This is a genomic window from Paenibacillus sp. 22594, assembly GCF_052044425.1.
Lineage (GTDB): Bacteria > Bacillota > Bacilli > Paenibacillales > Paenibacillaceae > Paenibacillus_AQ.
In genome coordinates this window covers 230687-288357 of the sequence record NZ_JBQENA010000001.1, presented here as the reverse complement: position 1 = coordinate 288357, position 57671 = coordinate 230687, and the positions used below count along the sequence as shown (strand labels likewise).

Sequence of the window (57671 nt, the reverse complement as noted above, 5' to 3'; positions counted from 1 at the left end):
TGAGGCTATCTTGGGAATTGAGGCGGTCGCTACCGGAATAGCTGCACCGGGACGTACTTTTGTAAATGTGGTTACAGGCCCTTACGGCAGATTATTTGGACAATGGCTGGAGCGGGGAGGAGCAACAGTTGCTGAGGTTATAGTCCCCTTTGATGAAGTCGCTACAGCGGCCCTGGTCGCAGAAGCAATTGAACAGTACCAGCCAGATGCCCTATCCTTTGTTCACGCTGAAGTGGTTACAGGCGGTTCAAATCCCGTTAGAGAAATTGTTAAGCTTGCACAAGAGTTCAACCTGATTACAGTATCAGATTCTGTATCGGCGGTCGGGGGAGAGATTCTCCCCGTAGATGAATGGGGCGTAGACTTTGCGGTAATCGGTGCCCAAAAAGCCTTGGCTGGACCTAATGGCGTCAGTGCTGTCAGTATTTCTCCACGCGGCTGGGAATTTCTTGAGTCGAATGAAATCGCCCCCCGCAATTCCATCCTGTCGCTACTGGATTTGAAACCATCCCCGGATGGGGCTACTCCGTTACGGGTTCCACCCAACATACCTGTTTTGGAGGCCAAAGCTTTGATCCTGGCGCTAACACGAATCGAAGAAGAAGGACTGGAACAAGTGATTAAGCGGCATGAAAGCGCCGCAGCTTCTGCAATAGCAGGAATCACTGCCTTGGGTCTTGAGCCGTGGCAAAAGGACAGCAGCCATTATTCGACTCTGACTACAACCGTCAGGATCTCGGGGAAGCAGGAATTGCTGATCCATCAGCCCGTGGGCATCGTGGCTCCCGGAGACGGGGGACTATTCGGCAAGCTTCTGCGGATTAACCACTTTGGAAAGAATGCTTCACGGAACAGCGTAGAGGAAGCTATAACGCTTCTAGCACAATTGTTGAATCAGGACCCAGAGCAGGCGTTACTGGCTGTCCGGCGGGTATGGGGAGAATGAGCATGATCCAAAAACAACCTAAGCTGCTGTCACTAGGAAATATAAATATAGCAGGTATTGAAGATAAACGATTCGATATTGTGATTAGAGATGGACGGTTCTATTCGATAGTTGAGGCTGGTCCCTATCCTAAAGAATCAAGTCAGCCGGGCCAGGATTTATGGATAAGTCCTGGTGTGATAGACCTTCATACGCATCTTGCCTGGACAGACTTTGACCACGCCGATCAATTGAAACGCGATCAACCTGAGATTGTAGCGATGCAGGCTGAAGCCTTCGCAGCTACTTTGCGGACGGGTGTCACGACAACGCGCGATGCAGGCGGGATTCTGCCAAGCACGGTGCGTCATCTGGTCCAGCATTATCAGCAGCCCCTCCGGGTGCAGACCAGCAGCGATATGATTGGGGCAGCGGATGCACGCGGTCTTAAGCATTTGGAAGCTCGAATGGCTGATATCTTTGCTACAGGAGCAGGCTGGATAAAAATCTTGGCGACAGGCGGACTTGGCACACCTACCGAGAAAGTGGTTGATCCTATTTTCTCGGAAGAGGAGTTCGCCTTCATTGTCCGCAATGCGCATGCCCATCATAAAAAGGTGCTGGTACATACATGGGGAGGAGTAACGATTGACTGGTCGATTCAAGCGGGTGTAGAATCCATTGAGCATGGAATGTTCATGAGTGAGGAGCAGGCTGGCAGGCTCGCTGAGTCTGAAGTAGCTTATGTGCCCACAACCTCGATTTACCGCATTGCTGCTGATCCGAAAGGTGTACTGGCCTTGAACCCGCTGATTTGCGATCGGGCTGCGCGTGCTGCTGAAGCCCATTCGAAAGCTATTGGCTATGCCCAAAAAGCAGGAGTCCGTTTAGGATTCGGTACGGATTACGCTACCCCTGCACTGCATGGTTACAACCTGCAAGAGCTTGATACATTAATGGATTACGGGCTGAGCCGGGCAGAAGCGTGGAAGTCTGCTACAGAAAGTGCTGCCGGGATTCTGGGCAGTGGCAATGAATTAGGGCGAATTGCCAAAGGGTTTATCGCAGATGCAATTATATACAATGCTAACCCGTATCAGGTGAAAAACGCGGATCAGCTCCGGAAAAGCATTGTTTCCGTGATCACTGGGGCACAGGAATCAGATTTGGTCTGACCCGTCATATTTTATACTGACAACAAACTTTAACCAGCAGAGCCAGACTCTGTTGGTTTTTTGTTTTTTAACAAGCTAACGATGCCTTTAGTCAAGTATTTCTATTCTGTAAATCTGTTTGAATTGTTATTTTTGTTTGTGCTATTTTTTATAACAGTATTGTAATCTTGCAGGAAACCGGCACACTTAGAGAGAAAGAGAGAGACTAGAGAATATATTAGGAGTGATATGATGCAGACGAAGATCAGCCTGGAAGGCGAATGGAAGTTGCAATTGGATAAGACAAAACAAGGACTAGCAATGCCTTTTGCTGATGTCATCTCTCTTCCGGGCACAACGTCACACGCCCTTAAGGGACCGAAGAACGGGGATATACTTGTAGACGCTCTCACAGATGAGTACCTGTTTGAAGGACAGGCCTGGTATTCAAAAGACTTCGAAATTCCGGTAGCGCTTACCGGTAAAACATGTATGCTTCATCTGGAACGGACTAGACTTACCACGGTCTGGCTGGATGGTCTGGAGATCGGCAACCGTGACAGTCTGAATACCCCTCATGTGTACGACCTAGGACAGCTCCGCTCAGGTAATCACACTCTCACTATCCGGGTTGACAATACGGATTATCCGACAAAGGGCGGGCATTTAACATCTAAAGATACCCAGACCAACTGGAATGGGATTACGGGACGTATTGAACTGCAATTTTACAGCGAATCCTATTTGAGCGGCATTCGTCTTGATCCGGATGTGTCCACACGCTCCGTACGAATCACAGCCACCCTTGAAGGCGCTGATACAGGCGTGATCAAAGTATCAGCCGTTAGTTTCAATAGTCAGACTGCTCAAACTAGAGCCGTACAGGAGTACAACATCTCACGCGGGGAGTTTTGGGTCAGCTACGGCCTGGGGCCGGATGCACTGCTTTGGAGTGATTCTGAACCCAATCTCTATAAGATAAGCATTGACCTGAGCGGCACAGGAGAAAAGGCTTCTGATCAGCATGAGTTGATTTTTGGACTCCGGGAATTCAAGACCGGCGGTGACAAATTTACGATAAACGGACAAAAAACCTTTCTCCGCGGCAAGCACGACGGTCTGATTTTCCCATTAACCGGATACGCCCCGACTGATCTGGAGGAATGGCTCAGAATACTTGGCATCTCGAAGTCCTACGGTATTAATCACTATCGTTTTCATACCTGTTGCCCGCCAGAGGCAGCTTTTGCCGCAGCAGACATGCTCGGTATCTACATGGAGCCGGAGCTGCCGTTCTGGGGAACGATCACAGAAAAAACGGATGAGGGCCATAATCAAGCCGAGCAAGACTATCTGATCAGCGAAGGATATGCCATTCTACGGGCATTTGGCAACCATCCTTCCTTCGTAATGATGTCGCTCGGTAACGAACTGTGGGGCAGCAGAACCAAGATTGATTCCTTTCTGAAAGACTATAAGGCATTCGACGATAGACATCTGTATACACAGGGCTCCAACAACCATCAGTTTGTTCCGGAAGTCCTGGAGCATGAAGATTTCTTCTGTGGTGTGCGGTTTTCCAAAGACCGGCTGTTCAGAGGCTCTTATGCGATGTGTGATGCTCCCCTGGGACATGTTCAGACGGATGTGCCTGGCACCATGAAGGATTATGATGAGCAATTCGTACCGCCCGCTGTGCGCGGGGAAGACACAGTAGCGGCAACGGGAGATACCATTCAAATCCAATACGGTACTGAAGCCAAGACCGTGCAGATCGGAGACGCATCCGGTGAATGGATTCCGCGAATTCCGGTAGTCTCCCACGAGATTGGTCAATATGCGACTTATCCGAATTATGCAGAAATCAGTAAATATACAGGCTCTCTCAAAGCCAATAATTTTGAAGTCTTCCGCAGCCGGCTGGAGGACAAGGGACTGGGCCATCTCGCGGCGAAATATTTTGAATGCTCTGGACAGCTGGCAGTGGCCTGCTACAAAGAGGAGCTTGAGGCTGCGTTCCGTACCCGAAGACTTGCGGGATTCCAGCTTCTGGATCTGCAGGATTTCAGTGGCCAGGGAACGGCGCTGGTAGGGGTACTCGATGCCTTCATGGATTCAAAGGGACTTGTTTCCGCTGAGGAATGGCGTACTTTCTGCAGTGATGCAGTCCTGTTGGCAAGATTTCCGAAGTATAACTATGTCTCCAGGGAACATTTCGACGCTCATGTTGAACTGTCCTGGTACCGGACCGGTGCACCGGATATGCTTCTATTGAAATGGGAGTTGAATACAGAAGAGGGAACACTGGCGGCAGGCAGTTCCGAAGCAGGGGTACCAGCTGGTTCAAATTACATTGATATCTGTGATTTATCCATCGCTCTTCCTGAGGTCGTGCAGATGACGAAAGCCGTTCTTTCCTTGTGGATAGCGGGTACTGATATCCGCAAGAGCTATGATGTGTGGATATATCCGGAAAATAGCAACGGAGTGCTGGACGATGTACATGTCTTCCAGGAACTATCACCGGAAGCGCTGGCCCTGCTGGACCAAGGCCAGAATGTGCTGCTCATGCCAAAGCCGGAGTTGCTCCACAATGCTGTTGAAGGTTTTTATTGTACGGATTTCTGGTGTTACCCCATGTTCCGTTCAATATCCGAGAGCATGAACAAGCCGGTACCCGTGGGTACAATGGGTCTGCTGATTGACAACAGCCATCCTGTGTTCCGTGATTTCCCGTGCGAAGAATATTCCACTTACTCTTGGTGGAACATCATTCAGAATTCGAAGTCCATTATCCTGGATGGATTCGACCGTTCGTGGAGTCCTATTGTGCAGACCATCGACAACTTTGAGCGCAATCACAAGCTGGGCTTCTTGCTGGAGTGCAGCGTCGGGGCAGGTAATCTCCTGATCTGTGCTCTTGACGCGGACAAAGTAAGCGATACACCTGAGGGCAGACAGTTCTTATCCAGCTTGACGAATTACATGAAATCCGCAGATTTCAAGCCACAGTACCGTGCGGAGGTATCTCAGCTTCAGCAACTGCTTCAGTAAAATACAGACCAACGGGGGTGTTTCAAAAGCCATGAATGAACTTGGCTTGGGACACCCCCGTTTTTTGAGCAGGATCAACTTGAAAGACTGGTGTTACGTGGAGTATTAAGATCCTTCGGGAGGATAGTCAGAAAAACCTTTCCAAAACATTTAAATTGACGTAGTATCTAATTAGATATATATCGAAACAAATTCATTGTGGGAAGGTGGGTAATATGAGTACTGACTTTTACCTTGTCAGACACGCGCAAAAAGAAACAGGGATTGGTGATGTTTTCGTTTCTTCTGAAGGGCTAGAGCAAGCAAGCATTACTGCAGAACACTTTTGCAAAGTCCCCTTTTCTAGAATTGTTTGTAGTCCGCTTAATAGAGCAAAACATACTGCTCAGATAATATCTGAGACAACAAAAAAAGTGTTAACTGAGGATATACGATTAAGGGAGAGGGCTAACTGGGGGGACTTACCTGAACAAACATTTCAGGAATTTGTTGATATGTGGAATCAATGCACAAAGGAAAGGGACCTTTCACCACCTAATGGTAATTCGGCAAGAAGGGCAGGGGAGCGTTTTGCTTCATGTTTGCTCGAGCTAGCAGATCAACATCTGCAGGAATGTCTTGTTATCGTGACGCATGGCGGTGTGATTACAGATTTTTTGGTGAATGAATTTACCCGTGAAGAACTCAATAGCAGACATCCAAACTTTATAGATGAGCAAAGTAACTTGGTCGCAGAATGCTCTATAACGAAAATAAGATGTCACAGGGGAAAGTTTGTTTTACTCGATTTCGCGAATATCACACACTTGAATCATTAAGCGGAGAGGCTTTTAGTTATTCAAAAGGGAGGCGGTCCATAGTTCGGAAGATATGACCTCCCTGGAGGTATTGTTGAAGCTGCAGGAAATATCTTCTTGTCTACTTTTCCATAGATTATTGATAAGGTGGAGAGAGTATGGACTAAGAGGTGAAGTATGATCATGAATAGAAAACACTGTTTATTCTGTGATGAGATGGTCCCGGTGAAGCCTGAAGGTGAATATGACAGATATGAAGGTTGTTCTTGTTCGCCAGGCGGGTTCTATGATTTGCTGAGGGACAGCTACGAAGCTATTCTTTCACTCCCGCATCAAAAGAAACGCGATATGCTTCATATCGTGTCGGCTTATATCCGGGAAATGACCGATTGTGGTGTAAAGGTTACACTATCCAAAGACGATTTGGAATCCATTGCAAATTCCCCAAAAATCCCTGTGACCATTGAAGACAAAGGGAACCGGTTTATTCAATATTTGTACAGACATTCCGAAGGACCGGGAGAACCGCTTGTCATTCAGCCACTCTCCAGCAGTTATAACCTGACGTATTCTCCCAACTTGCAAGAGCTGGTATATATCATTGATAAACTGATCGGCGAGCAGCTGCTCATCCGGGAAGGCATGACCTTTAAGCTTACAGACAAGGGATGGAGCGAGGCCGCAGCAAACGCTGGCGGAAAGAAATTAAAGCCATGCTTCGTCCTTCTTCCGGATGAGGAGGATCAGCGCACAGAGTGGCTGGAAATGCTGTTGCCGAAAATCGAGCAGTTCGGTTATTTGCCGCGCTTGCTTCTAGATGAAAAAGATCAGAATCAGGACAACTATTCTCTTGAGCGTATCGGGGACAGCAAATTGATGATCGCGGACTTGACCGGTCATTCTCCAAAAGTGTATTTTACAGCAGGATACGCGCTTGGGTTGAACATCCCGGTGATCTGGACCGTGCACAGCAGTGAAGCCGGTAAACTGTGGGTACAAGTCAAAGATATCCGTCCAATCGTCTATGATACCGCTGAAGAACTGGCCGTAATCCTACAGCAGAAGTTGAGTTATGACCGTACAGATGGGTTTCAGGACACGGGCCGGTAACATCCTTTCATATCAAGAAACGTCAGAACTGTAATTCCAGTATCAGAACAACGATAGCTTCAGTGAGAAATCGCTTCTTTGTAGAAATGGTTGGGTGATCCCTCCATTTATCAAAAGGGCGGTTTCTTTGCTGTGTAACCAAAAAGATTTCTACCCGTATTAGGGTTATGATTAGGATACCTATAAAAAATTTAAGCAGAGGTAATGAATGCGTATGAATGAGAAGATTACGGATCAGGGTGAGACGGTGTACAGGGTGGCGGAGCATAAGGCGGCTCAGTATTTTGCATCCCTAAATATGCAGGTTAAGGACAAAACGTATGTCCCTGCTTTGACCAAAGATATTCAGTTGTGGAAAAGGAACCATATTCATAAAAATTCATGGCTGTCTTTTTTTTCGCGGGGGAAGAGAAATGCGGATTCCCGGGACAATGATAAATATATAGCATGGCTGAATGATAACGGTAAATTAGATGACTATTTGGATCGAAGCATTTCCTATATTTATATGAGAGACTTAGGGAAAGCGCTTGACGATCCCCGCACAAAGGCACGAATTCAGCAGGTAATCACCGACACGAAGAATCATTTGGTTCCTTCCAATACTACTGTAAAGGGGGGCCGTCCCGAATCCATCAGCGTAGCCGGATTTTTCCGATGGGCCCAGAAGGAAGGTATAGAAACCACGGCCATTTGGCTGATAGAGAAACTTAAGAATGTCGCCACTCATATTCCAAAGGAAATGGATGCCGATCAAGCTGAACGCAAACTAATCAAAATCATTGTTGGGGTCGTCCTGCATGTGGTAGAAGATATGGATGAGAATACAACGTCCGCAGAACGTACCCGAAGACTGGATGAAGCGATCCGGATCGGCTATTCCTATGGTTTGACGTATCCTTTTATTGACGATCTTCTGGATTCTAGGGTTCTAACAGCTCCAGAGAAAGAACAATACTCCAGCATGATACGAACTGCACTTCTAACTGGGGTTGTGCCGAAGCTTAACGAGTGGCCCGGAATAAACATGGAGATCATTCAATATGTCCATGCAGAGCTAACGAATGCGTTCGAATATATCAAGAGTCTTCAGAAGCCAGAGACAGAGACAACCTTTTTTGAGCAATCGTATGTGTTCTTTCATTCCCAGGATATAGACCGCAATAAGGAGCTCTCAAATACGGGATACAGCAACGAGGAGCTCTATATCCCTATCATTATAAAATCCTCATCCTCCCGGTTAATTGTCCGTTCCGTAATTGGCGCACAAGCGGATGAAGGGTTTGATGAGCGGACCTTTTATTATGGTATCTACAATCAGCTGGCTGACGATTTTGCAGATATGTTTGACGATATGGAGGACGGAGCGGTAACCCCGTATACCTACTATTTGAAATACCGGAATGAGCGTTTGGATCTGATCAATCCCTATGAATTATACTGGACGGTGATCTCCCATCTGATCCATAATGTATACCACTCCGACTCGAAGACCCTTGAGGTCATTCTGGACCGTGCAATTAACGGACTCAAACGCTGCAAAGCACGCATCGGCACAGAAAAGTATAACGAGATTATGGGGATTTTTGCCTCCGGGAATCCGGAATTCAATCAACTCGTGCAGCAAATGGTCCGGAAAGCAGATCATGTGGATTTCTTCGACAAGCTGCTGCGGGACCAGATCAATACCGATTTGAAGAATAACCGGAAGGAAAAAGAAGATTTTCAGCGTACCGTTCACACGGTGAGGGATCAAATTAACGAATTGTTGAAGATTCCCAGGCCGGATGGAATTCCTCCGATGAAGGAATCGCTGATTGAGGCTGCAAATTATAGTCTGACCGGAGATGGGAAGCGGATTCGGCCTATTTTGACCTGGGTCCTCGGGGTCGAGGTGTATGGACTTCAGCCTGCTGCAATTGAGCCGCTGCTCCGATCATTGGAATTCATGCATACCGCATCTTTGATCTTTGATGATCTGCCTTCCCAGGATAATGCATCAACCCGCAGAGGGCGGCCAACCTTGCATCAGGTTCATAATAGCGCCACAGCAGAATTAACGGGTCTCTATCTGATCCAGAAGGCCATTCAGGAACAAGCGTCACTGAAGGCTTACAATCCGCAAACCGTGCTGGCGCTGATGCGATATTCGGCTGAAAGGGCAGAGGATATGTGCATGGGGCAAGTGATGGATTTGCAATCCAAAGGTATAACATTAACTCTGGAGCAATTGAATATGATGTGTTTTTATAAAACGGGGTTGGCGTTTGAAGCCTCTTTGGTGATGCCGGCCATTCTTGCTGAGGTGCAGCCTGCGGAAATCGCAGCCTTGAAGACATTCGCCTATCATGCAGGCATTGCTTTTCAGGTCAAAGATGATTTGCTTGATTTGGAGGGAGATCATCAGTTGCTTGGTAAAAACACCCGTATGGATGTGGAGAATAATAATTCGACCTTTGTATCTATACTTGGTCCGGAAGCTGCCAGAATCGAGATGTGGGATCACTATTGCCACGCTGTGGAAGCACTGGATGCGATTCCTCGCAAAATCACTTTTCTAAAGCATTTATTGGACTATATCATTAGCCGAAACCGCTAAAATTAAGGAAGCAGTGAGGGGAGAACATGAATAAAACCGAACGGCAGCTCGCCATCACACTTGAACTGCAGCGGAGCAAGGTGCTTAGAGCGGAAGATCTGGCTGCTCAATTCGAGACGAGCGTACGGACGATATACCGCGACATTCAGGCTCTGAGCGAAGCTGGAGTTCCGATAGTCGGTGCCCCCGGGCAGGGATATTCCCTGATGGATGGGTATTTCCTGCCGCCAGTCGGCTTCACCGCCGAAGAAGCCGTAGCCCTGATTATGGGGACGGATTTCATCGAACAGAGGCTGGATTCCTTTTATGGCAGCGTGGCTAAGACGTCCCGTCGCAAAATTGAGGCGATCCTGCCGGAGCCGGTACGTTTTGAATCCACGCGGGTACGGGAAACGATGCGCCTTCTTCAGGCCAGAGAACCGGTAACCGGCCTTAAGGAAAAGGACTATCTCGGAGAAGCTAGGCGAGCCATTCTTGAGCGGCGTAAACTAAGCTTCACATATCAGAAAACAATGCCCGAATCTGACGGAAACCGGAAGAGCAGACGTGAGGTTGCTCCCTATGGACTGATCTTCATTCAGGGGAATTGGATTTTGATCGCACGCTGCGACCTGCGGCAGGATATCCGCCATTTCCGGTTGTCGCGGATGACGGAGCTTGCGGTGCTCGATGAGCCGTTTCTTGTACCGCCCGGGTTTGACCTGAGCCGTTACCGCCAAAAGGACGACCGGGACCTACAGGTGCTGGTTCGGGTGAACCCCCAGATAGCCGATAGAATCTTGGAGACCGGAAATTTTTATATGGAATCGACGGAAGAGAGAACTGACGGTCTATTATTCACCTTTCGAGTGCGGCATCCAGAGGAACTGCTGCCTTATGTCCTTAGCTGGGGCGGGAATGTGGAAGTACTCGAACCGGAGTCTTTCCGCTGCCGGATCCGGGAAGAGGCCGATAAAATATTAAAACGTTACTGACACGCAAAGTGACCATACGCATAATCCTATGGCCGCAATCGTGTATATTTATAGTATGAATAGATGGATTTTGAAACTTTCAAAATGTGATTGAAATCCTCCTTTTTGTGTAGTCTCCGATATAGAATGAAATTGCTGATAAACATTATCATTCAGGAGGCTAAGCAGATGAACACAGAATACAAGATTGCCAAAGATACTTATTGGGTTGGTAAAATAGACAACCGGGAGGTACCCTTTCATCGACTGATCCTGGCGAAAGGAACCACCTATAACTCCTACCTGCTAAAAACGGGTAAACCTACAGTGATTGACACCGTAGATATGGAGTTCGGACGTGAATATGCGGAGCGTTTAAGCCAAATCATAGACCCTATGGATATTGAATATATCGTAATTAACCATACCGAACCCGACCATTCCGGGGGGCTGGCCGCGCTTTCTTCACGAGCCCTCAATGCCACGATTGTCTGCACAGCGATTGCGGTGCCGGAGCTGCAGGAAATGTACAAGCTCCACAGCCGGAATTTCCTGGTTGTAAATGACGGGGATACACTGGATATCGGCGGCAAAACTTTGCTGTTCAAGGAGACTCCGTACCTTCATACGGCTGAGACCATGATTACTTATTGTGTGGAAGATAAAATCCTCTTCCCTTGCGACATTTTCAGCACCCACGTTGCGGTGGAGAAGCTGTTCAGCGATGAAGCCGGATTCGACATCACGGATGATTTCAAAGGTTATTACAGTGCGATTATTCACCCGCACCGCAGATATGTCAGAACGCTGATCGATGCCGTCCAAGACCTTGATATTGAGATGATTGCACCTTCTCACGGGTTCTTGATCCGGGAGGATATCCGTAAATATATTGATCTCTACGATGTACTCAGCCGTGAGACAACAGAAGGCAAAAAGGCTGTAATTGTCTATACCACGCTCAAGAATAACACCAAGAAAATGGCCAATATCCTGCAGGATTGCCTGAAGGCAAATCAAATTGAGACGGAAGTATGGGATGCGGACAAGAGCACTGCGGCGGATATTCTGAGCAGCATTGCCTCTGCCGATGCCGTATTCATTGGAAGCTCCACCAGATACGCTGATATGATCGGTAACCTGGAGCCTATCCTGCAGGAGATGAAGAACATGAATTTGGAAGGCAAGCTGGCAGCGGCCTTTGGCTCGTACGGCTGGAGCGGGGAAGCGATCGAAGTGATCCAGGATTATCTGAACGCTACGAACATGATTGTACAGAGTACTTCCGATGTCATCAAAACAACAGGGATGATTCACATCGAATTCCCGATACGGGTCCGTTTCTCGCCGAAGGCACCCGATAAGGTACAAAAAATCAAAAATGCTGCGGAATTTGTCTCTGATCTTCTGCTCAGTTCTTATTAAGGGGGGCAGATCATGAATCGACATTATCTTATTGTTGGCAGTGGAGTGGCTGCTGTTCATGCCGCCAAGGCGATCCGCGATCAGGACCCCGATACGGAAATCTCCATTCTGGGTGAGGAGGAGCATTTGCCCTACAACCGGATTAAGCTGACCAAAGGCTTGTTCACCGATTTGCACAGTGAAAAGGTGCTGATCAAGAAGGAAAAGTGGTATAAAGACAACCGCATCACTGTGCAAACCTCTACCCGGGTAACAAACATTCATACAGACCGGAAGCAGGTGGTGACAGCGGACGGCAAAGTTATCCATTACCATAAGCTTCTGCTCTGCATGGGGGCGAGAAACCGTGTACTCCCTGTGCAAGGTGCAGGGCTGAAGAATGTCCATACGATCCGGGATATGGAAGATGCTGATTCACTGAAATCGAGCCTCGAAAGCGGCAACCGTATCGTTACGATCGGCGGAGGTGTACAGGGTTTGGAAACGGCATGGGCCTTACACGAAGCCGGTTATGAAGTGACGGTTGTTGAAGCGGCTCCGCGGTTAATGGCCCGGCAACTGGATGAGACATCTTCGAAGATGCTTAAGCACACCCTGGAACAATCCGGCGTGAACGTTATTCTGCATTCCGGTGTGACTTCGATTACGGGTGAGGAGTCCGTTACGGGAATTACGCTTGACGATGGTTCTGCCATTGCCTGTGATCATGTAGTTTATTCAATTGGGATTGTGCCGAATACCACTCTTGTTAAGGACACACCGATTGATACCCGTTCAGGTATTGTCGTGAATGCCAACATGGAGACCAGTGCACCCCATGTATATGCGGCCGGAGATATAGCGGAAATGAACGGACATGTGGAAGGTTTGTGGGGAGGAGCCATGGAGCAGGGACGTATTGCCGGCAACAATATGGCGGCTGCTGAACCTGTTGCTTACCGCAAAGCTGTTCCGGTCACCTTCTTTAATGCGTTTGGAATCTCGCTATTCTCGATTGGAGACATCGACGAAGCACGATGTGACCAGAGTGTGTCCGCACTGGAGAACGGGGTGTATACGCAGATATTTGTGAAAGATAACACAATGACCGGCGCTGTTTCCTGGGAAGGTGCAGCGGCCTCACTGGCCTTTAAATCCGCTATTGAGACGGGCTGCAGACTGGAAGGCATCGATCTTTCCCGAAGTATTTCAGAAGTGATGGCGGAAGTTAAGCGTAGATTGCAAAGCTAAAGAAGTTGAACTTAATAAAAGAGGAGATAAACCTAATGAAAAAATACGTATGTGAACCTTGCGGTTATATTTATGATCCGGCGTTGGGAGATCCCGATGAGGATGTGGCACCGGGCACTGCTTTTGAAGATTTGCCTGAGGATTGGGTCTGTCCGGTCTGCGGCGAAGATACCAGCCATTTTTCACCCATCTCATAAAGAATAAGATAAAGGAGAGACCCGATATGCCGGAACATTCCTGCCAAAATGCTGCAGAGCCCTGCACCCGAAAAGTACCGATCTTCGCTTCCCTTTCTGATGCGGATCTCTCCCGGGTCAGTGCGATGATTATCCACCGGAAGTACGCCAAGGGTCAGCCCTTGATTCTGGAAGAACAGCCGACGGATACCTTATACATTATTCAGCAAGGGCAAGTGAAATTGTCCAAAATGACCCCGCAGGGAAAGGAACAAATCCTGCACATTTTGACAGCAGGTGATTTTTTTGGTGAGCTGAGTATCTTTAACAGCGATGAACTCAGCAACTTTAGTGCCTATGCACTGAAGGATACCCGTATCTGCATGCTGACCAAAACAGATATGGAGCTGCTGATTATGGCGAATCCGGATATCGCGTTCAAGCTGCTAAGTACGGTAACCAAAAGGCTGGCCCATACCGAGAATCTGGCGCAAAGCCTTGCTACCAAGGACCCGGAAATCCGGATTGCCTATATGATTCTGGAGCTCAGCGATGTCTATGGTAAAAATCGTGGCGGCAAGATCCATATCGATCTCCCGCTGTCCCGTGAAGAGCTGGCAAATTACGTTGGGGTTACCCGGGAAACCATTAGCCGGAAATTTGCCATCTTTGAAGACCTGGGGTTGATTGAGCTAGTCGGCAATAAGCGGATGATTATCCGGAACCGGCCCTCCTTGGAGAAATACATTGACTGAAAAGTATAGAGAAAAAAGAGTGCGCCAGAATCTAAATTCCGGAGCACTCTTTTTCTATTATGTGTGACTAGGCTTGTTCTAATTGCATGGCCGGACCAAAAAACTCATAATGGATCTGATCCTCTTTCATCCCTATCGCCAGCAGTTCACGGATCATGGCTTCCATGAAAGGAACCGGCCCGCATACATAGGCATCACCAGCAGGATCAACGTACGACGCTAATGCTTCTCGAGTGATTTGGCCGTCCGGGCCGCTTGAATAGAAGGTTTTATATTTGATATTGCTCATGTTCAGCGCATGCTTCTCGATATCATTACCAAAAGCGGCAAGTGATTCATTGCGCGCTGCATGCAGGAATACAGTAGGGCGCTCGGGCGATGACACTGCAACCGTTTCGAGCATGCTCATCATAGGCGTGATTCCAACACCGCCGGAGATAAAAGCCACCGGTGTGGTTTTTGTAGTATCCAGCAGGAATTCTCCGGCAGGTGCACTTACTTCCACAGTGTCTCCTTCGTTTACCTGCTTATGGAGGTAGACAGAGACAACACCATTCGGATCATTGTCTGCTTCCCGTTTCACCGAGATGCGGAACTCGTCCGGCTTCGAGGCTTGAGAGAGGCTATACTGGCGGATCATGGTGTATTTTTCACCTGGAATCAGAACACGAACAGAGACGTACTGCCCTGGTTTGAACTCCGGTACGCCTGATCCGTCAGCTGGCTGCAGATAGAAAGAAGTAATGCTGTCGCTTTCCTGTACTTTGCGGACGACGGTAAACGGTTTGAAGAAGTTCCACCCGTTCTCTTGCTCGCGCGCTTCCTTGTACATGTTTGCTTCAACCCCAATGAAGGCAGCTGCGATCACACCGTAAGCTTCTTCCCAAGCCTTCAGGATATCATCGGTTGCCGCGTCTCCAAGCACTTCCTTGATGGCTTTTAGCAGAAATTCACCGACAATCGGATACTGCTCCGGTTTAATACCAAGACTGACATGCTTGTGGGCGATCTGGACGACTGCCGGCAAAATGTTCTCCAGGTTGTCAATGTGAACTGCAGCTGCGTATACTGCATTCGCAAGGGCAGTCTGTTGCCGGCCTTGTGCCTGATTGGCATGATTAAATACATTCAAAAGCTCAGGATGGGCCGCAAAGAGATTCCGGTAGAACACCGTAGTTATGGCTGTTCCATGTTCCGCTAAGACAGGGGCTGTGGATTTGACGATTTCACGTGTTTGTGTGGATAAAATGACCGTTCACTCCTCTCATTATTACAAATTTAATATATACTCTTTTGTTTTTAAAAGATATATTTAAAATACCACTTTAACAAAATGGACACTATTTGTGGTATCATTTGCAACAAAGATCACATACTTCATCTAAAGGACGGCGGAATCAATGCGGCTTACCATGTATACTGATTTTTCATTGCGTATCCTCATGTATCTCGGGGCTAAAGAGCAAAGCGAGCTTTCGACCATCCAAGACATCTCCGACGCTTATCATATATCCAAGAATCACTTAATGAAGGTGTCCCATGAGCTCGGACAAGCAGGATATATCGAAGCGGTAAGAGGCAGAGGAGGGGGGATACGCCTGGCCAAACGGCCAGAACTGATAAACATCGGTGAAGTTGTCCGCCGGATGGAGGACGATTTTCACCTTGTGGAATGCTTTAACCCTGCCGGCAACAGCTGCCCGATTACCCCGGTGTGCGGATTAAAAGGTGTGCTCGGCAGAGCACTGTCTGCCTATTTGCAGGTGCTCAGTGAATATACTCTTGCTGATTTACTGCTGAACAAGCATGATCTTCAGGCTATCTTTCATAAAGAGGTTGCGGATACTCACATGGAATCCGGTACGGATAGTATTTATTGAGAGGGCTCCTCCAGCAGCAGTCTTTCCTCATCTCTGCTGTGAATGGCATTCACTACGATAAGAGCATGAAACTGCTGAATCACCTCCGGTGTGAGTCCATCTTCGTCAAGCATGGATTTGATATCTGCAATGATCATCCGGAGCAGCTCATGATCACGTGTCAGCTTGGTTACTGCATGCTGCAAACCGGGATTATTCGCTGCCATCTCCGGGTAGAATCCCTCTTCTTCTGCTTCGGCATGACTCAGTATCCTCGTTTCCCAATATTCTACAAGGTGATCGGCCGCTTGACGTGCAACTTCGAATTCCCGTGCCTCCAGCAGGTTCTCGACTTCTTCAGTTTTAGCTATTGCACCGGACAGTCCGCCTTGATGTATGGCATGATGGGCGTGTAATTGGCGTAATGAAGGTCCTACCATTGTATATCCTCCCCAATTTTTTTCTCAGTATAACATAGAAGACCACTGTGAATTTTCCGGTTAGGACATCCCCTGCACATAAAGAGGGATTTCCCTAACTACAGTTGATATAGCATACATTCCCATAACAATATTAAAGCTCTCCTACTCAAAAGGAGGGCTTTTGACTTTTTGCGGAATCAAGGGATTTCCCGCGGGACTATAGGACATTCCCTAATGGGAACTCCGGCCGGGGGCCTCCATAATGGAGGTATTCGAATGAATAGTGAGTCGGACTCTTCCATGTCCTTCATTCTGCAAAGGAGTGTTTGTAAGCGATGAAGAAAAAATTCGGCTTGAACTTTTTTAAGCCTGTTGAAAGTTATTCCGGGAAGTGGTCCATTCTGGAGGAAAAGAATAGGGATTGGGAAGATATGTACCGCCAGCGCTGGTCCCATGATAAAGTGGTCCGCACCACGCATGGAGTGAACTGTACGGGTTCCTGCAGCTGGAAGGTTTTCGTGAAGAATGGAATTATTACCTGGGAGAATCAACAGATTGACTACCCGTCCTGCGGACCTGATATGCCGGAGTTCGAACCCCGGGGCTGTCCCAGAGGTGCTACCTTTTCCTGGTATGAATATAGTCCGCTTCGGGTGAAATATCCCTATATGAGAGGGAAGCTGTGGCGGCTGTGGAAGGCAGCGCTTCAGGAGCATGACAACCCCGTGGATGCTTGGGCAAGTATCGTGGAAGACCCGGAGAAAGCGGATCTCTATAAAAAAGCCCGGGGAAAAGGCGGTCATATCCGGGTTGCATGGGACGATGCGCTTCGTCTGATATCGGCACAGCTAATCTATACCATACGAAAATATGGGCCTGACCGGATTGCCGGGTTCACTCCGATTCCGGCGATGTCGATGGTCAGTTATGCTTCGGGTGCGCGGTTCATCTCGCTCATTGGCGGACAAATGCTCAGCTTTTACGACTGGTACGCTGATCTGCCTCCGGCTTCTCCGCAAATTTGGGGCGAGCAGACAGATGTTCCTGAATCCTCAGATTGGTATAATGCAGGCTATTTGATCATGTGGGGCTCGAATGTACCGTTAACCCGGACACCGGATGCCCACTTTATGACCGAGGTCCGGTATAAAGGAACCAAAGTGGTATCCGTAGCACCGGATTTGGCGGAGAACGTCAAATTTGCTGATAACTGGCTCGCACCTAATCCAGGTACCGATGCTGCATTGGCACAGGCAATGACTCATGTGATTTTGAAGGAATTCTATAATGAACGTAAAGAACCTATGTTTATGGATTATGCCAAGCAGTTTACGGACATGCCCTTCATCATCCTCTTGGACCCTCATGAGCAATCCTTAAAGGGCGGCCGTTTCCTGCGTGCCAGCGATCTCGGTGATTCTTCTCCTCATGCGGACTGGAAACCTGTGATCTATGATTCCGGTTCCGGGGAGCTGATTGTGCCTAACGGTACGATGGGGCAGCGCTGGGAGACGGATAAGAAATGGAATCTGATTCTCGAACGGGAGGATGGAACGAAGATTGACCCTGCATTATCTGTCGATGGTCATGCTGAGCAGTGGGTAGAAATTATATTCCCTTACTTCGATCAAGCGGGGAATGGTACATTCACACGGATGATTCCGGCAATGAAAATACGGCTTGCCGACGGAACGGAGCGGTACGGCGCAACCGTATATGATCTGATGATGAGTCAATATGGTATCAGCAGGATAGAGAGTCTTCACAACGCCAAGGATTATGACGATAGCGCTTCGCACTATACCCCTGCGTGGCAGGAGAAAATTACAGGTGTGAAATCCAGTGTCGTGGTCCAGATTGCCCGGGAATTTGCCCAGAACGCCATCGATACCGGCGGACGCTCCATGATCATCATGGGAGCAGGGATTAATCACTGGTTCAATAGTGACACCATCTACCGCTCCATCCTTAACCTTGTTGTTCTGACGGCATCTCAAGGCGTGAATGGCGGTGGCTGGGCGCATTATGTCGGTCAAGAGAAATGCCGCCCGATCGAGGGATGGTCTACCATCGCCTTCGCGAAGGATTGGCAGGGCATGTCCCGGCAGCAGAATGCTACGTCGTTCTTCTATTTTGCGACAGAACAATGGCGTTACGAAGAGAGTGGTACCGATTCGCTCAAGTCACCGACAGCAGGGGAGGTAGCCTACCAGCACCCCGCTGATTACAATGTGCTTGCGGCAAGGCTTGGCTGGCTGCCATCCTTCCCGCAGTTTAATAAAAACAGTCTATTGTTCGCGGAAGAAGCCGCTCAGCAGGGTAAGAAAACCAACGCTGAGATTATCAATCATACGCTGAAGGAAATCAAATCACGAACGACCCGTTTTGCCGTGGAAGATCCGGGCGCACCGGAAAACTTCCCGCGGACCTTGTTTATTTGGCGCTCGAATCTGATATCCAGCTCTGCGAAAGGACAGGAATACTTCATGAAGCATCTGCTCGGCGCCTCGGATGGACTGCTTGCCCGGCCGAATGAAGAGCAGAAGCCCGAAGAAATCGTCTGGCGGGAGGATGTGGAAGGAAAGCTGGATCTAATGGTCGCGCTGGATTTCCGGATGACGACAACGCCGCTGTATGCAGATATCGTTCTTCCGGCGGCAACCTGGTATGAGAAGACGGATTTATCATCTACAGATATGCATCCATTTGTGCATCCGTTTAACCCTGCGGTCAATCCGCTGTGGGAATCCCGTTCGGATTGGGATATTTACCGCCAGCTCTCGGAGGTTTTCTCGGAAATGGCGAAATCAGAGCTGCCGGGTGTCTATAAAGATCTTGTTGCCACACCACTTGCCCATGATTCGATCAGTGAGATTTCTCAGCCGATGGGATTGGTCAAAGACTGGGCCAAGGGTGAAGTGGAAGCTGTTCCCGGTAAAACGATGCCGAATCTGAGTATTGTGGAACGGGATTATACCAAGATCCATGATAAATACATTTCACTTGGACCTAATCTGATCACCGGCAAAGCAGGCGCACACGGCATCAGCTTCTCCGTGGCTGAAGAATATGAAGAGCTGAAGCGTCTAAACGGAGTTTTCTATGATGATTCGATCAAAGACGGCTTGCCCAAAATTCAAACCGCACGCCAGGTAGCGGACACGATTCTTCATCTGTCTTCCGCAACCAATGGCCGGGTGTCCCAGAAAGCTTACGCACAAGCAGAGAAGGATTCCGGCGTAGTGTTAAGAGATATCTCAGCGGACCGGGCTGCGGAAAAAATCACCTTCCATAGCATCACCGCACAGCCCCGTGAAGTGATTCCTACACCGGTATTCAGCGGCTCCAACAAACAAGGGCGCCGGTATTCACCGTTTACCACCAATATTGAACGTCTTGTACCGTTCCGGACATTGACAGGCAGGCAGCATTTCTACATTGATCACGAGATCTTCCAGCAGTTTGGTGAAGCGTTGCCAATCTATAAACCCACCTTGCCGCCCATGGTATTTGGACCGCGCGACAAAGAAGTGAAGGGCGGACAGGATGCGCTTGTCCTCCGGTACTTAACGCCGCACGGCAAATGGAATATTCACTCGACCTACCAGGACAACCAGCATATGCTGACCCTGTTCCGCGGGGGGCCAACGGTGTGGATCAATAACGAGGATGCCGAGCAGCACGGTATAGCTGATAATGATTGGCTGGAGGTCTATAACCGGAACGGCGTGGTCACTGCCCGTGCCGTAGTCAGCCACCGGATGCCTAGAGGCACCATGTTCATGTATCACGCGCAAGACAAGCATATTCAAGTTCCCGGCTCCGAGATCACAGATACGCGTGGCGGCAGTCATAATGCTCCCACCCGAATTCATCTTAAGCCCACCCAGATGGTTGGGGGTTACGCACAGCTCAGCTATGGTTTCAACTACTATGGTCCAATCGGCAACCAGCGTGATGTATACGTAGCGGTGCGAAAAATGAAGGAGGTTAACTGGCTTGAAGATTAAAGCGCAAGTGGCAATGGTGATGAATCTGGATAAGTGCATAGGCTGTCATACCTGCAGCGTGACCTGCAAAACGACCTGGACAAACCGCAAAGGTGCGGAATATATGTGGTTTAACAATGTGGAGACAAAGCCGGGCATCGGATATCCGAAACGTTGGGAAGACCAGGAACTCTACAAGGGGGGCTGGCAGCTCCGCAAAGGCAATCTTGAGCTGAAATCCGGCAACAAGCTGTCCAAGATTGCGCTCGGAAAGATATTTTATAACCCGGACATGCCGGAAATGAAGGATTATTATGAACCCTGGACTTACAATTATGAGCATCTGACGGAAGCGGGGGAACAAAAGCATTCACCTGTGGCGCGCGCCCATTCAGCAGTAACAGGCGAGAAGATGGACCTGGAGTGGGGGCCGAACTGGGAGGATGATCTGGCCGGCGCACACGTGACCGGACCCCTTGATCCCAATATCCAGAAGATTGAAGAGGAGATCAAATTCAACTTTGAACAGTCGTTTATGATCTATCTGCCGCGTCTCTGTGAACATTGCCTCAATCCCAGCTGTGTCGCCTCTTGTCCATCGGGTGCGATGTATAAACGGGAGGAGGACGGCATTGTTCTGGTGGATCAGGAGGCCTGCCGGGGCTGGAGATACTGTATGACAGGCTGCCCTTATAAAAAAGTATATTTCAACTGGCAAACCAACAAAGCGGAAAAATGCACCTTTTGCTTCCCGCGTGTGGAGGCCGGCCTGCCAACGGTATGCTCAGAGACCTGCACCGGGCGTATCCGTTATCTTGGCGTACTGCTCTACGACGCAGACAAGGTGCTTGAGGCTGCTTCGACACCGGATGAGAAAGATCTGTACAAAGCTCAATGTGATCTGTTTATGAATCCTCATGATCCTGAAGTCATTGCCCAGGCCAGAAAAGACGGGATTTCAGAAGATTGGCTGGAAGCCGCCCAGAATTCACCGGTCTACAAGCTCGCCATTGAGCACAAGCTGGCGTTCCCGCTTCACCCGGAATACCGGACCCTGCCGATGGTATGGTATGTACCTCCGCTCAGCCCGATTATGAACTATTTTGAAGGGAAGGATTCTCTGAAGAATCCGGACATGATCTTTCCGGCGATCGAGGAAATGCGGACACCGATTCAGTATTTGGCCAATATGCTGACCGCGGGTGACACGCAGACTGTAAAAGAAGCTCTGCAGCGGATGGCTATGATGCGCTCCTATATGCGTGCCAAGTCAGCCAATCTGCCCTTCGATCCGAGCCGTCTTGAACGTGTAGGCCTGACCGCACAGCAGACGGAACAGATGTACCGTCTTTTGGCTATTGCCAAATATGAGGACCGCTTCGTGATTCCGACTTCGCATAAGGAACAAACCATGAATCCTTACCGTGCCCAAGGCTCAGCAGGTTACGGTAACCGGATGGGAGACATGGGTTCCTTCGGGTCATCAGGGTCGGGATGCGATGGATGCGGTCCGTCAAATACTGCCGGTTCGGAGTCGAAGACGGCCAAGGAATTATACGAAGAGAACTTCTACGGAGGGATTTGGCGTGATTGACTTAACGAAGCTGTATACATTCAAGCCTTCTTTCGGGTACTATGCCCTGCAGCTGATGTATCCGGAAAAGCAGGATTTTCAACAATCTTTTCAGGATGAGGCGTTCGAAGTGGGGCATCCGGCTTACGATCATGTGCAAAGGTATGGGTCGCTCATGCAGTGCTACAGTTTGGATGAAATCCAGGAACGGTATGCAGCAACATTTGATTTTCAGCGGGACTGTGCACTTTATATGACCTATTTTAAGTTTGAGGATGCTAAGGAGCGCGGTCAAATCCTGGCGAAACTGAAAATGCTGTATGAAATGTACGGCCTTGAAATGCCGGAAGGGGAGCTGCCGGATTATTTGCCGCTCATGTGTGAATTTCTATATGCAGCTGAATGGTGTAACGATCCCCGGGCACCCGAGAATTTCTGGATGCTGATTGCGGTTCTTGAGGATGGTACGTACCACTTGCTCCAGGCGCTGGACAAAAATGAAAGTCCGTATTTTCATCTGGTGAAGGGACTTCGGGAAACACTCAAAGCTTGCATCGAACAGGAGGCATTCAGTCAATGAATATGTTCGATCAATTCTTATGGGTCATTATTCCATACATTTGCCTAGTAGTTTTTATCGTCGGGCATATTTACCGCTACCGGAGAGACCAGTTCAACTGGACGGCTAAATCCAGTGAGTTCATCGAGAAGAAACAGCTGAAATATGGGAGTATTCTCTTTCATCTTGGGATTATTCCGGTTATTTTCGGGCATATTGGCGGCCTAGTTGTTCCGAAATCATGGATGGAGGCTGTGGGTGTAAGTGAACACACGTATCACATTGGGGCTGTATACATCGGTGGGATTTTTGGAATAGCCACCCTTGCCGGGATGCTGATTCTTACCTCGCGCCGGTTTACGCTTAAGAATGTACGGCGGCTTAGCAGCGCATCTGATTTGATTGTGAATTCTCTGCTCTTGTTCATTGTATTTATGGGCATGTACTCCACCCTTGTTACCAATGCCGTACAGCCTGAATTTGATTACCGGGAGACCATTTCCGTATGGTTCCGCGGCTTGTTCATGTTCAGACCTGATCCTTCGTTAATGACAACTGTACCGCTTTCTTTTAAAATTCACGTCTTGTCGGGTTTCGCCATCTTCGCATTTTGGCCCTTTACCCGGCTTGTTCATGTATGGAGTGTTCCGTTGAATTATGTAGGCAGAAGTTATATTCTATACAGAAGACATAAATCGAATTAATGGAAAGTAAGTGAGCACTTCTTTCCCTGTTCAAATAGGAGAGAAAACGATGAAAAACAAGGTCGATTATCAGCTGGAACTGGACCAAATCCGTGAAGCACTAGGGTATGACTTCATGTCGTTGGCACTTGCCGACCCTGCAGAATATGACTATGTCATCCGATGGAAGTACGCCTCCGGCAATCTGAATTCCCGTTACAAACGGATTGTTCTTCAGTCGGGAAGAGGTGTCGCGGGAATAGTATTCAAGACCGGAAAGTCGTTTTTACTCTCTTCAGTAAAAGAGCAGGTACAGCAAGAAATGCTGTTTAATTATCCGATAGTTAAGTCTGAGAATCTGCAAAGCATCGGGGCAGTACCGCTTTGGAATGATGCCCGCGTCGCTGGTGTGCTTCTCGGCGGTTTCCGGGGAATTCAGCAGGTTAATGAAATGATGCTGAGGGACCTGGAGAATACGGCACGTAAGGGTATTGGAGACTTGAACGGGAAGGAATTGTTGCTGAGTTGATGCTGCCAACCGGGATGGATTCACTAAATATTCTGATGCTGAAGCTGTTCGAGAACAGCAGGGAGGCTATCTTCTTTTTTGACAGGGAAGGAAAGACGCTGGCAATGAATCCGGCGGCCTCCAGTATTGTGGACAGTGACTTTCTGAACCAGCTGGAGCAAGGGAATTCCCTTGCCCTCTGCGGTACATGCAGGGGTTATACCAGTGACCAGGAGCTCCGCACCTGTCTCAACTGCTTTTTTCATACGCCGGAATCCGAAGATTTCACCTCTTACCAGGTCTACCTTGAGACAAAATATAAAGGGATTGTCCCCTATACAGCAAGCTTTCACACCATAGATTCTGAGAATGGAATCCGGGTGTTGATGCTGCGGGATCTAACCAGACAATTCAAGACCCAGGAGAAATTTTATCAGAATAAAATGATGAAGCATGTGATTGAAGCCCAAGAGAATGAGCGCAAACGGATTTCCCGTGAGCTGCATGACAGCGTCGCACAGGAGCTTATGAGCGCTGTAGTGGACTTGCGGGTGCTTAAGTATATGACCGCTGATGACAACATTCTTAAGAAGGTGAAGCAGACTGAAGTATCCATGACGCGGCTCTTGAACGATATCCGCAATCTCTCCGTGGAGCTTCGCCCGGCTGCTCTCGATGATTTCGGACTCGAAGCAGCCTTTCGCTCACACTTTAAACGGCTGGAGCAAATCTATGGTCTCATCATAGAATTTAAATCCGATCTCTCAGAGAACCGCTATGACAGTGAAATAGAAACTGTGATGTACCGGGTCTGTCAGGAAGCTGTACTCAATGCTCTTAAGTATGCACAGGTAGACTTGGTCCAAGTCAAACTTACCGAGCAGGACGGAATGCTGAAGCTCACGATCGAAGATGAAGGTATCGGATTTAGTCCAGGGGATGAGCCGACTGGCACCGGACTGGGATTATACGGCATGCAAGAGCGGGCAGAATTAGTAGGAGGCAGCTTCAGCATAAGGACGGAGACGGGAATGGGAACCTCGATTTTCATTCAAGTTCCTGTCGGAGATGGAAGTGGAAAGGAATGATCACCGGATGAAGATCGTTATCGCAGACGACCATGCCATTGTGCGCAGCGGTTTTGCCATGATTCTGAATTTCCAGGATGACATCGAAGTCATTGGTGCTGCTGCCGACGGGATTGAAGCCTATGCGTTGGTAGCAAAATGCAGGCCGGATATCCTGATCATGGATCTTAGCATGCCACCCGGGGAGAGCGGACTAATTGCTACAGGCAAAATCAAGGAGGACTACCCCGATACCAAAATATTGATTCTGACCATGCATGATGATGAAGAATATCTGTTCCATGTCCTGAAGAACGGAGCGTCAGGTTATGTGCTGAAAAGTGCGCCGGATGAGGAGCTTTTACTGGCTATTCGCACCATCCATCAGGGAGGAACCTATATTCACCCCAAATTGGCTACCTCCCTGGTCCGTGAATTTATTAAAAAGGACAAAACAGCCGCTTCAGAAGACCCGTTTGAATTGCTGTCCAAGCGGGAGCTGGAGATTTTGCCGCTGATCGCCAAAGGCTACGGAAATAAAGAGATCGCTGAAAGGCTGTTTATCTCCGTGAAGACAGTTGAAGCCCATAAATCAAAGATCATGGAAAAATTACACCTGAAGAGCCGGCCCGAGCTGGTCGAATATGCCTTGAAAAAAAAGCTGCTGGATTTCTAAGCACCGATTGGAGGATATCTATGCCAAATTCCGCCGGTTTGTCCGCTACATTACCCGCTATGCGCATTCTAGAGAACGAGCACCGCTACTTGTCCTTTCTGATGCAAGAATGGCATATGATTGTTCTTTCTTTTGAACAAGACGACCTGCCGGGCGAAGAGGAAGCCAGGCGCAGAATCAGGGAGCTGCGGAGGCTCATTCTGGACTTTCAGATTCCGCTTGCCAAGCATACACAAAAAGAAGAAGAACATTTTTTCCCGCTGCTCGGAAGCTACATAGGTTTTGAACAAGGGCCGCTGGTTGGTATTCAGGAAGAGCATGTGGAGATCGATGGATATTTGGGTCATTTCCTTCACCATACGGCAGGCGATTTGGAACTGTTGCCGCTGGCAAAGATGATATCCGCCGTGAAGGATGCCGGAGAGGCTTTTGAAATATTAACCGTTCATTTAGTCAAAGAAGAAGCGGTCATTTTTCCAATGGCTGAAACTCAGCTGAGCGAGCTGGATCATAAACGGCTTTTCTCTAGAATGAATACGCTCATTACATGAAATCTGCATACGGCTTCACTGTCCTCATAGGGATGGTGAAGCTGTTTTTTTATTTTCAGGGAATACCCTCTCAGGGACAGGGGACTCCCCTATATCAGTGGTAGAGTCACGGCAGATACAATAAGGACAGGAAGTGAATTCATACACGCAGCAGATAAAAATGGCGGAAAAGGTGAGTGGAATGATTAAAAAACTGCAGTTGCCGTTACAAACCCTGAATTTGATCGTAGGCTTTATGGTATGGGTAATTATTTCATCCCTAATGCCTTTTATTTCCGAGGATATATCTATTCCATCCGGAAAACTGGCTATGGTCACGGCGATTCCCGTAGTCCTAGGCTCAATCCTGCGTATTCCTCTCGGCTATTATGCAAATATTCTCGGGGCGCGTATCATTTTTATGGTCAGCTTTATCCTGCTGCTGTTTCCCGTCTTCTATATTAGCAATGCCACCACATATATTGACTTGATTGTTGGCGGATTGTTTTTAGGGATCGGCGGCGCAGTTTTTTCCGTAGGGGTCACCTCGTTGCCCAAGTATTTTCCGAAAGAAAAGCATGGGTTTGTGAACGGGATCTACGGGGTTGGGAATTTGGGCACGGCCCTTACCACATTCACTGCTCCAATTGTTGCTGCCCATTATGGGTGGGCTACTGCTGTGAAGCTGTATCTGATCCTTCTGCTGGTATTTATTGCACTTAATTTCTTTTTCGGAGACCGCCACGAGCCTAAGGTTAGAACACCCATTATTGAACAGATCAAAGGGGTAGCTGCCAACGAGAAGCTCTGGTTGTTCTCACTCTTCTATTTCATTACGTTCGGATCGTTTGTTGCATTTACCATTTATCTGCCTAACTTTCTGGTTTCTAATTTTGGACTGGAAAAGGTGGATGCAGGTATGCGTACAGCAGGGTTCATTGCCGTTGCCACGTTCTTCCGGCCGGTTGGCGGTTGGCTGGCAGACAAATTCCAGCCTTTATTTCTGCTCATCGGAACCTTCAGTATTTATACTGTTGCAGCAATCCTGTTAGCATTTCTGCCCTCTATTGGACTGTACACGGTTGGATGCCTGGCTATTGCCTTCAGTGCCGGGATTGGCAATGGGGTCATATTCAAATTAGTCCCGCTCTACTTCAATAAGCAGGCCGGGATTGCCAATGGGATTGTCTCGATGATGGGAGGGCTGGGCGGATTCTTCCCGCCGATTATGCTCTCCGTTATCTTTTCCATCACAGGCCAATATTCGATCGGGTTCATGCTGCTTTCGCAAGTGGCTCTGGCGAGTCTGGTCCTTGTCATTTGGCTATATTACAACGATCGCCTGGCGCTTACTTCTGAAGTGTTCAAATCTACGGCACAGGGAATTCTTGTTACAGATGCTTCGGGTGTTATCAAGAGCGTTAACCCTGCATTTACGAGGCTTACCGGTTTTACGGAAGCAGAGGTACTCGGCAAACTGCCAAATGTGCTGAAATCAGGAAGACAACCACAAGATTTTTACCGTTACATGTGGGGTGAAATCCGGGCAAAGGGAGTTTGGCAGGGTGAGATCTGGAACAGAAGGAAGAATGGTGAAGAGTATCTCCAGCTGCTGAATATCAGTGCTGTCAAGGATGAGACCGGTACGGATATTCGTTATGTCGGTACATTCAGCGATATTACGCAGAAATAAGCGGGAGGTCACTAGCGATAAAAGGAGGGCGTATGAGAACGACACCAATCACCGATCAACTAAGACGTCCCATCCGGGATTTGAGGATTTCGGTAACTGACCGTTGTAATTTTCGCTGTACCTACTGCATGCCTAAGGAAATATTCGGTGACAATTACACCTTTATGCCTACCCGCGAGCTGCTGTCTTTTGAGGAGATTCTTCGTTTGAGTGAGCTCTTTGTATCCTTGGGGGTTGTTAAAATCCGACTGACCGGGGGAGAGCCGTTGCTGCGGAGTAATCTTAACGAGCTTGTATCAGGAATTCGGTCTATAGATGGAATAGAGGACATCGGATTGACCACTAACGGTGTCTTCCTTGGGCAGCAGGCTAAAGGGTTGTACAGTGCAGGATTGCGGCGTTTGAACATTAGCCTGGATGCGCTGGATCCGGAGATTTTCGGAAAAATGAACGGAAGAGGGACAAAACCTTCTCTTATCCTGAGAAATATCGATCAAGCCCGCGACCTTGGCTTTGAGATCAAAATCAACATGGTGGTTCAAAAAGGCGTTAATGAATCGGAGATCCTGCCGATGGCTGCCTATTTCAAGGAACGCAACATAACGCTTCGCTTCATTGAATTTATGGATGTGGGAAATGACAATGGCTGGAGCCTCGCAAAAGTTGTAACCAAAAAGGATATTCTCCAAAGCCTTCAAGGTGCTTATGAGCTTGAGGCTTTGGGGCTGGCGAGCCATGGGGAAGTCGCTCAGCGTTACCGCTACAAAGACTGTCAGACAGAGGTCGGATTTATCACTTCGGTATCTGAATCCTTTTGCTCTTCTTGTACACGGGCAAGGTTATCCTCTGACGGTAAATTCTATACTTGTCTGTTTGCATCCAAGGGTACGGATCTGCGGACTTTACTTCGCACCGGAGCTGACGACAGTGCTCTGTTGAACGTGATAAAGGACGTGTGGGAGCTGCGCGGAGACAAGTATTCCGATGAGCGTCAGGAACAAAGTGCAGCCAGCAGGAACAAGATAAGTATGTCTTATATAGGTGGCTGACGGGTTGGGACACACATAATTGTATGACTAATAAAGTAGGAGTCGATGGTCACCCATGAACGGAGCAGAACTGCTGATTCAGCTATTGATTGACAAGAACGTCGAAACCATTTTTGGATATCCTGGCGGAGCCGTGCTTCCTCTGTACGATGCTCTATTTGATTGTAAAGCTATACAGCATGTATTGGTAAGACATGAGCAGGCGGCTGTTCATGCTGCAGACGGTTATGCAAGGGCTACGGGGCGTCCAGGGCTTGCCCTCGTCACCAGCGGGCCTGGTGCAACCAACGCCATTACCGGAATCGCAACAGCGTTTATGGATTCTATTCCGTTGGTTATCCTTACTGGTCAGGTGGCTACCGAATTAATCGGTCTGGACAGCTTCCAGGAAGTAGATATTTACGGAATGACGATGCCGGTTACTAAACATAATTATATGGTTAGGGAAGTTGGCGATCTTCAGCGGATTGTAAATGAAGCCTTCTATTTGGCCACGTCAGGCCGTCCAGGTCCTGTATTGATCGATCTGCCGAAGAACATAATGACAGCCATAGTGGCGGACAAGCTGTACAGTGAAATGTCTCATCCACCCGTACATATCCGCGGCTATCAGCCTTATTTACAAATCCCTGCCCACAGCCTTGAGCTTGCGGCAGAGCGTTTCAATCATGCTGAACGTCCTTTAGTCCTTGTTGGCGGTGGCTGTATGCCGGGGGATACGCCCGCATGGTTGAAACAGTTTGTGGAGCGGTTTCGCCTTCCGGTTGCGAGCACATTAATGGGATTGGGCGCCTTGCCTTCCGACCATCCCCAGCATTTAGGTATGGTGGGCATGCACGGAACTGTAGCTGCTAATCGAGCATTGCAGGCAGCTGATTTGGTATTATGTCTTGGGGTCCGCTTCAGTGACCGCGTTACAGGCAACCGCAAGTCATTCTCCCCCGGTTCTTTTAAAATACAAGTTGATATTGATTCCTCTGAACTGAATAAGAATATCAATGTGGACCTATCCATAACAGGACTCATCTCGGAGATGCTTGCCGGATTGATGGAAGAAATACATAGGAGTGACCACTCCCCCTGGGAGAGACAAATTCAGCAGTGGATAAAGCGTTCTTCTAAATCTACTCCACAACCAGAAGCGAAACTGACTCCGCAGGATGTAATAAAATGTATTGATGCAGCTACAGACGGGAGTGCCATTATTTCAACCGATGTAGGCCAGCATCAAATCTGGACAGCCAGAAATTATAACTTTACCGAACCGCGTTCTTTTCTAACCTCCGGAGGCCTTGGAACAATGGGTTATGGATTACCCGCAGCCATCGGTGCCGCAGTGGCTTACCCCAGCCGGGATGTCATCTGTATCACAGGAGATGGAAGCTTCCAGATGAATATGCAGGAGATTATGACCGCTGTTGATCTGGAGATTAATCTGAAGGTTGCCATTCTCAAGAATGGATATCTGGGTATGGTTAGACAGTGGCAGCAGCTGTTCCTTGGGCGTAGGTACTCTGCAGTGCACATCAGTTCACCGGACTTTGTGGCATTAGCCAAATCTTTTGGCGCTCATGGCTTTCGGGCACAGAGCTTGGAAGAAGCAGAGTATATGATTGAAGAAGCCTTTCACACCAAGGGTGTAGTAATCATGGAATTTGATATTACCGAAGAATCTAATGTATATCCCATCGTTCCCCCGGGGGCCGGGAATCACGACATGATCGAAGAGTAGCGGTATCACAATATTAAGAAGCGGGTTCCGGCAATCGGAGTCCGCTTCTTTGCTTCCCAGGAGATATGGTATGGTTAGAAATATAAGACAATCACTGATATGTACAACATGACTGAAAAGACAATTTCCAGCATTCCGGTCCGTTTGGCTGTAATCTTGGTTCTTGGAAGGCCCGCTGCGCGTGCCAGCAGAATCAACAGGGGGAAGATTAAGGAAGGGAACATCAATACTCCCGTAAGCAGGAATAGACAGTGATATATTACCGATGCGTAATAATATTGCGGATTATTTTTCTCACGAATTATCGTTTTTACATACAAGGCAGTACCTACGAAATATAGGAATGCCAGAATAAATAATTCGGCAGCCGTTTCCCAGCTTGTCCCTCCGCCAATATAAAACACGGGAAACAGCATCAGGCAGAACAGCAGAATACCTGAGATATCGTTGAGAAGCGCCCGTTCGTTTTTGGTTCTGGCATAATACAGATTTACAGCAAAAAGAGGGAGTGCCAGCAGTGCAAACCAGAGAAGATGAGGCTCGGCAACGGCCAGATAAATGATAAAAGGGAGGAGCAACAGGCCGTACAATTTAAGCGGCTTGAGAATCCTGTCAAACCGTCTCGTTCGGACCCCTTGCAGCAGTTGGAAGATGAATAAATAAATCAGCAGCCAGCAAATGAACAAAGGAATATGGAGGAATAGTGCCCGTGAGGCTGCCATCCCTAACAAAAAGGGGAGAATCAGCATAGCCCATGCCCCATGTTGATTAGGAATATACTTTTTCAATATTACATACCTCCTGTATCATAAATGCTTTATTTCCCCGACTCTATAAATATACGACCCTTCATGGCACTATCTAGTGATTCCAAGCACACACTGCTGATTTCCCTAACTCATCACGGTAAACACTTGCAAACAAGATTTCCAGTATCGCCGCAGAAGGTCTTTCACGCTATAACTACCCTACGTGGAAAAAAAGTACTTGCGTTCGCGTGTCCATTAGTGCTATTTTAAAATAAAAGCCACATAAAACAACGAAAAAGCACAAAAGAACAACTTGGGATCACAAAAGTGATCACCCGGATTTCAGGAGGCTTAACATGAATAAACGACGTCTTTCCTTTAACGCGAATGGAACTTTTAAAATGGTGCAGTTTACCGATATCCATCTCCAGGATGGAATCGAGCCGGAGCGCGATGCCCGGACGCTGGTCCTTATGCAGCGCATCCTGGAAACCGAACAGCCGGATCTGGTTGTGTTCAGCGGTGACCTGATTTACAGCGTTGATACTGTGGACCCTAAGGCCACCTTCCGGCGGGTTATTGAGGTAGCGGTACAGGCCGGGACGCCGTTTGCCGTGATCTATGGCAACCATGATACGGAGAAGGGGGTTACACGGGCAGAGCTCCAGGCGATTTTGACGGAATATGAGTTATGTGTAGCTGAAGCGGGCCCGGAAGAGGTGCAAGGTACTGGAAATTATGTGCTACCTCTCTATAGCCGCGCTGGAGACAGGGAGTCGGCGGCACTGTATTTCGTGGATTCGGGTGAATATGCGCCTGCTGCTATCGGAGGGTATGCCTGGATTCATCCCAATCAAGTCGAATGGTATTCCCGGGAATCTGCTAAGATTCGTGAGAGAAACAGCGGAATACTGCCTGCTCTGGCGTTTATGCATATTCCGATTCCTGAGTACAATGAGGTGTGGCAATCAGGGAGTGTAGCTGGGAATAAAGGCGAAATGGTCTGCTGTTCCAAAGTGAACAGCGGCTGGTTCGCAGCGATGCTGGAAGCGGGGGATGTGATGGCGGCCTTCGCCGGGCACGATCATGATAATGATTACATAGGCGTGCTGCACGGGATAACGTTGGCCTACGGACGGGTAACCGGGCATAATACTTACGGAAAACTGCAACGCGGCGCACGGGTTATACAACTCCTGGAAGGGGAGCGGCGTTTCGAGACTTGGATCAGGCTGGAGGATGGCAGTGTAGTGTAGCCTAAGCATGGATAGAGACAACAGGAGGGTATACGAAATGAAGGTAGATTTTCATCTCCATCTGGAAGAAGGACCCTATTCACCAAGGTGGCTGCAACGTACGCTCGAGAGTCTTACAGCTATGAAAGGCAGCATTGAGCAGATACATACACTGTCTTGGATGGAGGAGAGCTTCCGTCTATTGGAACGGCGCATATCGGGCGGAGCTTTTACTACAGAGTGGCTGGACCTGTATCTGGAGCAAGCCAAGAAGAGAGGCCTTCATACTGTCGGTATCGTTGATCATCTGTACCGGTTCACGAAATATAAAGCCTATTATGAAAAGCATATGATCCTGGATGATACCTGGATAGGTCGTTTGCAGCGGGAATGGCTGGACCAGGTGTGCATGGCAGATTCGGACGATTTTGTACGATGCATTCAGGCCCAACAGGAGAAATGGCGGCATGCGGGTATTGAGCTGCGGCTTGGTATCGAAGCGGACTATTTTCCGGGCTGCGAGCTGGAGCTAAGCAGTATATTGGCGGAACAGCCGTATGACTATGTTATCGGCTCAGTGCACTTTGTAGATGGCTGGGGCTTTGACAATCCAGCGACGCAATCGTATTTTGAACAATTCGATCTGGAAGCACTGTACGCCCGGTTCTTCGAAATCGTCGGAAATGCGATCACTTCTCGCTTGTTCGATATTGTTGCCCACCTTGATAACCTCAAAGCCTTCAACTATCGCCCCGACGAGCAACGGCTGCTGTCATCGTATGAGCGAATTGCGGATATGCTGATTGCACATGATACAGCCACAGAGATTAACGCCGGCATGGTGTACCGTTATCCGATTCAGGAGATGTGCCCAAGCCCGGCTTTCCTGGCGGTATTGGCGGCCAAAGGCGTGCTTTTTACGACCTCCACCGATGCTCATTTTCCTGAAGACCTTGGCGGCTATACGGATCAGCAGCTCGAACTTCTGAAGCAGGCGGGGATACGGGACATTGTAACCTTCCACAACCGGCAGAGGAGCCGGCACGGGCTGGAATAACGAATACATGGCGAGTCTTTCTTCTTGAAGAAAGGCTCGTTTTGTTATAGTTGGGTATGTTTTTTGGATCGGTTATAATAGAATACACAAGTTCGGTAGAGGAGAGTTGCTTAGATGAAGAGCACAATGAAAACGAATATAATTGAATACTGTGTACAGAAAAAAGGGGCAACCAAGGAGTACCCCTTCGGACCTGAGCCCTTGGTGATTAAAATTCAAGACAAAATGTTTGCTCTGATTTTTGAGAATCTTGAGAAGCACACCATTATCAACCTGAAATGTGATCCTGTAATTGCGGATAATCTAAGAGAGCAGTATGAAAACGTTCGTCCAGGTTACCATATGAACAAAAAACACTGGAATTCAATAACCCTCGATGGTTCTGTACCCGAGCCTGATCTATTTGCTATGATCGACCACTCTTATCTTTTAGTGGTTAAAACCCTCTCCAAAAGCCTCCAAAACTCCATACTGGAGAATTAATGTTAAGGGCTTAATATCGAATAATGTATCCTACTCTTGCATTTGCCCTGACCTCCGGCGACGCAGGCTCATGACAACCAAGGACAAGGCAACGCCTGTTAGGATCAGCCCAAGCACCCGGAATCCCCCGAAGCTGAATTTTCCGCCCATGACGATCCCTATCAACAATGAGGAGAGAATCGTTCCAAGGTATCTGGATGTATTAAACAAACCGGACGCTACTCCGATTATTTCTTTCGGTGAGCTTTTGAACAGGGCTGCTTGCATACCGACATTATTCAGCCCGTTACTTATTCCGAAAACAGCTAAAGCCACACACACACTGATCACTGGCGAATTTTGATCCAATGATACGATCCAAACGGACCCCAATGTCATTAATATGGCGGACACCAAGAGTGCCGGACCTGCTCCCGATTGATCGATCCAACGTCCTGCGAGCGGAGAAACCACTAGTGAGCACAATCCTAAGGTTAACATTAGAATCCCTGTATGGAATTCACTGACATGACGTACCGTTTGCAAATAGGAAGGAAGCCCGAAAAATACCGAATAATACAATACATTGACGAGCATGAATTCAATATTGACCCAAGTCATTGCAGGATAATGCCCAAATGTGCGCAAGGGAATAAAAGGCGAGGCCGTTTGCAGCTCGTGCCGGACGAAAGCCCAAATGAATAAGAGACCCATCAGTCCGACAGTAATATTTAGCCATGAGATATGCCCGGATGATTTTGCCGACAGTAAACCAACGAGTAGTGCAACCAGACCCGTTGTGAAAAGCAGGATACCTGTTGCATCAATCACCTGTGCCCATTTCCGAAAAGACATGTTGCTTGCGATGGCTGTTGGCGGATCGTCCTTAGGAATTGTCCTCCAGGCCAATAGAAAGCTCGCCGCCACAAACGGAATATTGACGAAAAAGATAGCATGCCAATCCCACCAGTGAATGATTACCCCGCCAACAAAGGGTCCAATGGCTGCTGCTCCGGATAGGAATATGGATAAAACAGATAGTGCCGTCGCTTGCTTCTCTGTGATATGAACTCGCACAATGGCCATTCCAACGGCAACCATCATACTTGTTCCAATGGATTGCACGATACGAAATACGATAAGCCACCCAAAGCTCGGCGACAGTGGAGCTAAGAATGAGGCAGCGAAGGCAACACATAACCCGGTAAGGAATATTTTTCTGCGGCCAAATAAATCACTGGCCTTTCCCATGACGGGTTGAGCGACAGCACTCGCTATGTAAAAAGAAAAAATAACCCAAGAAACCTGTGTGAAATCTAGCTGAAACACCTGTTGCAGCCGTGGAATCGCAACCGAAACCATCGAAGAGTTAAGTGGATTCAAGAGAATACCCAGTCCCACGGAAATCATTAACCACCAGCTACGTGAATTCATATCTGAGTTCCTCCCTGTATTGTATTAAACCTATCATACTTGACATCATGTATTTACTCCAACGCATTTCATGTTATGATTTCATTGACCTGAGGGAATGAATGGAGGCTGAGAGATGGAACTTCTTCAATTGCAATATTTTATCGCCGTAGCTCGACTGGAACATGTTACTGAAGCTGCACGAAGTCTGCACGTTACTCAATCCTCTTTGAGCAAAACGATTGGACGCCTGGAGGACGATTTGGGGGTTCCCTTATTTGACCGGACCGGAAGAAGACTGCGGTTGAATGAGTTCGGAAACAGATTTCTCCGCCGTGCAGAACGGGCTTTGTTTGAATTGGAACAGGGCAAGCAGGAGATTAAGGATCTTGCCAACCTGGAGCATAGGACCCTGGAACTGGCGGTGACCGCCGCAAGCACACTACCCAATATCCTTAGGGAGTTTCGGAAAAAGAGGCCTTTTGTTCATTTTCATGTACAAATGCTTGCCACGCAGGAAATGGTTGCACTTCTTCTTAGTGGAGCGGTAGATGTATGCTTGTCTTCACCTCCGGTACAAGGGGAAGATATTGAATGTCAAATTGTATACATGGACCCGATCGTTGTCGCTGTACCTAAGGGGCATCACCTGGCAAATCGAAAAAAGGTATCCTTGATAGAACTACGGGATGAATGGTTTGTCGGTGTAAAGAGAGGCTACGGGACTCGTGATAGAGTTGACGCGGTTTGCGAATCTGCTGGATTTGTACCCCAATATGTATATGAGGGAGACGAACCTGCAAGGTTAAGTGCTCTTGTGGAAGCGGAAATTGGTATAGCCTTCATACCAAACAGTGCACGGAACTCACGGGAACATATCCACTATATTCAAGTGGACGATCACGAATTGGTAAGGGAAATCGCTTTATTATGGCACAAAAGCCGTTACATTTCGCAGGCAGCTCTGGAATTCCGTGAGGTGGTTGTGGAATATTTTCGGTCGATGTCTGAACTATCTTAATTCAACTAAGGAACGGTGGGATCTGAGCGGCCCGAAGTTCAAACATTCACCGTAGGTGCGACTGCTTCTGTTTGTCGAATAGTGATTGTAATTTATAGAAAATTGTGAGATTCTGTAAATATCTCTGAGTCTATGAGATATATCACAATGCCGAATGAATACATCACACCACAGAAGAGAGGTCGAACGATGAGGAACAAGAAAACATCATCAAAAGTGGCTATGTATCTGGCAATTCTATTATTTTGCATGACGGTTATACCGCAGACTTCAATCACTTGGGCAGCGCCATCGCTACAGGTGGAAAATGCCCCTGTTCAACCATGGCCTGCCAGTTTTACCGCTTATACTGACAGCACCGGGAAGATAATTAATGACCCGGCCAACGAGCCCGGAATAAGTCCGGACGATGTTGATTTTATGAGCGGGCTATCTAAGGGTGCAGGTGATCTTCCTTCGTTCTACGTAGCGGGTGACGGCTCGAATCTGTTTTTTCGTATGAGATTATTAGGGGACCCGCGGGATGATAAAGGAGGATATCTCTCTTCCGTCTGGCTTGTGAAGGTATCTGACGGTACTGCGACCAAAGCCGTCATTGGGCTTAACGGTAAATCGCCTCATGAGGATTACATTTATATATCCAATAGCAACGGTTCAGTGGTTCATGCTTTGAATAAGACCGACAACACCGGAAAGAATGTACCAGGCTCACGGGTGGTTGAGGATACAAACGGTGATTATTTTCTCGACATTCAGATTCCTGTGGCTAGCTTAACAGCGATTGATTCAGGAATTACGTCGGCTTCCATTCTGAAATTTGCATTCGCTACCTCTAAATCGGCTAATCTGGCTGTGGTCAATAAGGATGGGCAGGATGAAGCTTACGGCGACTACGCCAAGCTGGCTCCTTTCGGAATCTATCGTCCAAATATAGCAATTGCGCCGGCACTTCTGGATGCATATACTAGCTTCCCTACGTCTGTAGCCGGAACCACAGCCAACGTGGTCAATGGACAGACAGTTACCCTAACTATTACTCCTACATCCGGTAATGGTGCAGCAGTCACCAAAACTGCAACAGTCAACAATAATGCCTGGTCCATATCTGGGATTACAGGTATCGCAACCGGATTTTCCTATCTGGTAACAGCCAGCGTGGTTAACGAGAAGGGGTATCCGGCTACTGCATCTCAACTCACCGGAATCGGAGCCTCCAAGGTGACGATCACAGGAAACCCGAGTTACTCCACATATCAGTTTCCAAGCAGCTTTGCAGGGACTTTTGTACGTTCTGCAAGCGGTAACAGAAATGTACTGTTCTCCATCTACCGTTTATCAGGCTCTGATTTAGCGACGGAGACCCTTTTGACTTCAGCTATGAGACTTGGGGTAACTGGAAGTCCGGGAGCTTGGTCGACATCTTCTATAAGTTATATAAATGGAAATACACCAACACCAGGGTCTACCTATAAGATTGTCGCTGTAGATGAAGATAATGCCAACGCCAAAGCGGTTCAGGTTATTAAATTCCTGCAAAGCAGTATCGCAATCAATTCACCGGCAAATAATACCCGATCCGATGTTACCATGCCCGATATTAAAGGAACAGCAAATCCGGGTGAAACCGTCAAATTGTACATCGACAACGTGCTCTCCCGGCAGACTATCGCTGATTCGGTTGGAAATTGGACGATCAGCATCGATAAGCCGTTAACGGCGACACCGGCTAACAGCTATCATACATTCAAAGCCATTGCTACAGATGGAAGCACCGAAGTGGTCAGCAACACTGTCAATTACGGAGTCAGTGCGCTGGATGTCAGCATTGAAAACGGATCACATCCATACATTTATCTGACGACTACCGATCCGGTATTCCGCGGCAGATCAACGGATACAGCTGTGGATGTCACAATCACCGATGACAGTGATGATTCCAAATCCTACACTTGGTCCAATATACCGGTTATTTCCGGCAAATGGTCGGTGAAAACGCCTTCAGAGTTTATATTGACTAGTGGTAAGAACTACACAGTCACCGCATCGGCAGACAACAATAATGCAATCAAAGCTTCTTTGCACGCACATGTGAAGACTAGCACTACTATTGCGATTAGCAGTCCTCCGGCAGCCTCACATATTCATGTCCGTGATCCAATTACTGGCATATCAGAACCTAATGCAGCGATCAGTTTGAATCTTGATCAGTCGGTCATCGTTAATGTGACGGCCAATGAAAACGGCGATTGGAGCTATACGCCGTCTGCGGATTGGATAAATGGCAGCCATACCGCAGAAGCAACTACTTCGGATGAGGCAGGAAACACTGCATCGGCCTCCACATCCTTTATGATTGGCAATGCGAGCATTGCTTCTGTAGCTAATGTGAGCGAAAGTGTACCCTACGGGACATCCATTGAAGGCGCTAAAGCTGCACTGGGGACGAGTGTTATTGTGAATCTGGCGGGTGGAGGAACAGCTTCTGTGCCTATCACTTGGAGTGAAGATTCGACACCGGCTTATACCGGATCCAATCCCGGACAATATGTGTTCACTGGCACATTTGGCACGCTTCCGGCAGGGATCAACAATGATAACTCAGTTCCTGCTCCCAGCGGCACAGTAACAGTATTGCCATCCGGTACGGCAAGCATTATTTCAGCGGCCGGCATTAATGTAAGCGTTGTGTACGGGACAATGATGTCTGACGCCCTAGCCGTACTTGGAACTTCAGTTACCGTCAACCTTGAAGGTGGCGGAACAGCCACGGTGCCTATTACATGGAGTGCTGATTCTGTGCCGGCTTATAATAGCTCAGTGGCCGGAGCTTATGTATTTACAGGAACCTTCGGAACCTTGCCTGAAGGCATAAATAATAATAAGAACGTTACTGCACCTAATGGTACAGTGACGGTTCTGCCGCAGGTCACCAAGAGCATTGCTTCAGTGGCTTCGGATCTTAATGTAAATGTGCCATACGGTACCCTAGTTGAGGGTGCTAAAAGTGCACTTGGTTCCCAAGTCACCGTCAATCTTGAAGGTGGCGGAACAGCCGCGGTACCCATTACATGGAGTGCTGATTCCGTTCCGGTTTATAATGGTTCAGTGACCGGACCTTATGTATTTACAGGAACCTTTGGCCCGTTGCCGGAGGGAGTGAATAACAACAATTCCATTACCGGAAGCGGGACAGTCTACGTATTGCCTTCAGGTACAACAAGTATAGTATCAGCGAAGGACGTCAGCGTAAATGTGCCGTATTCTACTACAAAGTTGAAGGCAAGGGAAGCTTTAGGCAACACGGTTGAGGTCACTTTGGAGGGCGGCAGTACGGCGGCGGTCCCAGTGACTTGGGACGATGAATCCGTCCCTGTGTACGATGGCAACCTAGCTGCAACATATAGCTTTACAGGTACTTTAGGTCCTTTTCCTGAAGGACTGGACAATACTGCAGCTGTTAAGGCAACGGGAATCGTGAACGTCGCTGATTTTAATGAGAATCAGTTGAAGGAGGTTGTGCGAAGCCTTTGGATACGCTACAGCATAGGCGACATCTGGGAAAGCGTAACGCTGCCTGTATTCCTGCTCAAGGATGGAAAATACAATACTGATATCACCTGGTCGTCGAACAAGCCAACGGTAATATCCATTGAAAATGCTCCTGCTGAATGGGGTAGTGCAGAGGGGAGGGAATTCAAGGCAGTTGTTAACCGTCAGGCAGAGGACGAAAGCGTCATACTGACAGCTACCGTCAAGAAAGGCACCATGAGCTTGTCCCGTAGTTTTCTGCTAATCGTCAAGAGCACCAATGTTGCGGAAACCAAAACAACAAGTCAACGCAAAGACAGCAAGATTATGGTGGATGACAAGGAAATACCGGTTCTGATTAACCGTACTACCCTGTCGGACGGCAGCCGTATTGACAAACTGATTGTATCTCCTGCTTCTATGGATAACCTGCTGCAGTTCATCGGGGCCGGTTCTGATCTTGAGATGCAGTTTAATGATAAGCCGAATGGGGATTCCTCTGATCGTTCCGATGAAATCACCATGGAGATTCCTGTAGATGCATTGGACAAGCTTAATAATCAGGCAGTTCAACTTACAACCGCTGAAGGTTCTGTCCGGCTCCCGGCAGCTTCCGTGACTCAGGCGAATTATTCCGGCATTGATCTGTTCCTCCGGATTGTTCCGGTACGGGCAGAGTCGAAACGCCAGACGATCTTTAATGAAACTCTGCAGAATACACTGGTAAAAGCGGAGGCTGCCAGCAAAAATATCCAAATGCTCGATATACCGCGTGAAATTGAAACTAACTATTCGGGCTTCGCAACCGAGGTAACACTGCCTTTGACGTATCTCCCGATACCAAGCGAATCTGCACAGCGCCAGCAGTATCTTGATTCTCTACGCGTCTTTATCCAACACTCGGATGGTTCAGTGTCTATTGTCAGAGGGACGGGGGCAGATTCCATTCCTGGCCAGATCATTACTACCAATGGTGTCGCAACCGGATTGAAGTTTACGATAAATAAATTCAGTACCTTTACCTTCTTCCAAGTCACTGATCCAGTGCCGACAACGGCACCGACAACAGCACCAACAGCAGCACCAACAACGGCACCGACAGCAGCACCAACAGCAGCACCAACATCAGCACCAACAACAGCACCGACAACAGCACCAACAGTGGCACCAACCGCAGCTTCTCCAGCGGCTTCACCTTCCCCGGTGTCCCCGGGCAAGGTGAAAGTAATAACAGGTACCGTCAGTAAGACGGATAAACAGCTTGATCTGAAGCTGGATCAGGTGCTTGCAGAGGGGCCCCTATCTACAGAAGGGCTAACAGTTACCATAGCGGGCAAACCGGTTAAGGTTCAGCAAGCCGAGATTACCAGCGATAACCGCCTGGTTCTGACGCTGGATAAGTCCATTGCGGCAGGTATGTTCATCCGGATTGAATACAAGGCTCCGACAACCGCCAGTACAATTCAGTCCAAAAGCCTTGAATCCTTCTCACTCGAGATCATGAACAGTATCATCCATAATAAGTACATCAGCGGATATCCGGATGGTACTTTCAAACCAGGGAATCCCATCACACGGGCTGAAATGGCTGCTATACTGACACGATTGCTCGGAACAGCGCAGGGGAAGATCACCGTCAAGCCTTACCCGGATGTGACGACAACTCACTGGGCGTCGTCAGGGATTCAAGTCATGAAGGATACGGGAATGATGAAAGGTTATCCCGATGGGCTCTTCCATCCCCAGAAGTACATCAGCAGGGGAGAGATGGCTGCGGTTATTCTCGCATTCCAGGGCAAAACTGCGAGTATCGGAGTGCCATTGACCTACAGCGACACGGCAAGTCATTGGGCTAAATTTGCCGCAGAAGATCTTAAGTCCGAAGGCATCATGATTGGAAGTACGGATGGTAAGTTTCATCCCAATGATAATCTGACCCGGGAGGAAGCCGTAGTAGCCATGAACAAGGTATTGCGGCGGGGAGGACTTACCGGTGACTTCGAGCCCACCTGGCCCGATACGGCGAAGAGTGACTGGAGTTATGCACAGATTGAGGAAGCTTCCCATTCCCATGAGTCCACTCGCGTGAACGACATGGAAGAACGATGGATACGGTTCATTAATAACTAAAGAATATACGAGAAGAATAAAAGAGAAGCCCTCTAGGCATAGCCGGGGGGCTTTTCACTATGTCAATAGAATCCTTCCTAAATTGTGGGAAACATTAATCATCTATCAGCATCCTGTATCCGGAGAAACAGTTTGCTGATTTATATTGACACAGAAGTGTTTCTCTTCTCTATCGACGCAACTCACATGATATGTTATCATGATAAACTGATAACGTGTTAACGAACTAAAGCACATGATCCAATGTGTTATCTACTAGGGGGATTTGAGAGATGAAGAGAAGAGGAATATTGGTATTATTACTTGTAATGGCTATTGCTGTGATTGCGGGCTGCTCCAGTTCAGGCAGTAAGGATGGCAAGCTGGTGATCGGGATAGATGATAAGTTTGCACCGATGGGCTTCAGAGATGATAACAATGAAATTGTCGGTTTTGATATTGATTATGCGAAAGCGGCAGCTGAGAAAATGGGCAAAGAGGTTACCTTCCAGCCAATAGACTGGTCAGCCAAGGAATCGGAGCTGAACAGCGGACGCATTGATATGATTTGGAACGGGTACACCATAACAGACGAGCGTAAGGAGAAGGTCTTATTTACCAAACCTTATTTGGAGAACAGCCAGGTTGTAGTCGTACTGGCGGATTCAATGCTGTCGAAGCTGGATGATCTTGCCGGAAAAGAAGTCGGACTGCAAAGCCTTTCGTCGGCTGCCGATGCCCTGGAGGCCAGCCCTATCAAGGCCAAGCTTTCTGGTGTTTCCGAGTTTACGGATAATGTGCTTGCCCTGACGGACCTGAAGTCGGGGCGCCTGGATGGAGTGGTCATTGATGAAGTGGTGGCAAGATATTATATGTCCAAGGAACCGGACTCTTACAAGCTGCTGGATGAATCCCTTGCTCCTGAGCAATACGGCATCGGGATTAAGAAAGGCAATGAAGCACTGCTGACTGAGCTGCAAAAGGCTCTGGATGAATTGAACAGTGACGGAACGGCTGCTGAAATCTCAACGAAGTGGTTTGGAGAAAATAAAGTACTTAACTAGATTGTTTCCTTTAGGAGTCGGGTGAAAGACATGAATATTGACTATATTATTAAAATTTCCGGGCCGATGCTGGAGGGAGCGCGGACGACCGTCTTGCTGTTCCTGATTGTGATCCTGCTGTCCATTCCACTCGGGATGATTGTCACACTGATGGCCAAAAGTGCCCTCAAGCCACTGGCCTGGATCGCACACACGTATATCTACGTCATGCGTGGAACACCACTCTTGCTGCAGCTGCTGTTCTTCTGCTTCGGCCTGCCGCAGATTCCCGTGATTGGGCAGTATCTGGTCATGGACCGTTTCGTCGCAGCCAGCCTTGGGTTTATCCTAAATTATGGTGCGTATTTTGCCGAGATTTTCCGTGGCGGGATGCTGTCGATTGATAAGGGGCAACATGAGGCGGCCAAGGTGCTCGGGCTCAGCAAATGGCAGACCCTGCGCAAGGTGATTCTCGCCCAAATGTTCCGTGTGGCACTGCCTGCGGTAGCCAACGAGTCGATTACCCTGGTCAAGGATACTGCTTTGCTATATGCAGTTGCCGTACCAGAGCTGTTGAATTTTGCAAAAACGGCGGTGAACCGTGATTTTACAGTGACCCCATTTGTAGTAGCGGGCGTAATTTATTTGCTGATGACACTGGTGCTTACGCTGTTCTTCAAGGTTCTGGAGAAACGTTTCAAATATGAGTAGAAGGGCTGTTTAGCTATGAGTAGTATGATTGAAGTAAAACAATTGCAGAAATCTTTTGGCAGCCTCGATGTGCTGAAAAAGATTACCTTTGATGTTAAACCCGGGGAAGTAGTGGCGGTCATCGGGCCTTCCGGCTCCGGAAAAAGCACCATGCTCCGCAGTCTTGTGCATCTGGAAGAGGTTACCGGCGGGAGCATTTTTATTCAAGGCAAGCCGCTCGTGGAGAACGGCAAATACGCCAGTGGTGCGGACATTAGGGGAATCACCTCAGCTATGGGCATGGTGTTTCAGCACTTTAATCTTTTCCCTCACCTCACTGTACTTGGAAACCTGGAACTTGCGCCGAGAACGCTGAAGCGGGAGAACACTCAGGATATAACCGCTAAAAGCCGAGAACTGCTCTCCAAAGTAGGACTTGCTGATAAAGCAGAGGTGTACCCCTCCATGCTGTCGGGCGGGCAGAAGCAGCGGGTGGCTATCGCCAGAGCACTTATGCTCAACCCGGACATTCTGCTGTTTGACGAGCCGACGTCGGCGCTGGATCCCGAACTGACCGGCGAGGTGTTGCGTGTCATCCGCCAGCTTGCGGAGGAGAACATGACGATGATTATCGTCACACATGAGATGAACTTTGCTCGTGATGTGGCAGACCGCGTATTCTTTATGGACAACGGGGAAATCGCCGAATCGGGCACACCGGAGGAGATCTTCGGCAACCCGCAGCTGGAGCGGACCCGGACATTTTTATATCGGGATTAAACGGAAGTGGAATTCAAGAAAGTGCATAGCCGATGCTATGTGCTTTTTTTGTCTATCGGAGACGGAGATTTAAAGACTATTTATAGTCGTTGTCTTTTAATCCCAAGCCTAGTTATCATATGAATAAAAGAATATTCAGAATGGAACAGGAGGTAAGATTAATGAAAACCATTGAGGAACTCGAAGTGGGAATGACCACACCTTCAGATGAGCTGATTCGGGATATTAGAGAATTAGACGGGGATATTCTGCTGCTTGGGATAGGAGGTAAAATGGGTCCAACCCTTGGTAAGCTTGCGGTTAATGCCGTAAAAGAAGCCGGAGGCAATAAACGTGTATTAGGCGCTTCCCGGTTATCGGACTCAAGTCTGCGGGAAGAGCTGGAGCAGGCAGGCATTGAGACGTTCCCCGTCGATCTGCTGAACGATGCTGAGCTTCAAAAGCTGCCAGAGGTCCGGAATGTCTTGTATATGGCTGGTAATAAATTCGGGACAGCAGGGAATGAACATTTCACCTGGGCAATGAACGCCTACTTGCCCGGAAGAGTGGCAGAGAAATTTCGTGAGTCACGGATTGTTGTTTTCTCTACGGGTAATGTGTATCCCCTAACTCCATTAATCCAGGGTGGAGCATCTGAGGAACACCTGACGGGTCCAATTGGTGAATACGGGCAATCTTGCCTGGGACGGGAGCGGGTGTTTGAACACTTTTCCCGGAAATATGAGATTCCTATGGCCGTCTACCGGCTGAATTATGCCATTGATCTGCGGTATGGCGTACTTTTGGAAGTGGCAAAAGCAGTTCATGCCGGGACTCCCGTCGATGTTACCATGGGGCATGTAAATGTCATTTGGCAAGGAGATGCCAATGAAATTGCCCTTCGTTCGCTGAGGATTTGCTCCACCCCTCCAGCCGTACTGAATGTAACAGGACCTGAAACCGTCTCGATTCGCTGGATTGCGGAAGAGTTCGGCGCACGTCTGGGTGCGAAGCCAACCTTTACAGGTACAGAAGCCGCTACGGCTTTGCTGAGTAATGCCGGTAGGAGCCACCAGTTGTTCGGATACCCTAGCGTATCGCTTCGTGACATGATCGATTGGACTGCTGCTTGGGTCGCAGAGGGAGGAGCGACCTTGAATAAACCGACTCACTTCCAGGAAAGAAAGGGGAATTACTAAATCATGGTACAGCCAAAAAGCTTAACCTCCGAACAATACGCTGCCCTGCATGATGGCCTGGTTATTCCCGCCCATCCGCTCGCGCTTACGGCTGACCGGCAGCTGGATGTTAGGAGGCAGCGGGCACTGACCCGTTACTATATATCAAGCGGAGCAGGAGGCATCGCTGTTGCAGTGCACTCAACGCAGTTTGAGATTCGTGATCCCCAGTATGGTCTCTTTGAGACAGTTCTCCGCCTGGCTGCTGAAGAAGTGGAACGGGCGAACCTACAGCGACCTTTTCTCAAGATTGCGGGGATTTGCGGTCCTCAGACCCAAGCTCTGCAAGAAGCAGAGACTGCAGCCGGACTCGGTTATGATATCGGCTTAGTGAGCCTGGGAGGGCTTCCCGGCTTGTCGGAAGAAGAACATCTGACGAGAATCCGTGCAGTGGCAGAAGTACTGCCGGTGTTCGGATTCTATCTGCAGCCTTCTGTAGGCGGAATGACATTCAGCTATGAGTTCTGGCGGGTGTTCTCCGAAATCAAGGGAGTAGTTGGCATTAAAATGGCACCATTCAATCGTTATCAGACACTTGATGTAGTAAGGGCGGTATGTCATTCTAACCGGAGAGATGAAATCGCTCTCTACACCGGGAATGACGATAATATCGTGAACGATCTGCTTACAGAGTACCGTTTCTCCATTGACGGACTGATTGTGACAAAAAGAATCGTTGGCGGTCTGCTTGGTCATTGGGCGTTTTGGACCAGAAATGCAGTGGATCTGTTGGAGAGGATCAAGAAGGTAAGGAGAAATCAGGAGTTTTCACAGGAATGGTTGACGTTAAACGTTGAAATGACGGATTGCAATGCTGCGTTTTTCGATCCGGCTCATGATTTCCACGGATGTATCCCCGGAATACATGAGGTGCTCCGTAGACAAGGCTTGCTGGAAGGCCGTTGGTGTCTAAATCCGCAGGAGGACCTGTCCGGAGGCCAGGCGGAAGAGATTGACCGCGTCTATAATGCATATCCGCATCTTAATGATGATGATTTCGTTGCAGATGGCCTTGAGCTTTGGTTAAAGGAGTAATAGGACTATGCGGTTCAAGGATGTATTCTCAATCATTGGCCCGTCGATGATCGGTCCCTCCAGCTCTCATACAGCGGGGGCTGTCCGTTTGGGGTTGGTAGGCCGGATGTTATTGGGTGAGCAGCCGGAACAGGCGATTATTACACTGTATGGTTCTTTCGCTGACACTGGCTTGGGGCACGGGACAGATCTTGCATTAACCGCAGGTCTGCTGGGATGGAACACAGATGATTCCCGAATTCCAGAAGCGCTGCGGTACGCGGAGCAGCAGGGTCTGCAGATGACATTCCGCAGGGGGAGTGGACGTACAAGTCATCCGAACACGGCTGAACTTGAAGTGACCGTTAAGGAAACGTCAGTCCGGATGAAGGGAACTTCCATCGGAGGGGGAAACATTAAGATTCAGTGTGTGGATGATTTTGACGTCTCATTTACAGGAATGTATCCGACCCTGCTGCTCTATCACGACGACAGGAGTGGTGTTATTGCCGGGATTACACAGATAATGAATACGACTGGAACGAATATCGGCTATATGGATTTGGACCGAAAGGCCCGTAACGGAGAGGCTTTAACTGTACTTGAGACCGATCAAGCCTTGGATGAATCGCACATCAGCCAATTAGGCGGTCTGCCGTTCGTGCGCAAGTTATCTATTGTAGATATATATAAGCTGGAGAAGGAGATGAAGGCATGATTGCGAATTCTTTGAAAGATCTGGCAGATCGTTGCAAAAGGAACGGATTGACCCTCGGGCAGCTAATGCTGCAGGATCAGAGCTCGGAATCAGGTCACTCTGAACAGGAGGAGTTCGCCAAGATGGCCGACTATTACGGCATCATGAAGGAATCCGTTAAAAAAGGCCTTACCGAAAATACCACTTCACGCAGCGGCTTGACTGGACTTGACGCTCAGCGGGTAATGACTTGGCGCGCTGAAGGCCATGCCTCTCTAGGCAATGAGGCAAGCCTTGCCATGGCCTATGCACTGGCTGTGTCCGAGGTGAACGCATCTATGGGACGCATAGTGGCGACACCTACCGCCGGATCTTGCGGAATTATTCCTGGTGTGTTCATAAGCTGTCAGGAACGCTTTGGCTGGGAGGATGAGCACATGGTGTACGGTTTGTTCAGTGCTGGGGCTATAGGTTATGTAATCGCCAATAATTCCTTTGTCTCCGGCGCGGAAGGGGGCTGTCAGGCAGAAGTGGGGTCCGCTGTCGGGATGGCTGCAGGCTCTTTGGTAGAGTTAAGGGGAGGTACACCGGATCAGGCGATCCATGCTGTGGGCCTTGCTTTAATGAACAGCTTGGGCCTCATCTGCGATCCCGTCGGCGGTTTGGTCGAAATTCCCTGCATCGTGCGAAACGGTTTTGGTGCTGTTCAAGCATTAGCTGCTGCTGATATGGCCATGGCAGGCATGCGCAGTGCCATTCCTACGGATGAAGTGATTCAGGTCATGTTTGAGGTGGGTTCCTCCATGCCGGAGGCACACAGGGAAACTGCCAAGGGAGGTCTGGCCGCCACACCTACTGGACGTGTCATCCTGAAGAATCTTTATGCGAAAGGAAAACGGCCATGAGTGAAATGAACCCATTTCAAAGAGAAGACATCCGCAGCAGTGAGCGTGCCGGCATCAGAATTGGCATTATCGGCCCCCAAGCTATGGTATCCAGGATCATCTTAGCCGTTAAGAAATTCCCTACCCTGGAACCAGTCGTCAGATATTCAAGAGATGAACTGGAAACACCAAGTTTAGCCGATGTTATCAAACATGAAATTGATGTTTTGTTATTATGCGGCCCCGTTCCTTATCGTAATGTATTGGAGAAAGTAGAATCGGCAATACCCGTTCACTATATCCGCTATAACGAAACAGGATTATATAAAGCTTTTTACAAAATTCAAAGAGAGGTAGGAATAAAGGAAGCCACTACTAAGGCCGTTAGCGCAGATACACTTACGCCAATGATGGCCAAACGCTTTTTGGAAGAAATCGGAGATGAAGGTTTGGAGATGATTTGCTATGACAACGTAAACTACCCGACAAGAGAGCAGCTTGTGGGATTTCACCGGGATAACTTTCATAAGGGCATCACATCAGGTGCACTTACGGGATTACATTCTGTCTCCGCAGAATTAACAGCGATGGGTATTCCGAATGAATGGATGGTCCCTACCACACAGGATATCGTTGTCGCGTTAGAAAGAGCACTTTTATCCACAGATGCGAGGAAAAGCAAGGAGTCACAGATTGTCGTGGGTCTTATTAATGTGGATGGCTTTGCAAAAATCATCGAACGTCATCCATCCGAAAATGACATTCAAAAGTTAAAGCTCAATATTCACCGGATGCTGCTGGATTATGTGGATTCATTAAGAGGCCATCTTACACATCTCGGAGGCGACGAATATTTATTTTTTACAACCAGAGGGATATTCGAACAAGAGACTGCAGGATACAAAAGAGTTCCGCTGGCCTCCGAAATCTATAAAACCTATCAATTAACGTTAAGTATCGGTGTAGGCTTCGGCAGAACGGCCAATGAAGCGGGTTCTAATGCAAGAATGGCTCTGCGCAAATCCAAAGAAGGGAATGGAAACGTTTGTTTCATCGTGAGAGAGGATAAGGGGATCATTGGTCCATTAGAGATGGCGGATGGCTTGCTGAATGATTTGGAACTGATAGATCCTGAATGGGTGAGAAAGACAGAGAATGCCAGTATGTCCTCCACTTACTTGAGCAGGCTGCTCGTAAACTATGCCCGCACAGGGAAGAAAGACTATAATGTTCAAGAACTGGCTTTGTTATTCAACATTACAGTCCGAAGTACCCATCGGCTGCTTCTAGAATGGTCGGATCACGGATTGGTAGAGAATAGCAGTATGGAAAAAGTGCCCAGAGGCCGTCCGCGGCAAATATTCCGGTTTGCTTTTTTGGAAGAACGCATGACAGCGGCAGCCTTAGACGGGACCCCCCAGTCTTAGATTGCCGCTGCTTTATAGCGCTCTAATATACCGGATGAAAGATATTACTTTCTTCTGTGTGCCTTATATGGAGACCTTTGAATCCGCTTTTAATCTATACTTTCCGCAGATCTTATACAGCATCAGATTCCATTTGACTTGCATGAAAATATCGCGTTATGCGCTCCAACACCTTTTTTTAGCTACGCAGGTCAGGTGGAGCATTTCTTCCCGCACCATGACTGTTTCCAGTCACTCATTGGAGCCAGGCATCGATTGACATTCTGACAAGCGTGGACAAGCATGGTTTTGACAGTGGGCTTAGAAAGTGAGAAAATATGGCTTTGTAGAAGAGGAGGCAGATTAATGAATCAGCGTTTTCGTATAACCCGATCCATGCAAGAAAACAATGTGGAGCAAAGCATCTCTTTGGAAGAGTGCAAACAATACTTTGCATCCTCACCTGACTTTTCGTACTCGCAGGTTCTTACCATTCAAGGAGCAGATAGCATCATGTCCATCGATGGTGATTTTTTTATGTGGAAACTTGGGGATATGGAGATTCCTTTCCGGCTGTATATGGGGGATTTGTATGTAGCCATTTCAAACGATGCTATCGTTCCCAAAATGATTCAAATTGCTACGGATCTGCGAGCGGATGTGGTGGAAGGGTGAACTGGAAGAGCGAGTGATTCCTATTGTAAGAAAAGCATCCGCTCTCATGGCGGATGCCTTTTTGTTTTTTTTATTTAAAATACTCACAGCTAAATTGTGTGAAAACAGCGTGGGAATCAGGCTTTTCTCCAACTGCATACAAGCCGATAAGTACACCTGTAAATCCTCCTGCTACTTCTGAGGAAAGGTATCTCGTTTGCGCAGCTCCAAGCTGGGTCTCTATCCCATTGACTTGAGCGTAGAAGTGATAATGAGTAGGGGTAGATTTGATAACCAATGTAGCCTGATTATTTCGGTCCAGATCTATAGCTCTTTCAATGGATTTAATATCACCGATATTCAGTCGTTCAATGATCTCGTATCCACCTTGATGTCCGCGCAATGCCAGATCATAATGGTGGTTTTCGTCCATATAGACTGTAATGCCAGCTTCGCCACCGGTTAGGCTAATATCGCATGAAATAACCGCGTTGAAATCTTTTTGACGAATGCCTATAAAGGTCGGAGATGCAGGAACATCCAGCGTAACACCAGTCCCTTTAAGCTTAATCTTATCGGATTCCAACATATAATGCTCTGCAACCGGATGCCGGAGATAACACCAGTCCAGATTCCAATCGGTGTTCTCGAACGTGAAGAGCTGTTTCTCCTGCTGACGGATGGTACCCGCGATACGATCGGTCTCGAAACATAATAGAGTGGTACCATTATGACCTGCCGTAAACCATCCATCCTCGCCAAAAGTAACCGGGGTCAGGAATACCTCACGTCCCAAGTGGTGATAAGTAAGATACTGACCCGTCTGACGGAACCCCAGATGCAAGAGCCACCAATTCCCTTCGTGGTCCTGGATCAGATCACCGTGGCCAACGCCTTGAAGCTCGTAACCGCCTAAATTCCGATTGGTCAGAACAGGGTTATTCCTATAGGCCTCAAACGGGCCGGAAGGTGAATCCCCCCGCGCATAAGTGACCATATGGCCATATTCCGTACCGCCTTCAGCTGCCATCAGATAATACTGTCCATTTATTTTGTATAGATGGGGGCTTTCCAGATAGCGTCCGCCTGAACCTTGCCAGACTGAACGGCTTGAAGACAGCTTGCGGCCGGATACAATTTCAATTTCACACTGGACAATACCAGCAACTCCGTAATCATCTGTGCCATTGCTCATGAAATACGTTCTTCCGTCTTCAAAATATAAATCCGGATCGATTCCCCCTTGATCGACATTGATAGGTTCAGACCATTCGCCATAAATATCATCAGTCCAGACATAAAAGTTCTGACGTGTAGTATCATTTGTGGTCGTCATGTAGAATCGGCCTTGATGGTAACGAAGGGTTGGCGCAAAGACACCCCCGGAGCTGCTTACACTGCCCAACTGAACCTGGCTTTTCCGGGTTAAGCAATGTCCGATTGGGGTCCAATTTATCAGGTCTTGGCTCTCAAAAATCGGAACACCGGGGAAATACTGAAACGAACTGCATACCAGGTAATAGGTATTTTCTACTTTGCATACGCTGGGGTCAGGGTAAAACCCTTTGATGACCGGATTATTGTATTTCATTTTATCCACCTCATTATAAATTCATATATGTAAGAATTCAGCTAGCCTTGCTGCTAAGAAAATTAAACACCATTCGATAAAAACTTTCAATGGAGGAGGGTTGAAGGTTGGTAGTAAATTTATTAAATTAATATATATATGATTTCAATATGTAACGTCAGGAGATTGTTCATGTTAAAAACGAACGGGGAACCGAAATTCATGGCACTATATGAAGCGCTGGCAAGCGAAGTACGGTGGCGGATTATGGGTTTGATTGCCGATAATGAAAGGAATGTAAAAGATATTGCGGCTATGCTTGAACTTAGCCCCTCCATCGTTACCATGCACATACGGAAACTCGAGCAAGCCGGATTAATCGGGAGCCGCAGGGTACGTCTAAACGGAGGTACGCACAAAATGTGCTTCCTTACACAAAAAAGCATTGAGATCGAGCTGCCATCCGTCAGCCGAACCACGAGGAGCAGAGAACAAACCATTTCAGTCGGTCATTATACAGCATTTGAAGTCCATCCTACATGCGGACTTGGCACGCACGAGAAAGAAATCGGAGTTTGGGACGATCCGCGCTACTTTCTTGACCCTGAGCGGGTTCACGCTGCCATTTTGTGGTTCGGGAGGGGGTACGTTGAGTATAAAACACCTAACTATCTGCTTCCTGATCAAACGCCAGAGGCTATCGAGATTTCGATGGAAATGGCTTCTGAAGCGCCGGGCCTGCGAGATTATTGGCCATCGGACATCCGGTTCACGTTTAACGGTGTCACACTTGGAATGTGGACAAGCCCGGCAGACTTCGGACGAGCCGCCAGGGGAATATATACGCCGAAATGGTGGCATCGGAATGTGAATCAATACGGACTATTGAAGACGATCCGCATTGACGCTTTAGGTACGTTTATAGATGGAGAGTGGATGTCGGATGTAACTGTTGATGATATCAAGCTGAAGGAACAATTCTGGACCCTTCGTTTCGCGGTTGAAGAGGATTCCGTAAATGTAGGCGGATTGACGCTCTATGGAGCCGGTTTCGGCAATCATGATCAGGATATTGTAATTCGTGTATACCTTAGCGAATCATCTATGAAGTAAAAGCCACCTTCTGTAGGCGGCTTTTTTCTACTCACAAATTCTTTCGAGCAAAGTTCCCAACTGTTCTGCCAGTACTAGGTGGGTTACAGGTCTTTCGTTCGTAAACCACCATTCGACTACGCCCACATATGAGGAAGCCACGAATTGAACAACAAGATCTTTATGTAACCCTTCGTTTTTCCCTTTAGTGTTATCCACTTCTGCTTGGAACTCTTCAATAAGAAATTCCAGGAACCGGCTGCGGAAATAGGGCGCACCTTTACTCGCCAGCATCGTGGAGAAAAATGCATAATTACGCTCAAAGTATTCCGTCCAAACCACGGACCCTGTTACAAAATCCAGATCCGCTGCCGCTTCGCATCTTTCCTGGAGTTCATTAATATGAATTTCAATTAGTTTATCCAGCAAATCGTATTTATCCATGTAGTGAAGGTATATAGTACCGCGGCTTACGTTTGCTTTATCCGAAAGGTCCTGAATGGTTATATCGTTAAAACTTTTTTCAGTCATCAATTCAATGATTGCTGTTTTTAATGCTTCCTGCGTTTTAAGGATTCTTCTATCCACTTTAGGCATATTGTTCTCCAATCTTTCATTTGTTTATTCTGTACATATTTATAATAATAAACAATTGTATAATAATATAAAATGATCAATTTTTAGTATTTCGTTCATTAATGAACAAATCGTAGGGTATTAACAATAGGCAAGGTCCTCAATATCTTTATAATAATAGACATGAACACATTAAGTATCCATTCAAAATGAAAATAAGACTCCCATGATTTCATCTATTAACAGAATGGAGGACATAATAATGAAAAATGAACAACTCAGCAATAGTACCATTTTCCCGTTAGGAGAGAAGGTACAAGCATATTTTACGGGTGACGCTTATCTGCAAATGGTATTTACAGATCCAGCGCCTCTGAATACCGTGATCGGCAATGTAACCTTTGCTCCAGGGGCCCGCAATAACTGGCATGCTCATCAGGTTGGACAGGTTCTGTTAGTTACAGGCGGCAATGGCTGGTATCAGGAAGAAGGCAACCCCGCCCGTTCACTCACAACTGGTGATGTGGTCAATATTCCGCCTAACGTGAAGCATTGGCATGGTGCGACAAAGGATAGCTGGTTTGTGCACCTGGCTATGACCCCAGGATCCACGGATTGGTTCGAAGCCGTCGATGATGCATGGTTTGATGAATTGTAGGAAAGAGGAGGTTAGACCTGTGGAATATATCAAATTTGGCCATACAGGAATGGACGTATCGCGGATTTGTCTGGGGTGTATGAGCTTTGGAAATGTACTGCCAGGATGGCATCAATGGGTTCTTGATGAGGATAACAGCCGTCCTATCATAAAAAGAGCTCTTGAGCTCGGGATTAACTTTTTTGATACAGCGAATGTCTATGCAAACGGAACCAGTGAGGAGATTATTGGACGGGCTCTAAAGGATTATGCGAACCGGGATGAAATTGTTCTGGCTACAAAGGTCTGGGGACGCATGCATCAAGGTCCAAATGGTTCGGGGCTGTCGCGTAAGGCTATTATGAGCGAAATCGACAAAAGCTTGAAGCGGCTAGGGACAGATTATGTAGACCTCTATATCATTCACCGCTGGGATTACCATACGCCAATCGAAGAAACTATGGAAGCTATGCACGATGTAGTGAAGTCCGGGAAGGCCAGATATATCGGCGCTTCTGCCATGTACGCATGGCAATTTCAAAAGGCGTTACACGTAGCGGAGAACAATGGCTGGACTCGTTTTGTATCCATGCAAAATCACCTTAATCTCATTTACCGGGAAGAGGAAAGGGAGATGATGCCGCTCTGCAAGGACTACAATATTGCTGTGACACCTTATAGTCCACTGGCCTCAGGAAGACTGATCCGCGATTGGTCGGAAAGCACACATAGATCCGAAACCGATCTCATTCAAAAAGCCAAATACGATTCTAGTGCAGCTGCAGACCGCCTGATCATTGAACGTGTGGCATCACTTGCAGAAAAACGCGGCGTACCCCGCATTCATATTGCTCTAGCCTGGCTGCTGGAGAAAGAATCTATAGCTGCTCCTATTATCGGCGCGACGAAGCTATCGCAACTCGAAGATGCAGCTGGTGCTCTGTCGGTGAAATTATCCACGGAAGAAGTTTCATTCCTTGAAGAACTTTATATTCCGCATCCAATAGTTGGAGCTCAGTAAATGAATGAACGCAGCCTGGGAACGACATCATAAGGATGTAGTATACATCTCAGCTTTCCGAGGAGGATTCTTGTATGGCTCACCAGATGAGAAGGAAAGAAGCTGCCTGGAAGTCACGAAAGCAAGAACAGCATCCCCATGGTAAAATCAAATCGCTTAAGGTATTGTCCAGCGAATATGAAGAGAAGCATACTACTTTGTAAGGAAAGAAAGACTGCCAGGAGAGTGCGCTGGCGGTCTTTTTTCATTAAGTCATTTCGGGACTGAAAAGAAATCGCTCCAGGGCGATTTCTTTTTTTGTGTTTTTATCAAGTGCAATGACTAGATCATGCTATTCCTATGACTTGAAAATGAAGGTTTGGCTAAGTGAAAGTGTACTACAATTTGGAGTGAACAGAGTGCTTGAATCTGTATAAAAAATAGACAGGAGTGCGGATTTATGCAGTACACCAATCCCGTAATACCGGGCTTTCATCCTGACCCCAGTATTTGCCGCGTGGGCGAAGATTATTACTTAGTCACAAGTTCGTTTGAATATTTTCCAGGCGTCCCTATCTTTCATAGTAAGGATCTGGTTCATTGGCGGCAGATTGGTCATTGCCTCACCACAGAGCAACAGCTCCCATTAACAGGCGCATGGAGTTCAGGCGGAATCTACGCACCGACCCTCCGATACCACGACGGCTGGTTTTATATGGTGACCACCAATGTTAGCGGAGGCGGCAGTTTCTTTGTCAAGGCACAAAACCCCGAAGGACCCTGGTCGGAGCCCGTACAAGTTGCCCAGAAGGGCATCGATCCCTCTCTTTTGTTTGATGACGACGGCCGCGTATATTTACAGTCTCCAACGACTGGTGTTGAAGGCGACGGCATCTATCAATGCGAGATTGATATGGAGACCGGAGGCAGACGTTCAGAAAGCCGCTTGATTTGGAAAGGTACTGGGGGGGCTCATCCCGAAGGTCCGCATTTATATAAAATCAACGGACTATATTATCTGATGATCGCCGAAGGGGGGACCGAATTCGGACACATGGAAACGATTGCAAGAAGTGCTCATCCCTTTGGACCCTTTGAACCTTGCCCCCATAATCCGATTCTTACGAATCGAAGCATGGGAAACGGCATACATGCAACGGGGCATGCGGATCTAATTGAAGCTCATGACGGAACTTGGTGGGCTGTGTGCTTGGGGATAAGAACGGTGTCTTACCCTATGGGACATCATCTGGGTAGAGAGGTATTCCTGGCACCTTTGGACTGGACATCTGATGGATGGCCCGTTGTAGGCAATAATACGCATATTGAACCAGTCATGGATGCTCCGAAGCTTCCTCGAGTGTTGTGGCCGGATAAGCCGCCCAGAGACGATTTCGATGATGAAAAGCTGGATATGATGTGGACTTTTTTGCGCAACCCTGCTGGGGGGAGCTGGTCATTGACGAAACGCCAGGGTTATCTTGTTCTCTATGGACAAGCGGCATCCTTAGATGAGGTTGGGACTCCTGCTTTTGTAGGACGCCGGCTGTGTCACTTTTCCTGTAGGGTTGTGGCTAAACTGGAGTTCGAACCACAGCATGACGGAGAAGAAGCGGGATTAACAATGTATATGGATGAAGAGCATCATTACGATCTGGCTATAAAACTCATTCAGGGCCGAAAGAAGGTGATCTTCCGGCGGACAGTCGGCTCCATGCAGATGATAGAGCAACGCGATTGTCCCGAAGGAGCGATTGAGCTCCAGTTTCAAGCGCTGCCTGAGAAATTTGTGGCTTCATTCCGATCTTCACAAACGGGCGAAATAGAAATGGGATGGGGAGAAACGCATCTTCTCTCAACTGAAGTTGCCGGCGGGTTTGTGGGAGTAATGGCCGCCATGTATGCAATCTCGGAAGCACAAATCCCCGCTCCTGCATCATTTGACTGGTTCGATTATGAGCCATTCCATTAGGATATATGCTTCCATAGGAGGGAATTAGATGATGTACAGAGCAGCAACACAATTTCCTTTTCAGAACCTGGATTTGCCCCTGCGAGTGAGGATCGATGACTTGGTCATGCGTCTTACTCTGGATGAGAAAATAGAACTCATGTGCCAGTACCAGGCGGACATTCCGCGTCTTGGTTTGCAGAAGTACAAGCACGGCACGGAGGGAGCGCATGGGGTAGCCTGGCTGGGAGAAGCAACTGTTTTTCCCCAGAACATAGGGCTTGCCTGCACCTGGAATCCCGGATTGCTCCAGAAAATCGGTTCCGTCATTGGCGATGAGGCCAGGGTGTACTATCAGCGCAACTCAT

General features: G+C 48.1%; 50 protein-coding genes and 1 pseudogene (2 of these 51 running past the window's edge). 44 read left to right on the top strand and 7 right to left on the bottom strand.

Annotated elements, in window-relative coordinates:
* The 11 genes from ACTJKB_RS01125 to ACTJKB_RS01075 all read left to right on the top strand — a co-directional run.
* A protein-coding gene (locus ACTJKB_RS01125; RefSeq protein ID WP_440831429.1) for an aminotransferase class V-fold PLP-dependent enzyme crosses the window boundary here: on the top strand, window positions 1-946 show its 3' portion. 113 nt of this gene lie to the left of the window's left edge; only the last 946 of its 1059 coding nucleotides appear in the window; the start codon falls outside the window, past its left edge; its stop codon occupies window positions 944-946.
* Window positions 947-948: 2 nt separating this feature from the next.
* Window positions 949-2100 carry an amidohydrolase family protein gene (locus ACTJKB_RS01120; RefSeq protein WP_440831428.1) on the top strand — a complete coding sequence of 384 codons (1152 nt, stop codon included), beginning with the start codon at window positions 949-951 and terminating at the stop codon, window positions 2098-2100.
* A gap of 231 nt (window positions 2101-2331) precedes the next feature.
* A complete protein-coding gene (locus tag ACTJKB_RS01115) occupies window positions 2332-5133 on the top strand; it encodes a glycoside hydrolase family 2 TIM barrel-domain containing protein (RefSeq protein ID WP_440831427.1) in 2802 nt (933 codons plus the stop codon).
* A gap of 215 nt (window positions 5134-5348) precedes the next feature.
* On the top strand, window positions 5349-5951 hold the full coding sequence (locus ACTJKB_RS01110) for a histidine phosphatase family protein (RefSeq protein ID WP_440831426.1): 603 nt from the start codon (window positions 5349-5351) through the stop codon (window positions 5949-5951).
* Window positions 5952-6113: 162 nt separating this feature from the next.
* Window positions 6114-7040: a hypothetical protein gene (locus ACTJKB_RS01105; protein ID WP_440831425.1), complete on the top strand. Its 927-nt coding sequence runs from the start codon at window positions 6114-6116 to the stop codon at window positions 7038-7040.
* Between the two features lie 214 nt (window positions 7041-7254).
* Entirely contained in the window at window positions 7255-9639 is a 2385-nt protein-coding gene (locus tag ACTJKB_RS01100) for a polyprenyl synthetase family protein (protein ID WP_440832675.1), read from the top strand.
* A 26-nt stretch (window positions 9640-9665) separates the two neighbouring features.
* The gene (locus tag ACTJKB_RS01095; protein WP_440831424.1) at window positions 9666-10613 is read left to right on the top strand and encodes a helix-turn-helix transcriptional regulator; all 948 of its coding nucleotides are present in this window, start codon (window positions 9666-9668) and stop codon (window positions 10611-10613) included.
* A 168-nt stretch (window positions 10614-10781) separates the two neighbouring features.
* Complete coding sequence (locus tag ACTJKB_RS01090; protein ID WP_440831423.1) at window positions 10782-12017, top strand: FprA family A-type flavoprotein; 1236 nt, start codon at window positions 10782-10784, stop codon at window positions 12015-12017.
* 12 nt (window positions 12018-12029) lie between these two features.
* Entirely contained in the window at window positions 12030-13247 is a 1218-nt protein-coding gene (locus ACTJKB_RS01085) for an NAD(P)/FAD-dependent oxidoreductase (protein ID WP_440831422.1), read from the top strand.
* 35 nt (window positions 13248-13282) lie between these two features.
* Window positions 13283-13444, top strand: coding sequence for a rubredoxin (rd, locus tag ACTJKB_RS01080; protein ID WP_046503928.1), 162 nt, complete (start codon window positions 13283-13285; stop codon window positions 13442-13444).
* Window positions 13445-13470: 26 nt separating this feature from the next.
* Window positions 13471-14178: a Crp/Fnr family transcriptional regulator gene (locus tag ACTJKB_RS01075; protein WP_440831421.1), complete on the top strand. Its 708-nt coding sequence runs from the start codon at window positions 13471-13473 to the stop codon at window positions 14176-14178.
* A 67-nt stretch (window positions 14179-14245) separates the two neighbouring features.
* On the opposite strand, the gene hmpA is transcribed toward ACTJKB_RS01075, so the two are convergent.
* Window positions 14246-15427, bottom strand: a complete 1182-nt coding sequence (hmpA, locus tag ACTJKB_RS01070; protein WP_440832674.1) for an NO-inducible flavohemoprotein — start codon at window positions 15425-15427, stop codon at window positions 14246-14248.
* A 151-nt stretch (window positions 15428-15578) separates the two neighbouring features.
* Here hmpA and ACTJKB_RS01065 point away from each other — a divergent pair, with 151 nt between their 5' ends.
* Window positions 15579-16058, top strand: coding sequence for an RrF2 family transcriptional regulator (locus ACTJKB_RS01065; RefSeq protein WP_440831420.1), 480 nt, complete (start codon window positions 15579-15581; stop codon window positions 16056-16058).
* On the opposite strand, the gene ACTJKB_RS01060 is transcribed toward ACTJKB_RS01065, so the two are convergent.
* Window positions 16052-16477, bottom strand: a complete 426-nt coding sequence (locus ACTJKB_RS01060) for a hemerythrin domain-containing protein (RefSeq protein WP_440831419.1) — start codon at window positions 16475-16477, stop codon at window positions 16052-16054. The two genes, ACTJKB_RS01065 and ACTJKB_RS01060, sit on opposite strands and share 7 nt — an antisense overlap.
* A 317-nt stretch (window positions 16478-16794) precedes the next feature.
* Here ACTJKB_RS01060 and ACTJKB_RS01055 point away from each other — a divergent pair, with 317 nt between their 5' ends.
* The 11 genes from ACTJKB_RS01055 (at window position 16795) to ilvB (ending at window position 30518) form a co-directional block, all read left to right on the top strand.
* On the top strand, window positions 16795-20469 hold the full coding sequence (locus ACTJKB_RS01055) for a nitrate reductase subunit alpha (protein ID WP_440831418.1): 3675 nt from the start codon (window positions 16795-16797) through the stop codon (window positions 20467-20469).
* Entirely contained in the window at window positions 20459-22042 is a 1584-nt protein-coding gene (gene narH / locus ACTJKB_RS01050; protein ID WP_440831417.1) for a nitrate reductase subunit beta, read from the top strand. The genes ACTJKB_RS01055 and narH overlap by 11 nt, the downstream gene beginning before the upstream one ends.
* Window positions 22035-22601 carry a nitrate reductase molybdenum cofactor assembly chaperone gene (gene narJ, locus ACTJKB_RS01045; protein WP_440831416.1) on the top strand — a complete coding sequence of 189 codons (567 nt, stop codon included), beginning with the start codon at window positions 22035-22037 and terminating at the stop codon, window positions 22599-22601. Before narH ends, narJ begins: the two co-directional genes overlap by 8 nt.
* The gene (narI, locus tag ACTJKB_RS01040) at window positions 22598-23284 is read left to right on the top strand and encodes a respiratory nitrate reductase subunit gamma (protein ID WP_440831415.1); all 687 of its coding nucleotides are present in this window, start codon (window positions 22598-22600) and stop codon (window positions 23282-23284) included. Before narJ ends, narI begins: the two co-directional genes overlap by 4 nt.
* A 49-nt stretch (window positions 23285-23333) precedes the next feature.
* Complete coding sequence (locus ACTJKB_RS01035; protein WP_440831414.1) at window positions 23334-23792, top strand: GAF domain-containing protein; 459 nt, start codon at window positions 23334-23336, stop codon at window positions 23790-23792.
* Between the two features lie 14 nt (window positions 23793-23806).
* Complete coding sequence (locus tag ACTJKB_RS01030) at window positions 23807-24859, top strand: sensor histidine kinase (RefSeq protein ID WP_440831413.1); 1053 nt, start codon at window positions 23807-23809, stop codon at window positions 24857-24859.
* 7 nt (window positions 24860-24866) lie between these two features.
* Window positions 24867-25514, top strand: a complete 648-nt coding sequence (locus ACTJKB_RS01025) for a response regulator (RefSeq protein WP_074109455.1) — start codon at window positions 24867-24869, stop codon at window positions 25512-25514.
* Between the two features lie 20 nt (window positions 25515-25534).
* A complete protein-coding gene (locus ACTJKB_RS01020) occupies window positions 25535-26065 on the top strand; it encodes a hemerythrin domain-containing protein (protein ID WP_440831412.1) in 531 nt (176 codons plus the stop codon).
* 181 nt (window positions 26066-26246) lie between these two features.
* Window positions 26247-27737 carry a nitrate/nitrite transporter gene (locus ACTJKB_RS01015; RefSeq protein ID WP_440831411.1) on the top strand — a complete coding sequence of 497 codons (1491 nt, stop codon included), beginning with the start codon at window positions 26247-26249 and terminating at the stop codon, window positions 27735-27737.
* A 32-nt stretch (window positions 27738-27769) separates the two neighbouring features.
* A complete protein-coding gene (gene moaA / locus ACTJKB_RS01010; RefSeq protein ID WP_440831410.1) occupies window positions 27770-28786 on the top strand; it encodes a GTP 3',8-cyclase MoaA in 1017 nt (338 codons plus the stop codon).
* A 55-nt stretch (window positions 28787-28841) separates the two neighbouring features.
* On the top strand, window positions 28842-30518 hold the full coding sequence (ilvB, locus tag ACTJKB_RS01005) for a biosynthetic-type acetolactate synthase large subunit (RefSeq protein WP_440831409.1): 1677 nt from the start codon (window positions 28842-28844) through the stop codon (window positions 30516-30518).
* Between the two features lie 74 nt (window positions 30519-30592).
* Here ilvB and ACTJKB_RS01000 read toward each other — a convergent pair whose 3' ends face one another.
* Complete coding sequence (locus ACTJKB_RS01000; protein WP_440831408.1) at window positions 30593-31306, bottom strand: YwiC-like family protein; 714 nt, start codon at window positions 31304-31306, stop codon at window positions 30593-30595.
* A gap of 317 nt (window positions 31307-31623) precedes the next feature.
* On the opposite strand from ACTJKB_RS01000, the gene ACTJKB_RS00995 reads away from it, so the two are divergent.
* The 3 genes from ACTJKB_RS00995 to ACTJKB_RS00985 all read left to right on the top strand — a co-directional run bounded on the left by ACTJKB_RS00995 (window position 31624) and on the right by ACTJKB_RS00985 (window position 34042).
* The gene (locus ACTJKB_RS00995) at window positions 31624-32523 is read left to right on the top strand and encodes a metallophosphoesterase family protein (RefSeq protein WP_440831407.1); all 900 of its coding nucleotides are present in this window, start codon (window positions 31624-31626) and stop codon (window positions 32521-32523) included.
* Between the two features lie 37 nt (window positions 32524-32560).
* Window positions 32561-33559 (top strand): histidinol phosphate phosphatase domain-containing protein, encoded by a 999-nt coding sequence (locus ACTJKB_RS00990; protein ID WP_440831406.1) that lies wholly within the window; start codon window positions 32561-32563, stop codon window positions 33557-33559.
* A 126-nt stretch (window positions 33560-33685) separates the two neighbouring features.
* Complete coding sequence (locus ACTJKB_RS00985) at window positions 33686-34042, top strand: MmcQ/YjbR family DNA-binding protein (RefSeq protein ID WP_440832673.1); 357 nt, start codon at window positions 33686-33688, stop codon at window positions 34040-34042.
* Between the two features lie 30 nt (window positions 34043-34072).
* On the opposite strand, the gene ACTJKB_RS00980 is transcribed toward ACTJKB_RS00985, so the two are convergent.
* Window positions 34073-35455 carry an MFS transporter gene (locus tag ACTJKB_RS00980; protein WP_440831405.1) on the bottom strand — a complete coding sequence of 461 codons (1383 nt, stop codon included), beginning with the start codon at window positions 35453-35455 and terminating at the stop codon, window positions 34073-34075.
* A gap of 115 nt (window positions 35456-35570) precedes the next feature.
* Here ACTJKB_RS00980 and ACTJKB_RS00975 point away from each other — a divergent pair, with 115 nt between their 5' ends.
* Together ACTJKB_RS00975 and ACTJKB_RS00970 are read left to right on the top strand one after the other, a co-directional pair.
* Window positions 35571-36455: a LysR family transcriptional regulator gene (locus ACTJKB_RS00975; RefSeq protein ID WP_440831404.1), complete on the top strand. Its 885-nt coding sequence runs from the start codon at window positions 35571-35573 to the stop codon at window positions 36453-36455.
* Between the two features lie 132 nt (window positions 36456-36587).
* Window positions 36588-40247 (top strand): annotated as a pseudogene (locus ACTJKB_RS00970) (Ig-like domain-containing protein); the annotation flags it as partial.
* Window positions 40248-40771: 524 nt separating this feature from the next.
* Here the strand turns inward: ACTJKB_RS00970 and ACTJKB_RS00965 are convergent.
* Window positions 40772-41200, bottom strand: coding sequence for a YMGG-like glycine zipper-containing protein (locus ACTJKB_RS00965; RefSeq protein WP_440832671.1), 429 nt, complete (start codon window positions 41198-41200; stop codon window positions 40772-40774).
* Between the two features lie 199 nt (window positions 41201-41399).
* Between ACTJKB_RS00965 and ACTJKB_RS00960 the strand changes: the two genes are divergently transcribed.
* The 10 genes from ACTJKB_RS00960 (at window position 41400) to ACTJKB_RS00915 (ending at window position 50498) form a co-directional block, all read left to right on the top strand.
* Window positions 41400-42113 carry an S-layer homology domain-containing protein gene (locus tag ACTJKB_RS00960; RefSeq protein ID WP_440832669.1) on the top strand — a complete coding sequence of 238 codons (714 nt, stop codon included), beginning with the start codon at window positions 41400-41402 and terminating at the stop codon, window positions 42111-42113.
* Window positions 42114-42385: 272 nt separating this feature from the next.
* Complete coding sequence (locus ACTJKB_RS00955) at window positions 42386-43156, top strand: amino acid ABC transporter substrate-binding protein (RefSeq protein ID WP_440831403.1); 771 nt, start codon at window positions 42386-42388, stop codon at window positions 43154-43156.
* A gap of 30 nt (window positions 43157-43186) precedes the next feature.
* Window positions 43187-43846, top strand: a complete 660-nt coding sequence (locus ACTJKB_RS00950) for an amino acid ABC transporter permease (protein ID WP_074114109.1) — start codon at window positions 43187-43189, stop codon at window positions 43844-43846.
* Between the two features lie 15 nt (window positions 43847-43861).
* Window positions 43862-44605, top strand: coding sequence for an amino acid ABC transporter ATP-binding protein (locus ACTJKB_RS00945; protein WP_440831402.1), 744 nt, complete (start codon window positions 43862-43864; stop codon window positions 44603-44605).
* 161 nt (window positions 44606-44766) lie between these two features.
* Window positions 44767-45783, top strand: a complete 1017-nt coding sequence (locus ACTJKB_RS00940; RefSeq protein ID WP_440831401.1) for an NAD-dependent epimerase/dehydratase family protein — start codon at window positions 44767-44769, stop codon at window positions 45781-45783.
* 3 nt (window positions 45784-45786) lie between these two features.
* Entirely contained in the window at window positions 45787-46857 is a 1071-nt protein-coding gene (locus ACTJKB_RS00935) for a dihydrodipicolinate synthase family protein (protein WP_440831400.1), read from the top strand.
* 7 nt (window positions 46858-46864) lie between these two features.
* Window positions 46865-47554, top strand: a complete 690-nt coding sequence (sdaAB, locus tag ACTJKB_RS00930) for an L-serine ammonia-lyase, iron-sulfur-dependent subunit beta (RefSeq protein ID WP_440831399.1) — start codon at window positions 46865-46867, stop codon at window positions 47552-47554.
* A complete protein-coding gene (gene sdaAA, locus ACTJKB_RS00925) occupies window positions 47551-48438 on the top strand; it encodes an L-serine ammonia-lyase, iron-sulfur-dependent, subunit alpha (protein ID WP_440831398.1) in 888 nt (295 codons plus the stop codon). The genes sdaAB and sdaAA overlap by 4 nt, the downstream gene beginning before the upstream one ends.
* Complete coding sequence (locus ACTJKB_RS00920; RefSeq protein WP_440831397.1) at window positions 48435-49844, top strand: GTP cyclohydrolase IIa; 1410 nt, start codon at window positions 48435-48437, stop codon at window positions 49842-49844. Before sdaAA ends, ACTJKB_RS00920 begins: the two co-directional genes overlap by 4 nt.
* A gap of 345 nt (window positions 49845-50189) precedes the next feature.
* Complete coding sequence (locus ACTJKB_RS00915) at window positions 50190-50498, top strand: hypothetical protein (RefSeq protein WP_440831396.1); 309 nt, start codon at window positions 50190-50192, stop codon at window positions 50496-50498.
* Window positions 50499-50568: 70 nt separating this feature from the next.
* Here ACTJKB_RS00915 and ACTJKB_RS00910 read toward each other — a convergent pair whose 3' ends face one another.
* Window positions 50569-52068 carry a glycoside hydrolase family 43 protein gene (locus ACTJKB_RS00910; protein WP_440831395.1) on the bottom strand — a complete coding sequence of 500 codons (1500 nt, stop codon included), beginning with the start codon at window positions 52066-52068 and terminating at the stop codon, window positions 50569-50571.
* A 171-nt stretch (window positions 52069-52239) separates the two neighbouring features.
* On the opposite strand from ACTJKB_RS00910, the gene ACTJKB_RS00905 reads away from it, so the two are divergent.
* The gene (locus ACTJKB_RS00905) at window positions 52240-53160 is read left to right on the top strand and encodes an ArsR/SmtB family transcription factor (protein WP_440831394.1); all 921 of its coding nucleotides are present in this window, start codon (window positions 52240-52242) and stop codon (window positions 53158-53160) included.
* A gap of 27 nt (window positions 53161-53187) precedes the next feature.
* On the opposite strand, the gene ACTJKB_RS00900 is transcribed toward ACTJKB_RS00905, so the two are convergent.
* Window positions 53188-53736, bottom strand: coding sequence for a TetR/AcrR family transcriptional regulator (locus ACTJKB_RS00900; RefSeq protein ID WP_440831393.1), 549 nt, complete (start codon window positions 53734-53736; stop codon window positions 53188-53190).
* 241 nt (window positions 53737-53977) lie between these two features.
* Between ACTJKB_RS00900 and ACTJKB_RS00895 the strand changes: the two genes are divergently transcribed.
* The 5 genes from ACTJKB_RS00895 to ACTJKB_RS00875 form a co-directional block, all read left to right on the top strand.
* Window positions 53978-54373, top strand: coding sequence for a cupin domain-containing protein (locus tag ACTJKB_RS00895; RefSeq protein ID WP_440831392.1), 396 nt, complete (start codon window positions 53978-53980; stop codon window positions 54371-54373).
* A 19-nt stretch (window positions 54374-54392) separates the two neighbouring features.
* A complete protein-coding gene (locus tag ACTJKB_RS00890) occupies window positions 54393-55373 on the top strand; it encodes an aldo/keto reductase (protein ID WP_440831391.1) in 981 nt (326 codons plus the stop codon).
* Window positions 55374-55447: 74 nt separating this feature from the next.
* A complete protein-coding gene (locus ACTJKB_RS00885) occupies window positions 55448-55576 on the top strand; it encodes a DUF6254 family protein (RefSeq protein WP_244169897.1) in 129 nt (42 codons plus the stop codon).
* Window positions 55577-55812: 236 nt separating this feature from the next.
* Window positions 55813-57324, top strand: coding sequence for a glycoside hydrolase family 43 protein (locus ACTJKB_RS00880; protein WP_440831390.1), 1512 nt, complete (start codon window positions 55813-55815; stop codon window positions 57322-57324).
* Between the two features lie 31 nt (window positions 57325-57355).
* Window positions 57356-57671, top strand: the beginning of a protein-coding gene (locus tag ACTJKB_RS00875; protein ID WP_440832668.1) for a glycoside hydrolase family 3 C-terminal domain-containing protein. The gene runs 2546 nt beyond the window's last position; only the first 316 of its 2862 coding nucleotides appear in the window; its start codon is at window positions 57356-57358; its stop codon lies beyond the right edge, outside the window.

What these genes read in the sequence shown, in the direction of transcription:
- ACTJKB_RS01060 (WP_440831419.1), bottom strand. Translation starts at nt 16,477, where the DNA reads ATGGTAGGACCTTCATTACGCCAATTACACGCCCATCATGCCATACAT.
- ACTJKB_RS01030 (WP_440831413.1), top strand. Translation starts at nt 23,807, where the DNA reads ATGGATTCACTAAATATTCTGATGCTGAAGCTGTTCGAGAACAGCAGG.
- ACTJKB_RS00880 (WP_440831390.1), top strand. Translation starts at nt 55,813, where the DNA reads ATGCAGTACACCAATCCCGTAATACCGGGCTTTCATCCTGACCCCAGT.
- ACTJKB_RS00885 (WP_244169897.1), top strand. Translation starts at nt 55,448, where the DNA reads ATGGCTCACCAGATGAGAAGGAAAGAAGCTGCCTGGAAGTCACGAAAG.
- ACTJKB_RS00910 (WP_440831395.1), bottom strand. Translation starts at nt 52,068, where the DNA reads ATGAAATACAATAATCCGGTCATCAAAGGGTTTTACCCTGACCCCAGC.
- ACTJKB_RS01115 (WP_440831427.1), top strand. Translation starts at nt 2,332, where the DNA reads ATGCAGACGAAGATCAGCCTGGAAGGCGAATGGAAGTTGCAATTGGAT.
- ACTJKB_RS01055 (WP_440831418.1), top strand. Translation starts at nt 16,795, where the DNA reads ATGAAGAAAAAATTCGGCTTGAACTTTTTTAAGCCTGTTGAAAGTTAT.
- ACTJKB_RS01075 (WP_440831421.1), top strand. Translation starts at nt 13,471, where the DNA reads ATGCCGGAACATTCCTGCCAAAATGCTGCAGAGCCCTGCACCCGAAAA.
- ACTJKB_RS00915 (WP_440831396.1), top strand. Translation starts at nt 50,190, where the DNA reads ATGAATCAGCGTTTTCGTATAACCCGATCCATGCAAGAAAACAATGTG.
- ACTJKB_RS00945 (WP_440831402.1), top strand. Translation starts at nt 43,862, where the DNA reads ATGAGTAGTATGATTGAAGTAAAACAATTGCAGAAATCTTTTGGCAGC.
- ACTJKB_RS00960 (WP_440832669.1), top strand. Translation starts at nt 41,400, where the DNA reads ATGTTCATCCGGATTGAATACAAGGCTCCGACAACCGCCAGTACAATT.
- ACTJKB_RS01100 (WP_440832675.1), top strand. Translation starts at nt 7,255, where the DNA reads ATGAATGAGAAGATTACGGATCAGGGTGAGACGGTGTACAGGGTGGCG.
- ACTJKB_RS00955 (WP_440831403.1), top strand. Translation starts at nt 42,386, where the DNA reads ATGAAGAGAAGAGGAATATTGGTATTATTACTTGTAATGGCTATTGCT.
- ACTJKB_RS01105 (WP_440831425.1), top strand. Translation starts at nt 6,114, where the DNA reads ATGAATAGAAAACACTGTTTATTCTGTGATGAGATGGTCCCGGTGAAG.
- ACTJKB_RS00900 (WP_440831393.1), bottom strand. Translation starts at nt 53,736, where the DNA reads ATGCCTAAAGTGGATAGAAGAATCCTTAAAACGCAGGAAGCATTAAAA.
- ACTJKB_RS01095 (WP_440831424.1), top strand. Translation starts at nt 9,666, where the DNA reads ATGAATAAAACCGAACGGCAGCTCGCCATCACACTTGAACTGCAGCGG.
- ACTJKB_RS01090 (WP_440831423.1), top strand. Translation starts at nt 10,782, where the DNA reads ATGAACACAGAATACAAGATTGCCAAAGATACTTATTGGGTTGGTAAA.
- moaA (WP_440831410.1), top strand. Translation starts at nt 27,770, where the DNA reads ATGAGAACGACACCAATCACCGATCAACTAAGACGTCCCATCCGGGAT.
- sdaAA (WP_440831398.1), top strand. Translation starts at nt 47,551, where the DNA reads ATGATTGCGAATTCTTTGAAAGATCTGGCAGATCGTTGCAAAAGGAAC.
- ACTJKB_RS01120 (WP_440831428.1), top strand. Translation starts at nt 949, where the DNA reads ATGATCCAAAAACAACCTAAGCTGCTGTCACTAGGAAATATAAATATA.
- ACTJKB_RS00905 (WP_440831394.1), top strand. Translation starts at nt 52,240, where the DNA reads ATGTTAAAAACGAACGGGGAACCGAAATTCATGGCACTATATGAAGCG.
- ACTJKB_RS00975 (WP_440831404.1), top strand. Translation starts at nt 35,571, where the DNA reads ATGGAACTTCTTCAATTGCAATATTTTATCGCCGTAGCTCGACTGGAA.
- ACTJKB_RS00950 (WP_074114109.1), top strand. Translation starts at nt 43,187, where the DNA reads ATGAATATTGACTATATTATTAAAATTTCCGGGCCGATGCTGGAGGGA.
- ACTJKB_RS01020 (WP_440831412.1), top strand. Translation starts at nt 25,535, where the DNA reads ATGCCAAATTCCGCCGGTTTGTCCGCTACATTACCCGCTATGCGCATT.
- sdaAB (WP_440831399.1), top strand. Translation starts at nt 46,865, where the DNA reads ATGCGGTTCAAGGATGTATTCTCAATCATTGGCCCGTCGATGATCGGT.
- ACTJKB_RS01015 (WP_440831411.1), top strand. Translation starts at nt 26,247, where the DNA reads ATGATTAAAAAACTGCAGTTGCCGTTACAAACCCTGAATTTGATCGTA.
- ACTJKB_RS01085 (WP_440831422.1), top strand. Translation starts at nt 12,030, where the DNA reads ATGAATCGACATTATCTTATTGTTGGCAGTGGAGTGGCTGCTGTTCAT.
- ACTJKB_RS00935 (WP_440831400.1), top strand. Translation starts at nt 45,787, where the DNA reads ATGGTACAGCCAAAAAGCTTAACCTCCGAACAATACGCTGCCCTGCAT.
- narI (WP_440831415.1), top strand. Translation starts at nt 22,598, where the DNA reads ATGAATATGTTCGATCAATTCTTATGGGTCATTATTCCATACATTTGC.
- rd (WP_046503928.1), top strand. Translation starts at nt 13,283, where the DNA reads ATGAAAAAATACGTATGTGAACCTTGCGGTTATATTTATGATCCGGCG.
- ACTJKB_RS00980 (WP_440831405.1), bottom strand. Translation starts at nt 35,455, where the DNA reads ATGAATTCACGTAGCTGGTGGTTAATGATTTCCGTGGGACTGGGTATT.
- ilvB (WP_440831409.1), top strand. Translation starts at nt 28,842, where the DNA reads ATGAACGGAGCAGAACTGCTGATTCAGCTATTGATTGACAAGAACGTC.
- ACTJKB_RS00995 (WP_440831407.1), top strand. Translation starts at nt 31,624, where the DNA reads ATGAATAAACGACGTCTTTCCTTTAACGCGAATGGAACTTTTAAAATG.
- ACTJKB_RS01025 (WP_074109455.1), top strand. Translation starts at nt 24,867, where the DNA reads ATGAAGATCGTTATCGCAGACGACCATGCCATTGTGCGCAGCGGTTTT.
- ACTJKB_RS00920 (WP_440831397.1), top strand. Translation starts at nt 48,435, where the DNA reads ATGAGTGAAATGAACCCATTTCAAAGAGAAGACATCCGCAGCAGTGAG.
- ACTJKB_RS01110 (WP_440831426.1), top strand. Translation starts at nt 5,349, where the DNA reads ATGAGTACTGACTTTTACCTTGTCAGACACGCGCAAAAAGAAACAGGG.
- ACTJKB_RS00895 (WP_440831392.1), top strand. Translation starts at nt 53,978, where the DNA reads ATGAAAAATGAACAACTCAGCAATAGTACCATTTTCCCGTTAGGAGAG.
- ACTJKB_RS00940 (WP_440831401.1), top strand. Translation starts at nt 44,767, where the DNA reads ATGAAAACCATTGAGGAACTCGAAGTGGGAATGACCACACCTTCAGAT.
- ACTJKB_RS00990 (WP_440831406.1), top strand. Translation starts at nt 32,561, where the DNA reads ATGAAGGTAGATTTTCATCTCCATCTGGAAGAAGGACCCTATTCACCA.
- ACTJKB_RS00985 (WP_440832673.1), top strand. Translation starts at nt 33,686, where the DNA reads ATGAAAACGAATATAATTGAATACTGTGTACAGAAAAAAGGGGCAACC.
- ACTJKB_RS01035 (WP_440831414.1), top strand. Translation starts at nt 23,334, where the DNA reads ATGAAAAACAAGGTCGATTATCAGCTGGAACTGGACCAAATCCGTGAA.
- ACTJKB_RS01065 (WP_440831420.1), top strand. Translation starts at nt 15,579, where the DNA reads ATGCGGCTTACCATGTATACTGATTTTTCATTGCGTATCCTCATGTAT.